This is a genomic window from Actinomadura sp. NTSP31 (genome assembly GCF_041951385.1).
GTDB lineage: Bacteria > Actinomycetota > Actinomycetes > Streptosporangiales > Streptosporangiaceae > Spirillospora > Spirillospora napierensis.
Genome location: NZ_JBGNUT010000010.1, coordinates 173,637 through 230,164 on the forward strand (window position 1 = coordinate 173,637; position 56,528 = coordinate 230,164).

Below are 56,528 nucleotides of genomic sequence, written 5' to 3' on the forward strand. Positions count from 1 at the left end.
CCCCCCCGCGGGGCGGGCCGGGGGGGGGGGGGGGGGCCCCCCCCCCCACGCCGATCCGGACGTCCGGGCGATCGTGCTGACCGGTGCGGGGCCGGTGTTCTGCGCCGGGATGGATCTGAAGGCGTTCGCGGAGGGCGGTGACTTCGCGGGCCTGGTCTGGTTCCTCCGCGAGGGCGTCGCCACCCCGGTCGTCGCGGCGCTGAACGGCTCCGCGCTGGCCGGGGGGTTCGAGCTGGTGCTGGCCTGCGACCTGGTGGTCGCGGCCGAGGACGCCGCGCTCGGCGTCCCCGAGGTGAAGCGCGGGCTCTTCGCGGCCGGCGGCGGGACGACGCTGGCGGACCGGATTCCGCTGGCGCTCGCCCTGGAGATGGGACTGACGGGCGACCCCGTCACGGCCGTCCGGGCCCGCGAGATCGGGCTGGTGAACCGGGTCGTCCCGGCCGGACGGGTGCGCGAGGAGGCCCTCGCGCTGGCGGCGCGGATCGCCGCGAACGGCCCGCTGGGCGTCGCGGCGACCAAGAAGCTGATGCGGGAGCGCCGCTGGGGCGACCCGCAGGAGGTCGGGCGGGTGTTCGGCAGCGCGGACGCGATGGAGGGCGCCACGGCCTTCGCCGAGCGGCGGCCGCCGGTCTGGAAGGGCGCGTAGGCGGCGCGTAGGCGGGTGTGGACGGGGTGCGCGGCGCGGGCCGCAGGTTACCGATGGGTGACCCTTGTCACACGCGGGTCAACCAACCTAATGTACTTTCAGTAGGTTGGTGGAGGAGGCCCGGTGACCGATCAGCGGCCGTACGCCGCGCTCCTCGCGAAGGGCGAGGACCGCCGGCAGCGCATCCTGACCGCGGCGCAGCGGCTGCTGCGCACCTATGGATGGCGCGGCATCACGCTGAGCCAGATCGCCCGCGAGGCCGGGGTCAGCCCGGCCGGCCTGCTGCACCACTTCCAGTCCAAGGAGCAACTGCTCCACGCCGCACTCGACGTCCGGGACGCCTACGACGACGCCGCGGGCGACCGGACGAGCGACGACATCGTCGCGCAACTGGCCCAGGTCCCCCGCAGGTTCCGGGAGACCCCCGATCTGATCGGCATGTTCGCCGTCCTGCAGATGGAGAACCTGGACCCCGAGGCGCCCCTGCACGATCGCTTCCTCTTCCGGTACCGGGCGGCGGTGGAGACCATCGCCGGCACCATCCGGCGGGGCCAGCGCTCGGGCCGGTACCGCGCCGACCTGGATCCGGCCGTGAAGGCCGTGGAGATCGCCGCCTTTCTCAATGGGATAGAGGCATCATGGCTGCTCGACCCTTCGATCCCGCTGACCGAGGTCTTCAAGGAGTACACCGGATCGCTCTCCCGGCAGCTCGCGCCGCCACCGGACGGTCCCTGAGGAACCGGCTCCTCGTCGTCACCCCCAGCATGGCCGAGGCGGTCCGCTGCGCGGGAGGCTGGCTGTTCGACCGCGTGACGGCCGGCTGGGACGTCACCGTCCTCACCGCGGACCGCGCCGATCCCCGGCCGCTGCGGATCCTCGGCGCCCGCCCCGCCGACCTGGACTGCGCGCTCGCCTCGCCCGTCCGCGGCCCGCGCCCGCGGGCCATCGCGGTCTGCGCGGGCCTGTACAGGTCGGACCCGCGCGTCCGGCGGATGGTGCTGAGGGCCCTCGACGACCAGGCGGTGGAGGTCACGCTCTGGGACGGCATGTGCCCGGTGGGCGGCGGGCCGGTGGAGTGCCCGGGGGAGGGGGCGTGGCTGCCGCACCGGCTCAGCGCGGCCGCGCGCGCCTTCAAGGCCCAGGCCATGGCGGCCGCCGCCGTTCCCGCCGACGCGGGCGGAGCCACCGAGTTCTTCCGCAGGGGCGAGCCGGCCGGGGTGTGACGGCGGATCCCGCGCGGCGGCGTCCGCCGGGCGGGGGTCAGCCGAGCGCGGCGAGGATGTGGGGCAGGTCCGTCGTCGACCGGATCCCCGGTGCCGCCGCGCACACGGCCGGGACCGCGTTCACCGCGCGGTTGGCGGTGTAGCCGGGCGACACGTCCGCCATCCGCTCGATGGGCACGGGGAACCGCATGTCGATGTCGAGCGGGGCGTCCCCGTCGACCGCGATGTGCCATCCGGTGGCGCGAACGTCCCACTCCGGGTCGAGGTCGGTCGTGCAGTACCAGACGGCGCGGAAGCACAGCACCGCCCGGCCGCCGCGCATGCCGGACACCGTGATCCGCTGGGCGGCCACCGTCCCGGCCGCCAGCTCGCCCGCCGCGATGCGGACCGGACGGCGCGCCGTGGCGATCTCCCCGTCCGCCTCCACCGAGTCGAGCGGCATGGACAGGGCCTCGGCGACCAGGCGCAGCGACGGGCCGAAGCTGACCCGGCCGTGCGAGAGCCGCCGCTGGTCGAACGCCGCGGGCGGCCTGCCGAAGCCCATCACCTCGAAGAGCAGGCCGGGCGAGTCGCGCCGCGAGAGGTCCGCGTACTCGCTGATGGTCAGGCGGTCGAGCCGCCGCTGGATGGACGCCAGCGCCAGCGGGACGGCCTCGCTGATGAAACCGGGGCTGCTCCCGGTGCTGTGAATGGAGGTCTTCCCGCGCTCGCACGCCGCCTCGACCCGTTCACGGACCTCGGGGCGGACGCCGGCGGGGTGGTGGAACTCGCCGCGGGTCGTGACGACGTTCGCGCCGGACTCCAGCAACCGGCACACCTCGTCGACGTCGAGGGCGCGCGGCATGTAGAGGACGCAGTCCGCGCCGAGCGACAGGATCTCGCCGATGTCGCGCGTCGCGGCGACTCCGGTGGTGCCCAGCCCGCAGAGCTCGCCGGCGTCGACCCCCGCCTTGTCCGGCGAGTGGACGTACACGCCCGCGAGGGTCATGCCGGGGTGCTCGATGACGCCCCGCAGAGCGCGGGTGCCGATGTTGCCGGTGGCCCATTGGACGACGCGGTGGTTCATGCGGCCGGCCGGCGGAGTCGCGCACTGGTCATGGGAAGCACTCCATTCTCGATTGTGAGAATGCTAATCTCCATACCAGAGATGGTCAATGCCGCAGCGGGACCGGACCGGCCGCGGCGACCGGTGTTTCCGGGGCGAGGAGGCAGGGATGCGCATCGGGTTCGTCGGCGCCGGACGGATGGGCCGGCCCATGGTGGAGCGGCTCGTCGGGGCCGGCCACGAGGTCAGGGCGCTGGGACGGTCGGCCGCGTCGCGCACGACTCTGGAGGAACTGGGCGCGCGGGCCGTCGGCGGCGCGGCCGACGCCGCCGAGGGCGCCGACGCGGTGCTGGTGTGCGTCTTCAGCGACGAGCAGGTCCGCGACGTCTGCCTCGGCGGCGACCTGCTCTCCGCGATGCCGGGCGGATCCGTGGTCGTCCTGCACACCACCGGGAGCCCGGACACGGCGACGGCCGTCGCCGACCGGGCCGCGGCCCAGGGGGTCGCGGTGGTGGACTGCCCGGTGAGCGGCGGGCCCCACGACATCGCGGCCGGCCGGCTGACCCTCTTCGCGGGCGGCGCCGCCGGCGACGTCGCCAAGGTGCGGCCCGCGCTGGACGCCTACGGCGACCCGGTGATCCATGTGGGCGGGCTGGGGGCCGGGCAGCGCGTGAAGCTGGTCAACAACGCCCTGTTCGCCGCGCACATCGGGCTGCTGGCCCACGCCGTCCGCCTCGCCGGGCAGCTGGGGGTGGACGAGGCCGCCCTGCTCGCCGCGCTCCCGCACGCGAGCAGCGCGAGCCGCGCCCTGGCCGGGGTCGGGGCGCGCGGGTCGGTCGCGGCGTTCGCCGAGGCGGTGAGCGGGTTCCTCGGCAAGGACGTCGACGTCGTCCGGGCGACCGCGAAGGAGTGCGGCGGCGATCTCGGCGCCCTGGAGGCCGCCCTCCAGGCGCTGGACGGCGTGCTGCGGACCGGGACCGCCTGACGGCCTGAGCGCCGGACGGCCCGCAGGACCCGCGACCGCGGACCCTCCAGACCGTCCGGCGCTCAGGCCACGACGATCGCCCGTTCGGGGCACTGGGCGACGGCGGCGCGCACCGCCGTCTCGGACCCGGCGGGGACCTCCGGGGTCAGCACCTCGGAGTACCCGTCGTCGTTGAGGTCGAACACCTCCGGGCAGACCGTGCAGCAGATCCCGTGGCCGCGGCAGCGGTCCTCGTCGATCGTGACCTTCATCGCGCCGTGCCCTTCGCGTTCTCCGCCTTCTCCGCGACCGTGAAGTCCAGGCTCAGGTGCGCCAGCCCCCGCAGGATGTGCGTCGGGAGGTAGCGGTAGCGGCGGTCGCCCGCGGGGCCGTGCCAGCGCTCGGAGACGCGGATGCCGGTCGTCCGGTCGAGGAGCCGCTCGATGCCCACCCGGGCCTCGGCCCGCGCGAGCGGGGCGCCGGGGCAGGTGTGGGGGCCGCGCCCGAACGCGATGTGCCGGCGGGCGTTCTTGCGGGCGGGGTCGAAGGCGGCCGGGTCGTCGAAATGGCGCGGATCCCGGTTCGCGGCGGCGTTCACCAGCATCAGCGTCGTGCCCGCGGGGATCTCGACGCCGCCCACGGTGGTGGAGACGCGGGCCAGCCGGAAGTCGCCCTTGATGGGGCTCTCGACGCGGAGGGTCTCCTCCACGAAGTTGGAGATGCGGTCCGGCTCGGAGCGCAGCCGCTCCTGGAGCCCGGGGTCCTCGGCGATCAGCTTCAACGCCGAGCCGAGCAGCCGGACGGTGGTCTCCTGGCCCGCGGCGAAGACGTTGGACGCGACGCGCACGACGTCTTCGACCTCGGGCGTCGAGCCGTCCGGGAACGTCGCGGTGGCGAGCCCGGTGAGGACGTCGTCGCGGGGCTCGCGGCGGCGGTCCTCGATGTAGGGGACGAAGCGGTCGTACAGGAACTCCAGCGGGCTGTGCGCGAGCGTCTCGTCGCCGGTTCCGCCGATGCCGCCGCCGGAGGCCTGCCGCAGGGTCCGGGCGAAGTCGTCGCGGTCCTGCTCGGGCATGCCGAGGAGGTCGGCGATGACCAGCAGCGTGAACGGGGCCGCGAAGTCGTCGATCGCGTCGCCCTCGCCGCCGTCGAGGAAGTCGTCGAGCACCCGGTCGGCGAGCCGCCACATGGACGCCTCGTTCTCCTTGAGCCGCTTCGGGGTGATCAGCCGCATGAGCAGCGCGCGGTGCGCGGTGTGCAGCGGCGGGTCGAGCGTCGGGAGCTGGTCGCTCAGGGGCAGCTCGTCGCGGTGCCGCTCGATCAGCTCGCTGACGTCGTCCCCTTCGAGCGGGACGGGGAACCCGGGGAACGGGCCGGTCACCGAGACGCACGAGGAGAACGTGTCGGTGTCGTTGTACACCTGGAGCGCCTCGTCGTAGCCGGTCACCATCATCACGTCGTGGTGCGGCTCGCGTTGCACCGGGCACCGGCCGCGCAGGGCCTCGTAGTACGGATAGGGGTCCGCGACGAGCTCGTCGTCCCGGAAGAAGTCAAGGGCCTCGAAATCCTTCACCGGTACCGGTGTCCCTTCGTCCTGGCGCTTTCGATAGAGCAATTCTCATGACTGAGAGGAACATTATCAACGATGGCCCGGCCCGTGCGCGGGCCGGGCCGCCGCGGTCAGGTGTTGCGGCCGCCGTTGACCCCGATCACCTGGCCGGTGATGTACCCGGCGTCCTCCGAGACGAGGAACCCGCAGGCCGCGGCGATGTCCTCGGGGCGGCCGGGGCGCCGCACCGGGGTGCGGTCGGCGTGCTGGCCGACGGTGCCGCCGAGCAGCCCCTTCTCCTCGGACGCGCGCAGCATCGGGGTGTCGACGAACCCGGGCGGGATGGTGTTCACCGTGATCCCGTCCGGGCCGAGCTCCAGCGCGAGCGCCTTGGTGAAGCCGACGAGGCCCGCCTTCGAGGCCACGTAGTGCGTCATGAACTGCTGCCCCGACTGCGCGCTGGAGGAGGAGATGTTCACGATCCGGCCCCAGCCGGCCTCGATCATGTCCGGCACCACGGCCTGGGAGCAGTAGAAGGGGCCGTTGAGGTTCACCGCGATGATCCGGTCCCAGACCTCGTCGGTGATGTGCAGGAACTTCTTGAAGCCCGTCAGGCCGGCGTTGTTGACCAGCACCGTCGGCGGGCCGAACGTGTCGCGGACCCGCCGCACCGCCTCCTGCACCGCCGCGCGGTCGGACACGTCCACGCCCCCGAAGGCGGCCGCCTCGTGCCCCTTGTCCCGCGCCTCGCCGGCCACCCGTTCGGCCGCGCCGGCGTCGAGGTCCAGGACCGCGGTGGCGAACCCGTCCTCGGCCAGCCGGTGCACGATCGCCCGGCCGATGCCCGAGCCGCCGCCGGTGACGATCGCCGTGCGCCGCGCGCTCGCGTTCTGCTCGCTCATCCCAGCCTCACTCATGCCTTTCCCGCTCGCCTGCCGCGCGCGGCGGTCGAGGGCGTGCCGCACGCGGGGAGCATCATCAGCTTCTCATGAGACGGTACATAAGATATCGTTTTTTGAGAATGATATTTCCACCAAGAGGAGGACGCGGATGCCGATCGGGGACGACGCAGGGGCCCGGCTGCTCATCGACGGGCGGCTCGCGGCCTCCGGACGGACCTTCACCTCGTCCGATCCCGCGACCGGCGAGGTCCTCGGCGAGGCCCCGGACGCGACGGTCGCCGACGCCGAGCGGGCCGTCGCGGCGGCCCGCCGGGCGTTCGAGGAGACGGACTGGGCCACCGACCGGGCGCTGCGCGTCCGCTGCCTCGAGCAGTTCCACCGGACGCTCGTCGAGCACCAGGAGGAGCTGCGCGAGCTGCTCATCGCCGAGGCGGGCGCGCCCCGCATGCTCACCCACGCCGCTCAGCTCGACGAACCGCTCGACCTCGTCCGCTACTACGCGGACCTGCTGCGCGAGTACCCCTTCAGCGAGGACCTCGGGGAGGCCGAGTACCAGGGGCAGCGGCACCGCCGCTGGGTCGAGAAGGAGGCCGCCGGGGTCGTCGCCGCGATCACCCCGTACAACTTCCCCGTCCAGCTCGCGCTGGTGAAGCTGGCGCCCGCGCTGGCGGCGGGCTGCACGGTGGTGCTGAAGGGCGCGCCGGACACGCCGCTGGTGACGCTCGCGCTCGGCAGGCTGATCGCCGAGCACACCGACATCCCGGCCGGGGTGGTGAACGTCCTCGTCTCCTCCGCGGTGGAGGTCGGCCAGGCGCTGACCACCCACCCCGAGGTGGACGTGGTCAGCTTCACCGGCTCCTCCGCGACCGGCCGCGCGATCCTCGCCGCGGCCGGCGGCACGATCAAGCGGGTGCGCCTGGAGCTGGGCGGCAAGTCCGCGCTGATCATGCTGGACGACGCCGACGTCCGGACTGTCTCCATGAACGCGGCGTTCGGCATCTGCCTGCACGCCGGCCAGGCCTGCGCGCTGAACTCCCGCCTGCTGGTGCCGCGCCCGCAGCACGACGAGGTCGTGGAGCGGGTCGCGCGCTACCTCGGCAAGGTGTCCTGCGGCGACCCCCGCGACCCGAAGACCTACATGGGGCCGCTGATCAGTGAGCGGCAGCGGGACAAGGTGGACGGGATGGTGCGCCGTGCGGTCGATGCGGGGGCCAAGCTGGTGACCGGCGGTGAGAAGGTCGATCCCGGCTTCTTCTACACGCCGACTCTGTTGAGCGGTGTGGATCCTGACAGTGAGATCGCGCAGGAGGAGGTCTTCGGGCCGGTGTTGGCGGTCATCCCGTATGACGACGATGACGACGCCGTCCGCATCGCCAACAACTCCGCCTACGGCCTCTCCGGCGCCGTGCACGGCGCCGACGGCGAACGCTGCCTCGCCGTCGCGCGACGCATCCGCACGGGGACCTTCAGCGTCAACGGCGGCAACTACTTCTTCTCCGACACCCCGTTCGGCGGCTTCAAGCAGTCGGGCATCGGCCGCGAGAAGGGCGTGCCCGGCCTGGAGGAGTTCCTGGAGACCAAGACCTTCGGGATGGTGGCGCCCGCCGCCGGGCCCGCAGCCTCCCGGGCTTAGCGGAGAGGGGCGCCGCCGCGAAGGGAGGGGCCCGGCCAGACCAGGCCGGGCCCCTCCGTTCGCCGTTCCGGTCAGCGGACGATCTTCGCGGCGGCCTTGCGCCGCGTGACGGGCTCGGCGAGCCGCTGCTCGTCGCAGGCCTTCTGCAGGATCTCCAGGGTCTCCTCGAGCCCGGGGCCGAGCGGCGGGTGCGGGTCGAACGTCGCCGGCAGGTGGCGCATGCCCTGGATGACGCCGATGGTCTCGTAGTGGACGGCGCCCTCCGGGTCGCAGCGGTAGCCGGGCATGCGGTCCAGCACCTGGACGAGCATGCGCTTGAACACGGTGCGCGCGACGTTGGAGCCGATGCAGCGGTGGATGCCGAGGCCGAAGGAGTGGTGCCGGTTGCCCGACCGCTCGAGCTCGATCCGGTCGGGGTCGCTGAACACCGACGGGTCCCGGTTGGCCATCGCCCACGACAGCCAGACGCGCTCGCCCTCCCTGAACCGGGTCCCCGCGATCTCGCAGTCCTCGGAGAAGGTCCGCGCGTCCCCGGGGGCGGGGGTGAAGTAGCGCAGGAACTCCTCGGTGGCCGGGTCCAGGAGCGCGTCGCGCTCGCGGGACAGCCGCGCCCGCTCGTCCGGGTTCTCCGACAGCCACTCCAGCGCGTGCGCGGTCAGCGCCGTCGTGGTGTCGAAGCCGCCGCCGATGACCAGCGCGAGCACCCCCAGCAGCTCCAGGTCGTCCGGATGGCCGCCGTTGATCTCCGCCCGCACCAGCGCGTCGATCATGCCGGGACGCGGGTTCTCGCGGATCGCCGTCATCTCGGCGGCCAGGTCCTTGAACAGGACCGTCTGCTGTTCGCGGACCCGGGCCATCTCCGGTGAGGTCGGCGGCGTGTAGACGGCGGCGTGGGTCGGCTCGCTGTAGATCTCCCACCGCTTCACCGGGACGCCCAGCATCGCCAGCGTGAGCACGGCCGGCACGATGTTGGCCAGGTCGTCCACGAAGTCGATCCGCCCGCTCTCGGACTTCTCGTCCAGGCAGGCGCGCACCACCTCGTCGACGAACGGGATCCAGCGCTGCACGGCGGCGGGGGAGAGGTAGGGGTTCAGGGCCTGCCGGTAGTGGCGCTGCTCGGGCGGGTCCATCTCCAGGAAGCCGCCCCGCACCGGCGGCGGCGGGTCGGCGCTCGGGATGGTGATGCCCTTGTACCCGCGGCGCTCGCCCTTCACGTCGTGGTCGTTCGACAGCTTGTCGGCGGACCGTGCGAGCTCGAACACCTCGGCCGCGCCGGCGGCCACCCAGTGCCCGCCGTAGGTGTCCGACCAGGCGATCGGGCACTTCTGGTGCATCTCCTGGGTGATCGACGTGAACTGGCGGCGGTACTCGGGGGTGTGCCGGTCGAACGGGTAGCGGTGCGTCTTGCGGGCCTCGTCGTCCACGCTCACGACGGCGTCCTCTCTGAGACGGTGGGCGATGCCTGGGTAGAACTTTCTTTTCAATTGCGAGAACAATACTCTCAACTCTTGGGGCTCCGGAAGGGCGGCGGGCGACTTCACGGGCGCTCACCGGGGGCGCGGCCGTGCGGTGCCGGTCGCCGGCCGGGGGCCCTGACGTCTTGAACTTCATGTTCTCCTGCTGGAGAATCAGATTTCCATAACGAGGAGGCGGGATGGCATCGCAGCGACAGGGCGGACCCGGAAGCGGCCGGCCGGACGGCGCGGCGCCGCGCCTGCTGATCGGCGGGCGCCTGGTGGCGGGGGAGCGGACGTACCCCTCGCTCGACCCGGCCACCGGACGGGTCCTCGGCCAGGCCCCGGACGCCACGCCCGCCCAGGCCGAGGCCGCCGTGGCCGCGGCCCGCCGCGCGTTCGACACCACGCAGTGGCCGTCCGACGCCGCGCTGCGCGTCCGGTGCCTGGACCAGCTCCACGAGGTGCTGACCGAGCACAAGGAGGAGCTGCGCGAGCTGACGATCGCCGACACCGGCGCGCCCCGCGTGGTCACCCACGGCGCCGGGCTGGACGAGCCGCTGGGGATCGTCCGCTACTACGCCGACCTGCTGCGGGAGTACTCCTTCACCGAGGAGCTCGGCGAGATCGAGGCCCGGGGGCGGCGGCACCGCCGCTGGGTCGAGAAGGAGGCGGCCGGCGTCGTCGCCGCGATCACCGCGTACAACTACCCCAACCAGCTCGCGCTGGCCAAGCTCGCGCCCGCGCTCGCCGCCGGCTGCACAGTGGTGCTGAAGGGCGCGCCGGACACGCCGCTGGTGACGCTCGCGCTCGCGGAGCTGATCGCCGAGCACACCGACATCCCGGCCGGCGTGGTGAACGTCCTGACCTCCGCCGGGCCGGCGGTCGGCGAGGTCATGACCACCCACCCGGACGTGGACGTGGTCACCTTCACCGGGTCCACCGCCACCGGCCGCAAGATCATGGCGGCGGCGAGCGGTACCGTGAAGCGGGTCTTCCTCGAACTCGGCGGCAAGTCCGCGATGGTCGTGCTGGACGACGCCGACTTCGACCTGGTCGCGATGGCCGCGGCCTTCACCATCTGCTCGCACGCCGGGCAGGGATGCGCCATCACGTCCCGCCTGCTGGTGCCGCGCGCCGATCACGACGCGATCGTCGAGCGGGTCGCCGCCCAGCTCGCCGGCGTCCGCTACGGCGACCCCGCCGACCCCGGGACGTACATGGGGCCGCTGATCAGTGAGCGGCAGCGGGAGAAGGTGGACGGGATGGTGCGCCGTGCGGTCGATGCGGGGGCCAAGCTGGTGACCGGCGGCGAGAAGGTCGATCCCGGCTTCTTCTACACGCCGACTCTGTTGGGCGGTGTGGATCCGGACAGTGAGATCGCGCAGGAGGAGGTCTTCGGGCCGGTGTTGGCGGTCATCCCGTATGACGACGATGACGACGCCGTCCGCATCGCCAACAACTCCGCCTACGGCCTCTCCGGCGCCGTGCAGAGCGCCAGCGATGAACGGGCGATCGCGGTCGCCAGGCGGATCCGCACCGGCACCCTCAGCATCAACGGCGGCAACTACTTCGCCCCGGACGTCCCGTTCGGCGGCTTCAAGCAGTCGGGCGTCGGCCGCGAGATGGGCGTCGCCGGCCTGGAGGAGTTCCTGGAGCGCAAGGCCTTCGCAACCGTGGTCTCCTGATCGGGGAGCATGATCTGTCCAACCGCCGGCCGTGCTTGCCCCGCCGTGCCGGCATCGAGCGAAGGGAACCCCCGCATGGCAGCGGACACCGCCGTCGACATCGCCTCACTCGTCCTCCGCGTGTCCATAGGCGGCACCCTGATCGCGCACGGCTGGAACCACGCGTTCGGCGGCGGGAAGATCGCGGGCACGGCGGGCTGGTTCGAGTCCATGGGCCTGCGCCCGGGCCGGCTGCACGCCCTGATGGCGACCGGCACCGAACTCGGCGCCGGCGTCCTGCTGCTGCTCGGGCTGCTCACCCCGCTCGCCGCCGCCGGGGCGGTCGGCACGATGGCGGTCGCCCTCATCACCGCCCACCTGCGCAACGGCTTCTTCATCTTCCGGCCCGGCCAGGGCTACGAGTACGTCGTCATGATCATCATGGTGGCCTGCGGGCTCGGCGCCCTGGGCGGCGGGACCGTGTCGCTCGACCGCGCCCTCGGGATCGCCGGCGACCTGTCCGGCTGGACGGGCCTCGCCGTCACCGCGCTCGCGGGCGGTATCGGCGCCGCGCTCCTGCTGGCCGCCTTCTGGCGCCCCGCCCGCAAGCCGGAGGAACAGGGCGGCTGAGGCGTCTCCCGACCGACGAACAAGGAGGACCATGACGAGCGAGAGCGCCGTCATCACCGGCGCGGCGGGCGGTATCGGCGCGGCGGTCGCCCGGCGGCTCGCCGCGTCCGGCGCCCGCTGCGTGCTCGTGGACCGCAACCCGGCGGTGGAGGACGTCGCCGCCTCGGTCGGCGGCGTCGCGGTGGTCGGCGACCTGACCGATCCCGAGCTGTCCGCGCGGGCGGTGGGGTCCGCGGGCGGCCGCCTGGACCTGCTCGTCCTCAACGCGGGCACCAACTCCGCCGACAAGGACCCCGGCACGCTCGACCTCGGCCGCTACCAGGCGGTCGTCGGCGTCAACCAGCACTCCGTCGTCTACGGGCTGCGCGCGGCGCTTCCCGTCATGCGCGGGAACGGCGGCGGCTCGATCGTGGTCACCGCCTCGCTCGCCGCCCTCCACGGCGTCGAGCAGGACCCGATCTACACGATGACCAAGCACGCCGTCATCGGCCTGGTCCGAGCCTTGTCCGGCCCGCTGGCGCGGGAGGGGATCCGGCTCGGCGCCGTCTGCCCGGGGCTCGTCGACACGCCTCTCGTCGCGGGAGCCCGCGACCGGTTCCAGGCGGCGGGCATCCCGATGCTCTCCGCCGACGAGGTCGCCACCGCCGTCGTGGACGTCCTCCGCGACGGTGAGCCCGGCACCGAACTGGTCCTGCGCCCGGGCCGGCCGCCCGCCCGCTACCTGTCGGCTCCGCTGCCCTGACCCCTGCCGACCGCCGGGACGTCACTCCTCGTCGTCGTCGTCGCCGCCGCCGGCGACGACGGTGCGGCGGACGGCGCCCGCGTCCGGACTGCGCAGCGCCTCCGCGAGCGGGACGTGGAGCAGGACGAGGTCGGCCACGGCCCCCGGGCGGACGCGCCGGACGCGCCCGCCCGGATCGCCGGGCGGCGACAGATAGGACCGCAGTGCCGCGCGCGCCGAGATCGCCTCGCCCGCGCCGACGATCGCCCCGGACCGGGTGCGGCGGCGCACAGCGGCGCCGATGACCGTCCAGGGGTCGAGGGGACCGTAGGGCGCGTCGCTCGACAGCCCCACCGGCACGCCGGCGTCGGCCAGGCGCCGGCAGCGGTACAGGTCGTCGTGCTCGCCCGCCGGGACGTCCCGCACGTAGTCGTCGCCGCGGTCGGCGATGAAGCCGGGTTGCGTGACCACGCGCAGGCCGAGGCGTGCCAGCTCACCGATCGTCTCGGCCGGGACGAGGGCGGCGTGCTCGATCCGGTCGCCGTCGCGGACCCCGGCCGTGCCGAGCGCGGCGAGCAGGAGCAGCAGCGCCTCGCGGGTGACGCAGTGCACGGCCACGGCGCGTCCCCGCTCGTGGGCCTGCCGGATGCGGCCGCTCAGGTCGTCCAGCGACGGCAGCCCCGAGTCGGCCAGGACGATCTTGTACGGGCCGGTGGTCACCCTCGGATGGACGGGGTCCCGGGCGTCCAGGGGCATGCCCAGCAGATGGACGCGTTGCCGAAGCGCTCCCCGCTCGAACGCGGCGATCGTACCGGCGGCGAGATCGGGGGTGGCGTCGGTGACGCCGGTGATGCCGTAGCGCGCCAGCTCGGCTCCGATGGCGCCCAGGTCCGGAGGGCGGGCGGCCGGGAGGCGGGTGCGGAGCCAGTCGTCGGCTCGCCACAGCCGGCCGGTGGGGGAGCCGTTCGCGTCGCGCTCGATGCCGGGGTGGTGGCCCGAGGCCAGGCCCGCCGCGCGTGCCGCGGCGGAGTTGAGCATCCAGAGCGCGCCGCTGCGGTGCTGGATCCGCACGGGCACATCGGCGCGCAGCGCGTCGAGCCCGGCCGCGTCCAGGTCGTCGGCGACGCTCTCGGAGTAGCCGACGCCGCGCACCCACCCGCGCTCGTCGGGCACCGCCGCATGCAGCGCCGCCGCCAGCGCGTCCCGTCCCTCGACCTCCGGAGGCCCGCATCGGACGGACCGCCTCGACGCCCACATGGCGTGCAGATGCACGTGGTGATCCCACAGGCCGGGGAGAAGCGCGCCGCCCCGGCACTCGACCACCTCGTCCCGGCGGCCGGGCGTCAGGTGCGGGCCGGCCTCGGTGATCCGCCCGCCCGCGACGCGGACGTGCGTCCGCTCGCGCCCGGCGATCTCGGCATCGCGGAACAGGAGCCCGCTCACGGCCGCGTCCATTGCTTCACGGGAGAGGAACTCCCAGCTCACGCAGGACGCCCGCCGTGTCGGCGCCCATGGCCGGGGCGTCCCCGTCCGGCTCGCGCCGGTGGGGAGCGGCAACGGGAGCGAGACCGGAGCCGGTGTCGACGGCCCAGCCGTCGCCATGGCGGAGGGCGGGGAGGCTGGGGACCGGCGGGCCCGGATCGAGGGTCGCCGCGACGACGCCGGACATCGGCACCTCCCAGAGGACACCGCCTCCCGGTGGCGCGGTGGCGGCCAGCACCGCGGCGGTGAGCCCGGTCAGCGGGTCGGCGATCGCATCGCCGCAGAACAGCGGGGACATGTCGGCATCCCGGCAGACCAGTCCCGCGCCTGCCGCCACATCGTCACCGAAGCCGACGCGGTCGGACGCGCGGCCGTCCGCGGTGATCGAGACCCACGTCGTCCCGGCGGCGACGGCGGCCCCGGCGTCCAGCCCGAAGCGGGCGAGGGCGCGCGGGCGGGACGCTTCGATGACGATGTCGGCCGCCTCCACCAGCGCCGCCATCGCCCGGCGGCCCGCCGTCGTCGCGGGGTCCAGCACGACGGAGCGGTGCCCGGCGTGCAGGAGCCGATAGAAACCGGGATCGCCGCGGCGCGCGCCGTCCGGTCGCGACGGCGTCTCGACCTTGACGACGCGGGCGCCCGCGAGGCCGAGCAGATGCGCGCACAGCGGGCCCGCCCACAGCGCGCTGAAGTCGACCACCAGCGCGTCCTTGACCGGACGAGCCGCCGCGGGCACTGGAACCGGGGCGCCGGAGGACGGTGCACCGACCGGCCCGGCGGCGACGCCGAGGAGCCCGGCGCGCTCGGCCAGTTCGGCGCCGGTGTGGTCGCGCAGCCAGGACCCGACCGCGGGCCACGGGTCGTCGCCGACGTCCGCGCAGGCCAGCGCGCCGAGGAGGGCCGGGTCGTCCGGGCGGGCGCAGGACACGGCCGCCCAGCCGTCCGCCATCGGCAGCAGCCGGCAGGCGCCGCCAGGCGACACGCGCCCGCGCCGCCGGTGCCCGGTGAAGGCGGCGCGCTCGGACAGCAGGCGCGCCCCGTCCAGGCGGGGCGCACCCGTCATGCCGGCGAACCGCTCGGCCAGGTTCCGGGCCACCGCGGCGGCCCGGCCGGGCGGCAGCAGCGGCGGCCCGTCCGAGCGGCCCGACAGGACCACCGCGCCGCTCGCCGCCCACGCCGATGCCGCATCCCTGCTCGGTGGCATGGGTCCCATGTTCCCGTAGGGCGTGAACGTGTCGAGAATCGGCCCCTGTCAGCGGGCGACGTAGCCGCCGTCCACCGGAAGGGCGGTGCCGGTGACGAAGGACGCCTCGTCGCTGGCGAGGAACAGCGCCGCGGCGGCGAGTTCCGACGGCAGCCCCCAGCGGTTCATCGGCTGGATGCGCATCGGCATGTCAGGCGGCGGCGACGGGTTCTGCTCCGAGGCGCCGGCGAGGCCGGTCCACGTCATGCCCGGGCAGATGGCGTTGACCCGCACGCCCTGCTCGGCGTAGTCGAGCGCGGCGCTCTTGGTCATCTGGACGACGCCGCCCTTGGCCGCGGCGTACACCGAGTGCGCCTTCCAGCCGACGAGGCCGGCGGAGGACGCGGTGTTGACGACGGAGCCGCCACCCGCGCGCAGCATGGCGGCGATCCCGTACTTCATGCCGAGGAAGACGCCCTTGAGGTTCACCGCGATGACGTCGTCGAAGGTGCTCTCGTCCTGTTCGACGATGGGTTTGCGGGGGCCGCCGAAGCCGGCGTTGTTGCACAGGACGTCGAGCCGCCCGAAACGCCGCTCGGCGGTCTCGATCATGGCCTGGACGTCGGCCGCGACGGAGACGTCCGCGTGGACCGCCACGGCCGCCTCACCGATGTGCGCGGCGGTGCCGTCCTGCTCTCCGCTGCGGTCGGCGCAGACCACCTTCGCGCCGTGCTCGGCGAACAGGACGGCGATGGACCGTCCGATCCCCGAGCCTGCGCCGGTGATCACGGCGACCTTGCCGGCGAGCCGTTCTCCACTGACTGTCATGTCTGCTTCCTCAGGATCCGGGCGGCGGCGCGCTGGTCGTGGTGCGGTGCCGTGTCAGCCGGGCGAGCGCCGGGTCGTGCCTGGCGATGATCTGCCGGACGCGCGCCTCCGCCAGCGGCCCGAGCCCGTCGTAGACCCCGGCGAAGAGCCCGCGCGCCCGCCGGCCCGGCCACGGGTCGGGGAGCAGCCCCTCCGGCAGTTCGGGATCGAGGCTCACCAGTTCCCGCCAGGCGTCCTTGACGTTGGTCCGGGCGACGAGCGCTTCCGCCGTTCCGACCTGCCCGTGCTCGACGCGGCGGAGCAGCGGCTCGTGCTCGGCGATGAACGCCTCGTACCGCGCGGCGATCGCGCCGACGTCCCACGCGGCGAGCGGGTCGCCGGGCCCCGCCGCGTACGTGACCTCGGCGCGCAGGACGGTCGCGTGCTCCACCGCCAGGCTTTCTAGCAGTTCGACGGTCTGGTCGCGGTCCGCGTGGGGCGACACCCACACGCTGTCGTACAGGGGGGCGTAGCCGAGCCAGCGCAGGCGCGTCCGGATGACGTACCGCAGGTCGCGCTGCTCGTCGGGGACCGAGAACAGCACGGTCGTCCACGAGCCGTCCCACATCCGGTCCCCGGCGCGGAACTCCACGACCCGCCGCTGGGTCTGCTCCAGCGCGCGGGACGCGGCCGGCGTCATCCGGTAGAACGTCCGCCGGCCGATCTTCGTCGCCTGGAGGAGGTCGCGCCGGGCGAGCCGCGCGATCGCCGCGCGGGCGCTGGCCTGCGTGTTGGCGAACTCGGTGAGCAGCTCGACCAGCGCGGCCGACGGCAGGTACTCCTCGGTGCCGAACCAGTGGTCGGTGAACAGCCCGAGGACCAGGTGCTGCGGGTTCGGCCCGACCTGGACGCGCGGGAAGTCGACGTCGGGCTCCACGTAGGCGTCCATCACGTCCGGAAGGCTATCCGCGGCACCGCCGCCGGGACGTTCGCGTCCCGCCGCGACCATCGGGTGTCGCGAGCGCCGCACCTTCCCGTTCACACGGCCGGTTCGGCGGTCGTGTTGAAGAACGCGGCGCCGGAGTCGGGGATGCGGGGCTGGTTGAACACGTTGACCGCGTAGGAGACGATGATCATCGAGTACATCAGCCGCAGCAGCCGCGTCGCGTCGTCGGGGAGGTCGTTGAGGTCGAGTCCGTTGAGGTACTCGATGGCCTCTTCGGCGCGGGGGGCGATGGCGTCGTAGAAGGCGGCCAGCTCGTCGAAGGTCTTCGACAGGCGCATGTCGTAGCGTTCCTGCCGGGTGGGGCGGGCCCAGTCGGCGACCCACGGCTCCAGTTCGGCGAACCGGGCGGGCAGGCCGGTCGCGGTGGTGGTCGACATCAGCGCTCCTTGTCAGTGTCGCGGTCGGTGTCGCGGGCCTGGTGCGCGGCGACGGTGTCGCGGACGGTCTTGTGGAACCTGCGGATGAGCAGTTCCTGGTCGGACAGGTGGAACCGCTGGTTGGCGCGGGTCGACAGGCCCTGCTGGGTGGCCTCGATGGTGTTGACGTCCTGCATCGCGAACTCGATCGTGCTGTCGACGATGAGCTCCTGCGCCAGCCGCTCCTGGGCGTTCTCCGGCGGGACGAAGTACAGGTCGATGTCGTAGGTGTGCTTGTCCACCGACTCGGGCCAGTAGGTGTAGGTGATGTAGAAGCCGCGCGCCCAGATCTGGACCGACAGGTTCGGGAACAGCCAGAACTGGTCGTTGCCCCAGGACTTGATCTTCCCCTTGTTGAGGAAGCCGGGGAGCGGGCCGAGGTCGGGGACGTCGTCGGGGCCGAACAGCCCGGCCCGGAACAGCTTGTACACCCAGATCTGGTCGCGGTCGGCGGGGCCGGCGGTGCCGGGTTCGCGCGGGGGGAGCGGGGGCGGCCCGGGCACCGAGGTGAGCATGTGCGGGGTGAACAGGTCGTAGTGGTAGGCGTCGACCGGCGGGACGAGCTTCTCGGCCTTGGCGGTGTCCTTGGCGATGAAGCGGGCGTGGACGTACGGCGGGTGGTACCACTCGCAGACCGAGTCGACCGCGAGTTTCCAGTTGCCGCGGATCGGCGCCGAGAAGCCGTAGTGCTGGGTCATCTTGTGGAACGGGTAGGCCTCGAGTTCCAGGAGGCGGTCGCCCAGGTACGTGCGCAGGGGGACGGGATCGTCGGCGAGGTTGACGAAGATGAACCCGGCGAACTCCTCGCAGTGCACCGGCGGCATCCGCAGGGAGTCCTTGTCCAGGCCGAAGAACTCCTGCTCGTTGGTGACGTGGGTGACGCGGCCGTCCAGGCCGTACCGCCAGCCGTGGTACTTGCAGGCGAACTCCCGGCACGAGCCCTTGGACTCCTCCTGCGGGTGCTCCTGCCAGACGACCTTGTTGCCGCGGTGGGCGCACACGTTGTGGAAGGCGTTGACCGTCCCGTCGCGGCGGCGGGCGATGACGATCGACGCCAGCCCATGCAGTTCGCGGGTGAAGAACGTTCCGGGCCGGGGCAGGCGCTCGGACCTGCCGACGTACAGCCAGGACCGCTTGAACACCGCCTCCCGCTCCGCCGCGAAGAACTCCGGCGAGATCGAGTCCTCGTAGTCCACCGGCCCTGTGCCGAGGTCGGGGTAGTCCGGGGTGAACTTGCCCCTCCCCGTGGCCAGGCGCTGCTGCAACTCCGTCATGACCCGTCTCCTTGCCGTCGCGTGGTCGCAATGACCATCAGTTTCTCTATCGAGCGAAACATTGCTGTCTTCTTTTGGGTCACGACCACGGCTTGTCGTTCCAGGCGCGGTCCAGCGGCTCCATGCCGCCGCCGAAGGGGAAGAACTCCTGCTGCGCGTAGGTCTCGCGCGCCAGCCCGTGGCCGAGTTCCTCCAGGTAGGCGCGCTTGAGATTCTGGGTGAACAGCTGCCGCGTGTAGCGCAGCACCATCGGCGGGCGCTTGACCAGCTCCCGGGCGAGCTCCCAGGCCCGGTCGAGGACCTGGTCCTTGGGCAGGACCTCGTTGACGGCCCCCCACTCCTGCGCCTCCCGCGCGGACAGCTTCTTGCCGGTGAGCAGGAAGTAGCGGGCCCGGTTGTGCCCGACCAGGAAGCTCCAGATCACATGCTGGCCGTCGCCCGGCACCTGGCCGCGCGGGAAGTGCGAGACGTCCTGGAAGTAGGCGTCGTCGGAGGCCAGGACGATGTCGCCCATCAGCGGGACCTCGGAGTGGATGTTGCACGGGCCGTTGACCACGCTGATCATCGGCACGTCCACCTCGAGGACGTTCTGCTGGAGCTGCCGGTTGTACCAGGCCTTCTCGTCCAGCTTGTGGAGCCCCCGGAGACCGGGCATGGCGTCGTAGACCGGCGGGTCGGGCAGGGTGCCGTCGGGCATCAGGCCCCAGTCGGCGTTGTAGTTCTCGCCGGTGCCGGTGTGGATGAGCAGCTTGATCTCGCGGTCGCCGGCGATGTCGGCGAAGGCGTCGGCCATGTCGTCGTGCGACTTCCAGTCCCACACCAGGCTGCCGCCGCCGGTGTGGCACCGCATGAGCAGGATGCCGTCCTCGCTCAGCTCGAAGTCGTAGTTGGGATACCGGTCCTTGTAGTCCTCGTATCTCGTGCGCTTGACCATCGGCCGTCCCTTCGTCCGCGGCGGGCGTCCGCCGGGAGCTCTGTTGTGCGACAGAGTTTTGGCGTACGGTCCTAAATATGCATCCTTTTCGGTTCGCCGTCCAGGCGACGAAGGCGACGACGGGAGCCCAGTGGCGTGACCTCGCCCGCAAGGTCGAGGACCTCGGCTACGCCACGCTGTTCGTCGCCGACCACTACCTGGGGCCGGGCCCGGCGGCCCGGGAGTCGCGGCTGCCGCCGCAGCACCTCGCGCCGGTCGCCGCCATGGCGACGGCCGCCGCGGTGACGCGGACGCTCCGGGTCGGCTGCCGCGTGTTCTGCGTCGACTACCACGTGCCGGCCGTGCTCGCGAAGGAGGCGGCGACCCTCGACCTGCTGTCCGACGGCAGGCTCGAGTTCGGGATCGGCGCCGGATGGAGCGAGCGCGAGTACCGGGCGATGGGGCTCGGCTTCGCGCCCCCCGCCCGCCGCGTCGACAAGCTGGAAGACGTCGTCGCCCTGCTCAAAGCGCACTGGAGCGGCGAGCCGCTGGACCACCGGGGCCCGTTCGCGACCGCGACCGGGTACGCGGGCCTGCCGCTGCCCGCCCAGCGGCCCGGCCCGCCGATCATGATCGGCGGCGCCCGCAAGCGCGTGCTGTCCCTCGCCGCCCGCGAGGCCGACATCGTGAGCATCAACAACGTGCCGTTCGACGCGGTGAACGATGCCGGCCGCACACCCGCGCAGGAGGCGGCGCACCGGTTCGCGATCGTCCGCGACGCGGCGGGGGAGCGACTGTCCGATCTGGAGATCGAGAGTTCGCCGTTCTTCACCGAGATCACCGACGACGCGGCCGGCGCCGTCGCCCGCGTCGCGAAGCTCATGGGCGTGCCGCCGGACGGGCTCCCCGACCACCCCAACGTGCTGGCCGGATCCCTGGACGAGGTGGCCGACCGGCTTCAACAGCGCCGCGAGGTGTTCGGCGCGAACTACATCACCGTCCAGCAGCGGGAGATGGAACGCTTCGCGCCCATCGTGGCCCGGCTCGCGGGACGCTAGCGGATCGGCCGCGGCCGGTAGGGACGGAGGACACCACGTGGTCGAGCAGGAGAGAGCAGCCACCGGCGCGAACCGGGCCGCGTCCGGGACGCGCGGACCGCTGCACGGACTGCGCGTGATCGAGGCGGCCACCCTCGCGGCGGGCCCGACGGTCGCCACGACGCTCGGCGAGTTCGGGGCGGAAGTGATCAAAGTCGAGCCGCCGGGCGCCGGAGACCCGATGCGAACCTGGGGGGACCGCCGGGACGGCATCGGCCTGGTCTGGAAGAGCATCAGCCGCAACAAGAAGTGCGTGACCCTCGACCTGCGCGAGCCCGCCGGTCAACGCCTGCTCCATCGGCTGCTGGACGTCGCCGACGTGCTCGTGGTCGGCAACCGGCCGAGCGCCCTGGCGCGCTGGGGCCTCGACTTCGACTCGGTGCACGCCGCGCACCCGCACATCGTCGTCGCGCACATCACCGGCTACGGGCGCGGCGGCCCCAAGAGCGACCGGCCGGGCTACGGGACGCTCGCCGAGGCGATGAGCGGCTTCGCCCAGGTCACCGGTGAGGAGGACGGCCCGCCGACCCTCCCGCCGTTCATGCTGGCCGACGGCATCGCCGGCCTCACCGCCGCCTACGCGGTGATGATGGCGCTCTACCACCGCGACGTCCACGGCGCGGCGGGCCAGCTCGTGGACGTCAGCCTCCTCGAACCGCTCGCGCGGCTGATCGAATCGTCGACGCTGGCCTACGACCAGCTCGGGATCGTCAAGGGCAGGACGGGCAACCGGCTCGACGCGAGCGCCCCGCGCAACGCCTACCGCACCCGCGACGGCAGGTGGCTGGCGATCTCCAGCGCGTCGCCGAGCATCGCCGTGCGCGTCTTCCGCGCCATCGACCGCCCCGACCTGGCCGAGCACCCCGACTACACCGATCCCGTCCGGCGCCAGGAGCGGGCCGTCGAAGTCGACGGCCTGGTGGCCGCCTGGATCGCCCAGCGGAGCCTCGACGAGGCGATGGCGGTGTTCGAAGCCGCCGAGGTGACCGCCGCGCCCGTCTACGACGCGCCCGCTCTGCTGGCCGACGAGCATCTGCGGGCCCGTGGCACGTTCCAGCCAATGGACGATCCCGACCTCGGCCTCATGCGGGTGCAGGCGCCGGTGCCCCGGCTCAGCGGCACGCCGGGCCGCGTCGAGCACCTGGGCCGCCCCCTCGGCGCCGACAACGACCACGTGTACCGGGACCTGCTCGGACTCGCCCCCGCCGGGATCGAGGACCTGCGCGAACAAGGAGTCATCTGATGCCCGAGCCGAGAATCCGCCGCTCGGAGCTGGCGACGCCGGCCAGCGACGAGCACATGTGCCGGAAGGCGGCGCGCTCAGGCGCCGACCTGGTCTTCCTCGACCTGGAGGACGCCTGCGCCCCCGCCGCGAAGGAGCGGGCGCGCGGCATCGCCGTCGCCGCGCTGACCGGGCTGGACTGGGGCCGCACGGTGCGCGCCGTCCGCGTCAACGGCCTGGACACCCGCTGGTGCCACGACGACGTCATCGAGGTCGTCACCGGGGCGCGCGACGCGCTCGACGTGATCATCCTGCCCAAGGCGCGCACCGCCCGCGACGTCTGGTGGCTCGACGTCCTGCTCACCCAGCTCGAGGACAAGCTCGGCCTGGGAAGGCGGATCGGCATCGAGGTGCTCATCGAGGAGGCCGAAGGACTGGCGAACGCCGTCGAGATCGCCCGGGCGAGCGACCGGCTGGAGGCGGTCATCTTCGGCGCCGGAGACCTGTCCGCCTCGCTGCGCGCCCGGGTCGACGGCAACTTCGACCCCCTCGGCGACTACCCCGGCGACTTCTGGCACCACGCCCGCGCCCAGGTCCTGACCGCCGCCCGCGCCGCCGGCATCGACGCCATCGACGCGCCCTACCCCGCGTACCAGGACCCCGACGGCTACCGCAGGGCCGCCGGCCACGCCGCGCTGCTCGGCTTCGACGGCAAATGGGCCATCCACCCGTCCCAGATAGCGATGGCCCACGAGGTCTTCACCCCGACCGCCGAAGAGATCGCACAGGCCAAGGCGGCCATGCAGGACTACCAGAGCGCCGCCGCCGGCGGTACGGGAGCCATCGGCCGCGACGGACGCCTGGTCGACGCCGCCCACATGCGCCACGCCGGCAACGTCCTCCGCAAGGCCGCCCTCGCGACGTCCCCGCTCCCGACTTAGCCCGATGGGGCGCCGCGCACCGGGTTAAAGGGGGATGCGGCCGCTGAGCCAGTCCGCGATGAAGTGCTCCAGGGACGGTGCGACGCAGCGCCGGTTGTCGGTGCGGTGGTCCCAGACGAAGATGTCGGGCCGGCCCTCGGGGACGAGGGCGTAGGCGAACAGGTTGCCGTCGCCGGGGGCGTCGGAGAAGAACAGCAGCTGGTCGAACGCCATGTACAGCCGTTTCAGCGCCGGGTAGGTGCGCATCTCCAGGTTGCCCTGGATGAGCTGCTCGGCGGAGAAGACCAGGTTGTAGCCGTTGGCGTCGATCACGCCGTCGGTCTCGCCGAGCAGCTTGAGCAGGTCGTCGGGCAGGAGGTGGCCCAGGGTCTCCTCGGCCCGCTGCAGCGCCTGCTCCGTGGCCGGCGCGGCGAAGCGGGCCTGGCGGGTGTGTTCTTCGATCAGCTCACGCCACATTGGCGCATCATCGCGAAGGGGAGCCCGCGCCGTCCAGTTGGCCCGCTCCGTCACGGGAGCACGCGTCATGACCGGTAGGTCCGTGCTCTTGACGTGCCTCGGCCGCAATCATACATTCACTCATCAAGTGTATGAATGGAGGCCAGCGGATGGGACGGAAGACGGCCGTGGTGCTCGGCGGGAGCGTGGCGGGGCTGTGCGCCGCGGGCGTCCTCGCCGGCCACTTCGACGAGGTCATCGTGCTCGAGCGGGACCAGCTGCCCCCCGACGCGCGGCACCGCCGGGGCGTCCCGCAGAGCAAGCACCCGCACTTCCTCCTCAACTCCGGCCGCCGCGCGATCGGCGAGATCTTCCCCGGCTTCGAGGAGGCGCTGATCGCCGCGGGCGGGATGCGCCTCATGCCGTCCCTGGACGCGGCCTACTGCGAGAACGACGGCTGGGCCCCGCGCAAGTCCGGATCGATGACGATGGTCTACAGCTCGCGGGTGCTCATCGAGCGCGTCCTGCGCGACAAGGTCCGCGAGCTGCCGGCCATCGAGATCCGCGAGGGCGCGACCGTCACCGGGCTCCGTTCCACCGGGGGCGGCACCGCGCGCGGGCGCGTCGAGGGGGTCGAGTACCGCACCGCCGACGGCGACGGCCACCTGGCGGCCGACCTGGTCGTCGACGCGCTCGGCCGCGGCTCCTCGGTCGTCGACTGGCTCCGCGCGGCCGGCTGGCAGGCCCCGCCGGAGAAGACCCTCGACGCCAAGGTCACCTACACCTCGCGCTGGTACGACCTGCCGCCCGCCGACCGGCGTCCGGAGACGTGGTGGTGGAAGCACCTGGTCGTCACCCCGACCCAGGACACCGGCGACCATCCCGCCGAGCACGAGTTCCTCAGCAACTTCTTCCCGATCGAAGGCGACCGCGCCATCGTGTGCATGGGGTCGTGGGGCATCGAGATGCCGCGCAAGGCCGAGGCGTTCGAGGCGGCGGTGGACCGGGTGCGGGCCACGCTCTTCGGCCGGGCGGCCCGCGCGTGCACGCCGACCTCCGAGGTGCACCTGACCCGGTCGACGGGCAACAAGTGGCGGCGCTTCGACCTGCTCGACGTGCCCCCGTCCGGGCTGGTGTGCGTCGGCGACTCGATCTGCGCCTTCAACCCGTTCTACGCCCAGGGGATGAGCTCGGCCGCGCGCTCGGCGCTCATCCTCGGCGCGCTGCTGCGCGGCCGCGACGCCCTCGACCTCGCCTTCTTCCGCGAGTTCCTCGCCCGGCAGAAGAAGTCGCTCGACGTCCCGTGGATGCTCGCGATGGCCCGCGACCAGGCCTACGACTTCGCGACCGGGACCGAGACCGTCCCCGCCTGGCGCCGCCGGATCGCCGCGCGCCTCAGCTGGCCGATCTTCAACGCCATCACCGCCGCGAGCCGCGAGGACGCCTACGTCGAGCGGACGTTCGCCGAGGTGTTCAACCTCGACAGGTCGCTGAAGGAGATGGCGGCCGATCCGCGGTTCTGGTTCGGCATCGCGCGGTACAAGCTGCGTCAGAGACTCGGCCGCACGGTCGTGCCCGGCGGCTTCGACGAACGGCAGGACCCGCCCGGCACCGACTTCACCGGCTACACCGGCGCCGCGTCGGCCCGGACGGCCCACCGCGGCGACGACCTCGTCGGCGCCTGACCGGAGGAGCGAGCAATGGGGTACACCTGCGATCCGGTGGCCGAGCGCGTCGCCGAAGGACTCGGCTTCTCCTGCCGTCACGCCGATCCCCTGGTGACCTTCCGCAACCCGTTCGACCTCGCGAACGGCACCATGCCCGTCCTCGAACTGCTCGTCGTCGGCGGCGCGGTGTTCGCGTTCGTCCACGCGTGGCGGCGGTGGCGGCGCGACGGCGACCCGGTCAACATCTCGCTCTGGTTCGCCTCGGTCGTCTATCTGGCCGTGATCGAGCCGCCGCTCTACTTTCCCGGCTGGTTCGGCCTGGAGAAGCAGGTCGGGTTCATCTTCTCGCACAACGTGTTCACCGTGCAGTTCATGTACGACCGGCTGCCGCTCTACATCGTGGCGTTCTATCCCGCGATCTCGCAGCTCGCCTACGAGCTGGTCCGGGCGCTGGGCGTGTTCGCGCGGCGCGGGCCGCTGGCCGGCTCGGCGGCGGTGGCGTTCGCCTGCCAGGTCTTCTACGAGATCTTCGACCAGCTCGGCCCGCAGCTGAAGTGGTGGGCGTGGAACCCCGCCAACAAGATGATCAACCAGCCGGCGCTCGCCTCGGTGCCGATGAACAGCATGCTCCTGTTCGCCTCGGTCTCCTTCGGCGCGATGACGTACCTGGTGGTCCGGCTGGTCGGCGGCGGGCCCGGCCGCGGCCCGCTCGCCGGCTGGAACGTCGCATGGCGCACCGTGGTCGCCGGCGCGGTGACGCCGCTGGCGATGATCGTCGCGAGCGCGCCCAGCGGCGCCTTCCGCGGCGACGACCAGGTCGGGATCCAGCGGGCCGTCCTCGCCGTCGAACTCGCCGCGGTCTGGATCGCCGGCCTCTACCTGTTCGCGGACGCCTTGCGGGCGGCGCGCGCCGGCAAGGCCGCACGGGTGGAATCGTCGCTGTTCGCCCGGACCTATCCGGCGACGTACCTCGGCGTCCTCGTCGTCCTGTGGCTGACCGCGCTGCCGGCGTACTTCGCGTCGACCGGCGGCGTCACCGAGCAGGGCACGCCGATCGGCAGCCTGTGGTACTCCGCGCTGTGCGCCGTCGCGGCGGCGGGCCTCGTCCTGGCGGTCCTGCGGGTTCGCGCGTCGGAACCGGCCGCGGAGCCTGTGCGATCCTAGGGCCATGGCGCACCACGGCTGGGGAGGCCGGCCCCCCGCATCGGATGCCGAGGCGAGGCAGCGCATCGTCGACGCGACCGCCCGCTGCGTCGACAGGCACGGCGTCAGGAAGACGACCCTCTCCGACGTCGCCGCCGAGCTCGGCGTCACCCGCCAGACCGTCTACCGCCACTTCGCCCGGATCAGCGACATCGTCGGCGAGGTGGCGGCGCAGGGCGCGGAGTCGTTCGTCGACCGGCTGGTGGCCCACCTCCAGGGGATCGGCGATCCGGCCGAGGCCGTGGTCGAGGGCATGATGTTCTGCGTGCGGACCATCCCGACCGAGCCGCGCCTGAGCCTGCTGCTGCAGCTCGACGACTCCAGCGCGTTCGGCCGCGGCGCCACCACCGCGGACGCCATCGCCTACGGCGCCCAGATGCTGCAGCGCTTCCCCGTCGACTGGGAGGACGCCGGGATCGGCGCGGACGACCTCAACGGCCTCGCCGAGATGATCATGCGGCTGCTGACGTCGCTGCTGCAGCACCCGAGCGAGCCGCCGCACGACGACGCCCATCTCCGCGCCCTCCTCGACCGCTGGCTGGCCCCCGCGCTGCGCCGCCCGTCGGTGGCCGTGCAGGGCGCCGGACGGTAGCCCGGCCCGTCCGCGCGAAGGCCGATCACGGCGACCGGCGGGCGTAGGAGGCGAGGCGGTCGGCGAGCGCGGCGACGAGGTCGCGCAGTTCGTCGGGGCGCTCGATGACGAAGGGCCGGTCCAGCGAGGCCAGGACCGCGGGCAGCCAGTCGAGCCGTTCGGCCCGCAGTTCGACGTGGCGCCAGCACTCGGTCGCCGGGTCCTCGGTGGACGCGGACTCCCGCACGGTCGCGATGCCTACGGGGAGGCGGGCGCGGATCTGCTCGACCGTCCCGTGGACCCGCAAGGCCACCTCGTGCCGGTAGGGCGTCGCGGCGAGTCCCGACAGGACGCGCTGGGCCGGGTCCGGCCCGGCGGGCGCCTCGAAAGAGCCGGGCAGGGTCCTGGCGTCGGTGATGCGGTCGAGGCGGAAGGTCCGGTCCTCGCCGGCGCCGGGGTCCGCGCCGGTGACGTACCAGCGGCCCGAATGGTTCACGATCCCGTACGGGTGCAGGGTCCGGTCGCTGCGCCGGCCGGTGCGATCGGTGTACCTGATCGAGACGGGGAGGCGGTGGCGCACCGCGTCGGCGAGGGTGAGCAGGGTCCCGGTGTCCGGTGGAACGGGCTCTCCGGGCGGCCTGGTGAAGGCGAGCGACTCCTGGACCGCGTCGAGCCTGCGGGCGAGACGCTCGGGGAGCACGCGCCGGATCTTGGCCGCCGCCGTCTCGCCCGCGGTGCCGGACGCCGTCGCCAGGCCCGTCCGCCGGCCGGCGATCAGCCCGAGCAGCACGGCGAGCGCCTCGTCGTCGTTGAGCATGAGCGGCGGCAGGCGGTGGCCGCGGGCGAGGCGGTATCCGCCGTAGCGGCCGCGCACCGCCTCGACGGGCACGTCCAGGTCGATCAGCTGGTCGACGTACCGCCGCACGGTGCGGCCGTCGACGCCGAGCCGGCCGGCGAGCTCGGCGATCGTCCGGGTGCCGCCCGACTGCAGCAGTTCCAGGAGGGTGAGCACGCGGCCGGTGGGTCGGGACATGATGACGAGCCTATGGTCGATAGTGGACTGATTCTGTCCACTATTGCCTCTAGCGTGTGAAGCGAAGACCCACGAACCCGGGAGGAACCCATGGACTTCGTTTCGATCCGCATCATCACCGGTGACGTCGCGCGCCTCGTCGAGTTCTACGAGAAGGCCACCGGGGTGGCGGCGGTCTGGTCCACCGAGGACTTCGCCGAGATCAGGACCCCCGGCGCCACCCTGGCGATCGCCGGCACCCGCACCGTCCCGCTGTTCGCGCCGGGGTCCGCCCGCCCGGCCGAGAACCACAGCGTGATCACCGAGTTCCTCGTCGACGACGTCGACCGCGCGTACCGGAACCTGACCGGCCTCGTCACCGACTTCGTGACCGAGCCGACCACGATGCCCTGGGGCAACCGGTCGCTGCTGTTCCGCGACCCCGACGGCAACCTCGTCAACTTCTTCACACCGGTCACCCCGGCCGCCATCGCCAAGTTCGCTCGCTGACTCCGGCGGCGGCATGCCGAGGGCGAGCACGTCGCCATGGCCGGTTCAGTAGCGGTTCGTTTCGGCGTCCACGGCGAGGTCCGCGTCGATCACCTCCGCGGACACCTCCTTGAGACCGAGGTGGTCCTTGACGATCCGCCCGAGCGTGGGCAGGGCCGAGCGGTCCGGCCAGGTTTCCGGGGCCCACAGCGACGAGCGCAGGAAGGCCTTCGCGCAGTGCATGTACAACTCGTCGACCTCGACGAGGAGGGCGAGCCGCGGCCGCTTTCCCCGGACGGCCAGGTCGTCGAAGAACGGGGCGTCCGAGACGAGGGTCGCGCGGCCGTTCACGCGGAGCGTCTCGTTCATCCCCGGGACGAGGAACAGCAGGCCGACGTGGGGGTTGTGGAGCACGTTGCGGAAGCTGTCGATCCGGTGGTTGCCGGGACGGTCGGCGAGCGCCAGCCGGTGGTCGTCCAGGACCAGCGCCGACCCGGCGGGGTCGCCGCGGGGCGAGACGTCGCAGGCGCCGTCGGGGCTCGAGGTCGCCAGCAGCACGAACGGCGAGTGCGCGATGACCGTGCGCGCGTGCTCGTCGATCCGGCCGATGTCCTTGTCCCACAGGGCCTGCGGCGGTTCGGGGACGATCGCGCGGAGGTCGGCCTCGGTCGTCACCGTACGGATCTCGGAAGGGTGCATCGTCCGAATATAAGGTAAGCCTAACCAAATAGGTGCCGCGCGACCCGCATGCCGGTCAGGAGCAGTGGAAGCCGAAGACCTCCTGGACGTAGGCGCCCGAGGGGTCCTTGGGCAGGTCGGGATCCGGTTTGCAGGTGACGGTGACGGGCTTCGCCCTCTCCTGGACGACGCCGTGGAGTGTGAAGGTGCCGCGGATGTCGCCTGAGGCGGAGGCCTTTTGCCTCTGCGCCTTGCAGGCGGTCGTCCCCCTGGCGAACCCGCTGGGGGACAGCACGAGGTCCGCGCAGACGTAGTCGGCGTCGGGCCGCCTCGCCCGGTCGGCCGCCGACGCGGAGGCCGGGACGGCGATCGTCGCGGTGGTCGCGGCGGCCAGCGAGCCGGCCGCGAGGATGCGCAGGCAGGAGAGCATGGAAAGCGTCCTTTGCTGCCGTGGGCCGGCGGAAGCGGAACCGCCGGTCCGTCTGTGACTCCTCTGTCATGCGTCTGCGAACGTCACGCCGTCGTACCCGCCGATCTGCCCTTACACCTCAAAACAACCCAAACCCTCCGCTGGTGGGCGGTCGACCTGCCGCGCGCGACTTGTGGGTTGAGCGCGGAATCCGGACCCCGAGCCTGTCACCCGCCTTCAGAGAACGGAGCCGGACGCCCAACTAGCTTGGGCGGCCGGAGGGTGAGAACGTGCCTGACGAACCACGCACCGAACGGCGGCGGCTGCTGGGGGCCGCCGGACTACTCGCGGCCGCGGCGTCGCTGCCGGACGTCACCGGACCGGCGAGCGCGCAGGCCGAACGCGACGCGCTCGGCGAATGGACGCTCGACACCATGAGGGGCCTCGCCGTCTTCGTCATGCCGGGCCCGGACGCCTATTCGCGCGCCCAGGGAACGCCGCGCAAGGAACCCGGCGGGATCGAGGCGAGGCTGCCGGAATTCCTCGTCCAGAACCTCAACCGCTATCTTCCCTTCCCCGACCTGCCAGTAGGAGGACTGGCGGGCGCGCTGGCACCGATGCTGCGCGGCGCCGGGCCGGGGCCGCTCCAGGGCGATGCGGTGATCCCGCTGGCGCCGCTGGCCGCGCTGATACTGAACGCCGAGGCCGTCCGCGTCGATCCGGGCACGCTCGGCGGCCGTTTCCTGGCGCCCTTCTCCCGCCTGACCTATCGCGGGAAAGCGAAGGTGTTCGAGCTGCTGGAAGGGCCCGACCCGGCTCTCGTCGAGGCGCTGGACGCCCAGTTGCCGGAACCGCTGAAACGCTCGGCGTCGGGGCTGCTGAAATACGCCGCCGGGGCGCTGCTGGAACTGTCGGCGCTCGGCGGCTACTCCGAATGGGGGGTGTTCGACCCGGCCACGAGGCGGCTGCAGGGCCGCCCGGTCGGCTGGCGGGACAGCGGATACGTCCCGGCGTCGGAGGGGCGGCCCGAATTCCGCGGCTACTACCAGGGACGCAGGAAGGTGACCGGATGAGCCGGGACGTGATCGTCGTGGGCGCCGGAGGGGGCGGCCCCGTGGTCGCCAAGGAGCTCGCCGCGCGGGGCCTCGATGTCCTGCTCCTCGAGGCCGGTGCCCGCTACGCGCATCCGCGCAGCGAATGGACGCACTTCGAGAACGACGCCAACAACCCCATCACCGGTTTCCTGCGTGTGGGGCCTTCGGATCGCGGCGAACCGGAATGGCTGCGCGAGGAGCCGCAGAATTCCTTCCTTCTCCAGGTGGCGGGCGTCGGTGGGACGACCCTGCACTACTACGGCAACTCGCCGCGCGCCTACCGCGGCATGTTCAAGGGCTATGACGGGCCCGACCGCGGAAGTTACGACACAGCGCACGCGTTCCCGCTGACCTACGAGGAACTCGTCCCGTACTACGAGTGGGTGGAGGCGACCCTTCCGGTCCAGACGGCGGCGATGGGCGTCAAGGAGACGGTGTTCTTCCGGGGCGCGGAGAAACTCGGCATCCCGGTCCAGACCACCAAGGACACGAAGCAGTGGTCGTACCGGCCGCAGGAGAACGCCATCCTGCAACCCGGCGGCACCGCCGGAAAGACGGGGGACCCGGCGAAACTCCGCTATCCGCACGCGACCGGATGCACCTACTGCGGATACTGCCTGGAAGGGTGCATGGAACCGGCCGGCGCCCCGCGCAACCAGGCCGCGAAACGCTCCACCGACAACAGTTACGTCCCCATGGCGCTCACCGCCGATGCGTGGTCGCCGCACGGGCGCGCCGTCACGCTCCTGGCCGACTCCTACGCCGTGAAAGTGCACACCGCCCGGAAGAACGGCGAACTCGTCGCGACCGGCGTGACCTGGAGGAACACCAGGACCGGCGACGTGCATCGCGAGGACGCGGCCGTGGTCGTCCTCGCCGGCGGCACCACCGAGACGCCGCGGCTCTGGCTGAACAGCGGGCTGCCGAATCCCAACGGCTGGGTCGGCCGCGGCTACACCGACCATTTCCTCGACGGTGTGACCGGGCTGTTCGACGACGACACCGGATCCTCGCGGGGCCCGAGTTCCGCCGCCCGCTGCGATTTCCCCGGATACGGCGCGCTGGAGAACATCGGCCTTCCACCGGCGATGCAGGCGTTCACCATGGCGCTGTCCGACAGCGGAATCCGCGGCCAGTACCGCAATGGCCGGGGTCTGACCGGCCCATGGGACGGGCGCACGGGACGTGTCATCGGCCCCGAACTGAAAGAGGCCCTCGCGAACGGCGTGGACCGGCTGCTGAACATCCTCGTCCTCACGGGCGACAGCGTCGAGGCGCACAATCGCGTCACGCTTTCCGCCTTCCCGCCGGACGAGCAGGGAGCGATCCCGAAAGTGGAGTTCCGTTCCCGCCAGCGGACCCGGCACACCCTCGCCGCCCGCGAATTCCTCGCGCGCAAGGCGACCGAGCTGCTCCGCAGGGCCGGAGCGCGACGCGTCTACCGGTTCGACTGGGCGCCGCTGCTCCTGCACGTCCATTCGTCGATGCGGATGGGCCTGTCGGCGGACGATTCCGTGCTGGACGCCGACGCCCGGAGCCGCTGGGTGGACCGCCTCTACGTCGCCGACAACTCCGCGCTCGCCAACAGCCTCGGCGGCCCGAACCCGACCCTCACCACGCAGGCGCTCGCCACCCGCACCGCCGAGACCGTCTTCGTCCGGCACTTCGGCGGCCACCGCTGGGTCGGCCGCGAGGACCCCGTCGTCTCCACCGACCCCCGCTGCGCCTGAGCCCTGCCGGCCGCGGCCGGTCAAGGTCAGGTGGAGAGCCGGCGCCACACCTCGTCGAGCGCGAGCCGCAGCGCGCCGGTGAGGACGGTGTCCTCGGCGAGGCCGGAGAACTCCACGGCCGGCGGCGTCAGGGTCAGCTCGGCGAGATGCCGGGTGATGGCCGTGAGCAGGACGGACCCGGCGCGCGCGACGCCGCCGCCGATCACGACGGCGTCGGGGGCCAGGACCAGCACGGCCGGGGCGACGGCGTGCGCGAACGCCGCGGCCACGTCGTCGACGACCTGCGTGGCCACCGCGTCGCCGTCGGCGGCCGCGGCGAAGACGGCGGCGGCGTCGAGCCGGTCGCCGCTCAGGACGGTCCCGGTGCGGCCGCGCGCGGCCCGCCGGGCCCGCTCGGTGATGGCCTCCGCGCCGATGGCGCGTTCGAGGGGGCCCCGCCCGTCCCCGGTGTCGGGGACGTCGCCGGACGGCCGGATGAAGCCGATCTCGCCGGCGGCCCCGGTGCCGCGGTGCAGCCGCCCGTCGATCACGACCCCGGCGCCCAGCCGCTCGCCCCACTGCACCGCCAGCAGGGTGCCCGGCCCGCTGCGCTCCCCGGCGACGGCCAGGGCCGCGAGGTTGGCGTCGTTCTCCACCCGGACGGGGCAGCCGAAGCGGTCGCGGAGATGGGCGGACAGGTTCACCGCGGTCCAGCCCGGGACGCTGGGCGCGAGCAGGATCCGGCCGGAACCGGGGTCGACGATGCCGGGCGTGGCGACGACCACCGCGGCGATCTCCTCCGCGCCGAGCCCCGCCTCGGACAGCGCCCGCTTGATCGCCTCGTCGACGACGTCCAGCAGCCGCCCGGCCCCGCCGCGGCCGACCGGCAGCCGCACCGCGGCCAGGCGGTCGGCCGCCAGGTCGTCGATCCCGGCGCTGACGGTGTGCGGGCCGGCGTCCAGGCCGAGTACGGGCGCGGCGCGGCCGCGCAGCGAGACCCGGACCGCGGGACGGCCGCCCTGAGGGGAGGCCGCGGCCGGGTCGTGCTGCCGGAGCCAGCCGGCCTCGACCAGGTCGTCCACCGCCTGACCCACGGTCGGGCGGGTGAGGCCGGTCAGCCGGACCAGCCGGGCGAGCCGCACCGGTTCGGGGGCGCACTCGCGCACCGCGCGCAGCACGGCGGCGGTGTTGAGGCGGCGCAGTACCGGGGTGCCGACCGTGCGTTCCTCGTCCATCGCCCCTCCGGAAGATCGCGCGGCCCCTCTTGACCGGACGGTCTTCCGCGTCGATCATGAACGTCGTCCAGGTATTGCAAGGAGTTTAACAAACCCCGCGTGCGGTGGAGGTTCCGCCATGGTGTCGAGCCCACGACCGGAAAGACGACGGACAAGACCACGGGGAAGGCGCCGGGGGACCGGGAGCCGGCCCCGGGCGCTCGCCATCGCGGCGGCCGCGGCGCTCCTCGTGCCGCTGACCGCGGCGATGCCGCCGGCGTCCGCACGGACGGCCCCCGCATCCGCGACGGTCACGGCCCAGCAGACCGGGCCTGCCGCGCAGGCGCTCAATCGCATCCTCGGCGAGCGCAAGGCCGCACAGGTCACGCTCCAGACCATCGACAAGGGCAGCGGCGCCGACCGCTTCCGCATCTCAGCCCCCGGCGGGCACCTGGTGATCGCGGGGACGTCACCGGCCGTCCAGCTCACCGGTTTCGGCTGGTACCTGCGCAAGGTCGCGCACGCCGACTACGCGATCGGCGGGTCGCAGCTGGACCTGCCCGCCCGGCTGCCGCTGCCGGCCGCGCCGATCGAGGAGGACGCCTCGGTCGCGCACCGCTTCGCGCTCAACGACACCAACGAGGGGTACGCGGGCGCCTTCCTGAGCTGGGACGAGTGGCAGCGCCGCATCGACGCGCTCGCGCTGCACGGTGTCAACGAGGTGCTGGTGTACGAGGGGCAGGAGGCGGTCTACCAGCGCGCCTTCCAGCAGTTCGGCTACAGCGCCGAGGACATGCGCAAGTGGATCCCGCAGCCGGCCCACCAGGCGTGGTGGCTGCTGCAGAACATGTGCTGCACCGGCTCGCCGATCTCCCAGCAGCTGATCGACCGCCGCGCGGCGCTCGCCCGGCGCATCGTCGACCGGCTCCGCGAACTCGGCATCACGCCCGTCCTGCCCGGCTACTACGGGACGGTCCCGACCGACTTCGAGACCCGCAACGCGGGCGCCAACACCGTCCCGCAGGGAACGTGGAACGGTCTGGAGCGCCCCGACTGGCTCGACCCGACCGGACCGGAGTTCGGCAAGGTCGCGGGGGCGTTCTACGCGGCGCAGACCCAGCTGTACGGCACGTCCACCATGTACAAGATGGACCTGCTGCACGAGGGCGGCCGGGCCGGAACGGTGCCGGTGGGACCGGCGTCCAAGGCCGTCCAGGACGCGCTCGAAGCCGCCCACCCCGGCGCGATCTGGACGATCCTCGGCTGGCAGAGCAACCCCCGCAAGGAGACGCTGGAGGCGGTCGACCGGTCGCGGATGTTCATCGTGGACGGCATCACCGAGCAGCCGAGCGTCACCGACCGCGAGAAGGACTTCCTCGGCACCCAGTACGCCTTCGGGACGATCTGGAACTTCGGCGGCCACCAGAACTTCGGCGCCGGGCTCACGGGGTGGAACGAGAAGTTCCATGCCATGCGCACCAAGCCGGGCAGCGCGCTGAACGGCATCGCGCTGATGCCCGAGGCGATCGACAACAACCCGGCCGCGCTGGCGTTCTTCACCGACATGCCCTGGGAGGACGGGCCGGTCGACATGGACGCCTGGTACGCCGGGTACGCCGCCGCCCGCTACGGCGCCGCCGACCCGCACGCCGTGGCCGCCTGGAAGATCATCGGCCGCACCGCCTACGCGTGGCCGGAGGGCAAGGACACCCGGCACGTCACCGCCCTGTTCGACGACCAGCCGAGCCTGACCAACACCGGGACGCCGCTGCAGTACGACCCGGCCGAGTTCGAGCAGGCACTGCGCGAACTGCTCCAGGTCGACTCGCGGCTCCGGCGCTCCGACGCCTACCGCTACGACCTCGTCGACGTCGCCCGCCAGGTCCTCGCCAACCGCAGCAGGACGCTGCTGCCGAAGATCCGCACCGCCTACCAGGACGGCGACACGGCCGCGTTCGAGCAGCTCACCGATCGCTGGACGGCCGAGATCGCGCTCATGGACGACGTCCTCGGCACCGACCCGAACTTCCTGCTCGGCACCTGGCAGCGCGAGGCCGCCGGGCAGGCCGCGAACCGCACGGAGGCCGCGGCGCTCGACTACGACCTCAAGTCGCTGGTCACGCTGTGGCAGACCGAGAGCCCCGGCCTGCAGGACTACGCGCGCCGCGAGTTCAACGGGCTGGTCGGCGGCTACTACGGCAAGCGCTGGGCGATGTTCTTCGACGAGCTGAAGCGCGCCATGAAGACCGGCGCCGCACCCAAGCAGATCGACTGGCGCGCCGTCGCCGAGAGCTGGGCGCACGCCGGGACCCGTTACGCCGACCGGCCGCATGGCGACGCGTACCGGCTGGCGGCGCGGGTGGCCGAGGAACCGGCCGGCGCGCTGGCCCTCACCTCCGACCGGAAGGGCGTCGCCCCGGGCGGCACCGTCCGCGTCACCGCCACCTTCACCAACGAATCGACGCTGAGCGCCGCTCGCGGCGTGCGTTTCGCGCTGACCGCGCCGCGCGGCTACACCGTCCGTCCGGCGACCGGCGCCGCCGGACGCGGCACCGACGTCGACCCCGCCGGCACCGCGACCGCGACCTGGACGGTGACCGCACCCGCCGGCGCCCGTCCCGGCGACCTCGCCGGCCTGGACGGAACCGTCTCCTGGCGCACCGGCAAGGGCGAATCCGAGCAGGCGAGCGCGCACTCCCCGCTGATGGTCGGCGGGAGCACGATCGGAGCGCCCTACAAGACGGCCGCGTCCACGACGGCCGAGTTCGCGCGCCAGGGCGACGCGATCGGCATCGCCGCCGGCGGCGAGGACCTGTGGGGCGACACCAACGAGCTCGCCACCGTCTACACCGACGGCGGCCTCACCTCGGGGCACGCGGTGTCCACGAAGGTGACCGAGCTGGACGGCGCGTCCCCCTGGTCCCGCGCCGGGCTCGTCGCCGCGAACGACCTGTCCGAGAGCGGGAGCGGCGGGTACGCCAACATCGCCGTCACCCCCGACCACGGCTGCGTCTTCTCCTACGACTCCGACGGCGACGGACGGCTCGACCAGGTCAGCGAGGTCGGCGGGTTCGCCGCCGGCGACGTCCGCGTCCGGCTCGGCAGGGACGGCGACCGCATGAGCGGCTCGTGCAGCTCCGACGGCGTGAACTGGAACGTGGTCGGGGCCGGCACGGTCCCCGGCGCGTCGGACGCCCAGGACGTCGGCATGTTCGTCAGCGCGGTCAACCGGCACACCGGGCAGGAGGCGATCGCCCTCTTCGGCGGCGGCGTCACCGCCTCGCCCGGCACCTCGCGCGACGGCTCCGGCGACACCCTGCAGAGCCTGCGCAAGCCGGTGACGGCGCTGTCGTCGGAGTCCGGACGGCCGCCGGAGGCCGCCAACGACGGCAGCCGCGCCAACTCGCCCTACTGGGGCGGCCAGATGACCTACGGCGAGAACTGGTGGCGGGTCGACCTCGGCGCCGTCAACGACGTGTCCCGCGTCAACGTCCGCAACTACGTCGACGGCACTCGCTACTACACCTACCGCCTGGAGGGCAGCCTCGACGGCACGCACTGGTTCACCCTCGGGGGCCGTAACGGGCCGCGTCCCGCCGCCGACGCCGGCGACACCATGAAAACCGAGGCCAAGGCCCGCTACATCCGCGTCGTCGGCCTCGGCAACACCGCCAACTTCACCTTCCATCTCACCGAAGTCAGCGTCTACGGCACGCCCGCGACCTGACGGATCCCACGGAGGCCCGCGGCGTTCCGCGCCGCGGGCCTGCCGGGGCCCGCGCGACGTCACCGGCCTCGCGCGCCGATCGCGGCCGCCAGCGCGAACCCGCCGACTCCGAGCAGGGCCCACGTCGCGCCCGCCGGGCCGAGGTCGAACAGGCGGCCGACCAGCAGGTCGCCGGCGAAGGCGAACAGGCCGGCGCCGCACTGGAGGACGCCGTAGTACGAGCCGAACCGCCCGGGCGGCGCGTGCCGGACGGTGCGCTGGAACACCGCCGGCTGGATCAGCCCGTTCGCCACGCCGTTGAGGACGCCCGCGACCATCAGCGGCCCGGTCGCCGTCCCGTCCAGCGGCGCCAGCACGAAGAACGCCGCCGCCGCGCACAGCAGGCCGAGGCGCAGCACCCAGGGCCGCTCACCGCGCCGGCCGGCGGCGACGAAGGGCTGGGCGGACGCGGCGACGGCGGCCAGCACGCAGAAGCAGAGGGTCGCCGCGCCGGGCGCGAAGCCGAGCAGCGGGACGGCGGTCATGATGTGCTCGGCGAGCAGGGTCGTGGGCGCGGTCACCAGCGCGAACAGCAGGAACGTGCGGTCGCCGAGCACCGCCCGCACGCCGGCGGCGAGGTCGCGGAACGGCCCGGAGACCGGCTTGGCGCCGTCCGCGGGCAGGCGCAGGAACAGCAGCCCGGCGACCGCCCACAGGGCGGCGGCCGTGCCCGTGATCAGCGCGAACCCGGGTCCCACGTGGAGGAGGGCGAGCCCGGCGGGCGGGCCCGCGACCGTCGCGATGTGCTGGGCCGCGACGTAGGCGGCGAACCCGCCGGACCGGCGGGCGGAATCGACGCCGGCGAGCAGGCACTGGGCCGCGGGATTGTAGAGTGCGCCGCCCGCGGCCAGCACGACGGCCGCGCACAGCAGCGGGCCCACGCCGTCGACCGTCCCGATCAGCGCGAAGCCCAGCGCGCGCAGCGCGCACGCGATCGCCCCGGTGCGGCGCGGGCCGATCAGGTCGGTGACCGCGCCGACCGGCAGCAGCAGCGCGTACTGCAGCCCGACCCGCATTCCGAGGACCAGCCCGATCGTGCCCGCCATCAGACCCAGGTCGTGCCGCAGATGCGCGACCAGGTGCGCCATCACCGCGAAGAAGCCCAGGCTGCAGGTGAGCTGGATCGCGACCACCGTCCCGACCACCCGGCGGCCGGACGGATCCATCGCGGGGCGGGCGGAGGCGGCCGGGGCGTCGATCACAGCAGAGAGAACACCAGAAAGGCGTGAACGACCCAAACCCGTGTCGGCTGACCAGGAAACATAAGGTTTCGGATATCGATGAGCGGCCTATAAAGATCTTGGACATGGTCCGATCCGCTGTGCTGTCATGGCCGCCATGTCCCCCGAGCCTTCCGGTCCTTCCGGTCCGTCCCGCCGTGCTCTGCTGCTCGCCGCGGCCGCCCTGCCGCTGGCGGGCTGCGGAGCGGACGGCCATCCGGCCGCCGAGCCGTCTCCGACGCCGAGCCGGCGCACGCCCGCCGCGGACGCCGCGCGGTTCGCCGAGCTCGAACGCAAGTACGGGGCCCGCCTGGGCGTGTACGCCGTCGCGACCGCGACCGGCGCCACGGTGGCCTACCGCGCGGACGAGCGCTTCGCGTTCTGCTCCACCTTCAAGGCGCTCGCCGCGGCCGCCGTCCTGCACGGAAATCCGCTCGGTCATCTGGAGAAGCGCGTCACCTACAGCAGGGCCGACGTCAACTCCATCTCGCCGATCGCCAAGGACCATGTCGCCGACGGCATGACCATCAGGGAGCTGTGCGACGCCGCCATCCGCTTCAGCGACCGCACGGCCGGCAACCTGCTGATGCGCGACGCCGGCGGTCCCGCGCGGCTGACCGCCTACCTGCGCGGGCTCGGCGACACCGTCAGCCGCATGGACGACTACGAGCCCGCGCTGAACAAGGTCGGCCCCCGCGACCCCCGGGACACCACCACGCCCCGGGCGATCGCCGCCGACTACCGCAGGCTGGTGCTCGGGGACGCGCTGCCCGCCGACAAGCGGGCCCTGCTCGAGAACTGGCTCCGCCGCAGCATGACGGGCGCCACGCGCATCCGCGCCGGGCTTCCCCAGGGGTGGGCGGTGGCCGACAAGACCGGCAACGGCAACTGGGGCCGGGTCAACGACGTCGCCATCGTGTGGCCGCCTCACGCGGGCCCGCTGGTGCTGGCCGTCCTGACCGACCGGCCCGGCTTCAGCACCCCCTACAAGGACGCGCTGATCGCCGAGGCGACCGCCCGCGTCGTCCCCGCCCTGACCTGACGGCCTCGGCCTCTGGACTGACGCGCCGGGGCTCAAGGCAACGTCTCGGAAGCTCTACCTTCACCGGATATTGGCTTGTCCGCCGGAGCGGAATCATGCGCGGAGGTTCCGACATCCGGAGGGCCCCAGTGGAGGACGGACGCAGCGCCGACGTCGTGGTCGTCGGCGCGGGATTCGCCGGGCTCGCGGCGGCCCACGACCTGGCCGCCGCGGGCGCCCGCGTGGTGCTCGCGGAGGCCCGTGACCGGGTCGGCGGCCGGGCGCTCACCCGCCTGCTGCCCGACGGGACGCAGCTGGATCTCGGCGGCCAGTGGGTCGGGCCGACCCAGCACGAGATGCGGGCGCTGATCGCCCGGCACGGGGTGCGGACCTATCCCACACCGGAGCGCGGCCGGGCGGTCGTGGACTACGAGGGCGCCCTGCTCGACGCGCTGCCACCGCAGGTCATGGCCCTGCTCGGCGAGCTCGACCGGCTCAGCCGGGAGATCCCCGCGGCCGAGCCGTGGACGCATCCGCGGGCCCGGTCGTGGGACGGGCGGACGCTGGCCTCCTGGCTGGCGGGCCGCACCGGCGATCCGGCCGTCGCGCGGGCCGTGGCGCGGCAGACCGCCGGGGCGCTGCTTTCGCTCGACGCGGCCGACGCCTCGCTGCTGGAGACGCTGTTCTACCTGGCCGCGGGGGGCGGGCTGGACGTTCTGGTCGGTTTCGCGGGCGGTGCGCAGGCCCACCGCCTCGTCGGCGGGCCGCAGGAACTCGCGATGCGCATGGCCGCCGCGCTGCCCCCGGGCACGATCGTCCACAACGCTCCGGTCCGGCGCATCGAGCACGGTGCCGGGGGAGCGGTCGTCCTCGCCGGGGGCATGCGGCTGGAGGCGGCTCGCGTCGTCATCGCGATCCCGCCGGCCCTGGCCGGACGCATAGAGTACGACCCGCCGCTCCCCGTCCAGCGCGACGGCCTCACCCAGCGGATGGCCGCCGGATACGCGCTGAAGACGCACGCGGTGTACCGGGAGCCGTTCTGGAGGGCGCGCGGCCTGTCGGGGATCGGTTTCAGCAGCCACGGGCCGCTCACCGAGACCGTCGACAACACCCCGCCCGGCGGGCCGAGCGCGGTCCTGACCTCCTTCGCCTACGGGGCGGACGCGCATCGGCTGCGTTCGTGCACCGCTCGGGAGCGCCGCCGCGCCGTCCTGGACCGGCTGGCCGGGCTCTTCGGCGACGAGGCGCGCGACCCGGTGGCGTTCGTGGAGTTCGACTGGTGCGCCGAGCCGTGGACGCGCGGGTGCTTCTCGGGCCACCTCGCCCCGGGCGCCTGGACCGGGTTCGGGCCGGCCCTCCGCGCGCCCGTCGGCGTCCTGCACTGGGCCGGCACCGAGACCGCCACGCGATGGAACGGCTACTTCGACGGGGCCGTCCAGTCCGGTCGCCGCGCCGCGGCCGAGATCCTCGCCGGCGCCGGGCCGGGTGTCGAAGATCACAAAGGCTCGCCTGTCCGATCGGTCAGACCCTGACCGATCGGACAGTTACGGTGGCGTGCATGGCGCGCACCTCGCCCGCGCTGCGCGGGCAGATCCTGGAGTCGGCGCTGCGGGCGTTCGCCCGCCACGGGTTCCGCGGGACGTCGCTGCAGCACATCGCCTCCGACGCCGGCTGCTCGAAGGCGTCGCTGCTGTACCACTTCAGCAACAAGGAGGCGATCCTCGCCGAGCTGCTGGTGCCCGTGGAGCGCGAGGCGATCGCGCTGGACGCCCGGCTGGCCGGCCTGGACGGCGAGGACGCCGCGGTGGCCGCGGTCGGAGGCTTCGCCGACCTGACGGTGCGGTTCCGCCGCGAGATGAAGGTGCTGCTGGAGACGCTGCCGGAGCGGACCGTGCTCGACGACCCGGCGCTCGACGGCCTCGGGGAGCGGATCGTGGACGCGATGGCCGGGCGCTCGCCCGACCCGGCGGACCGGGTGGCCGCGTGGATGGCCCTCGGCGGCATGTTCATGACCGGCGCCGCCGACCTGGCGGTGGACGGCGAGGTGCTGCGCGAGGCGATGACCCGCGCCGCCCTGCGTGCGTTGGACCGTTCCTCGGGGGAAGACCGGGACCCGTGAGCCCGCTCCGGACGCGATCGCACGCCGGGCCGGAGCCCGGATCGACGACATGAGGAAGGAATCGACCGTGTTCGCTCGCATCGGACGCGTCGTCGTGCATCACCCCTGGCGGGTGATCGCGGTGTGGCTGGCGGCCGCGGTGGCCGTGGTCGCGCTGGCGCCGAAACTGACCGCCACGACCGACGAGGCGTCGTTCCTGCCGAGCCACTACGAGTCCATCCAGGCGCTGGACCTGCAGCAGAAGGCGTTCCCGCAGGCCGCCACGCCGGCGGCGATCATCGTGCTGGAACGGCGGGACGGAGCGCCGCTGACCGCGGCCGACTCGCGCGCGGTGGCGTCGGTGGGGCAGGCGCTGGCGGGCGAGCGCATCGAGAACGTCACCGCCGTGCAGACCGCCCCGGCGACCGGGAACAAGAAGATCCAGATCATCTCGGTGCAGATGCCGAAACCGGAGGGCACGCAGGGCAAGAACCAGACCGACGCGGTCAAGGCGCTGCGCTCGGCGCTGCCGGACCACCTGCGCGGCACCGATCTGAGGGGCGGGATCACCGGTACCGCCGCGCAGAACCTGGACGGCCAGGAGGCCGGCTCCAAGGCCGAGGCGATCACCGGCGCCGCCACCATCGGGCTGATCCTGGTGCTGCTGCTCGTGATCTTCCGCAGCCCGATCATCGCGCTGCTCCCGGTGGTCACCATCGGCGCGGTGTCGCAGATCGCGACCGGGCTGATCGGCTGGGCCAACGACGTCTTCGACCTCAAGACCGACAGCTCGGTCAGCTCCATGCTCATCGTGGTGCTGTTCGGCGTCGGCACCGACTACATCCTGTTCCTGATGTTCCGGTACCGGGAGCGGCTGCGCGCGGGGGAGGACTCCAAGACCGCGATGGTGTCGGCGATCACCCGCGTCGGCGAGGCGATCTCCTCGGCCGCCGGCGCCGTGATCATCGCCTTCCTGGCCCTGCTGCTGTCGACGCTGGCGCTGTTCCGCTCGCTCGGACCGGCGCTGGCGATCGCGGTGGCGACGACGCTGCTGGCGGGGCTGACGCTGATACCCGCGGTGGTGTCGCTGCTGGGCACGAAGGTGTTCTGGCCGTCCAAGGCCTGGCGGCAGGAGCCGAAGGGCGCGCGGTTCGCGGCGATCGGCGCGTCGATGGGCCGCCATCCCGGCCGGTTCGCCGCGGTGTCCGGACTGCTGCTGGTGGTCCTGGCGGCCTTCTCGCTCGGGTTCCACTCCAACTTCGACCTGTCCGGCGGCTCCATCCCGAAGGGCGCCGAGTCCACGGTGTGGCAGAAGGAGCTGCTCAAGGGCCTGCCGGCCGGTGCGACCGAACCGTCCGACGTCTACCTGCGGTCGAAGACCGGCACCCCGCTCGCCCAGGCGGACCTCGCCGCGTACAAGGCGAAGCTGGCCGGGGTGGACGGCGTCGGCAACGTCGCCGACCCGGTGCTGTCCAAGGACCGGACCGTCGCCGACTTCCGCGTCACGCTCGCGGAGAAGCCGGAGTCGTCGGCGGCCATCAAGACCGTGAAGGGGCCGCTGCGCGACACCGCGCACGACGCCGCGCCGCCCGGCACGACCGCCGTCGTCGGCGGCATCACCTCGGTGTTCGTCGACATCCAGGCCGCGGTCAATCACGACTACGCCGTGGTGTTCCCCGTCGCGGCCGTGCTCATCATGGTGATCCTCGGGCTGCTGCTGCGCAGCGTGGTCGCACCGTGGTACCTGATGGCCTCGGTGGGCCTCGGGTTCGCCGCGACCCTGGGCGCCAGCGTGCTGATCTTCCAGCAGCTGAAGGGCGAGCCCGGGCTGATCTTCATGCTGCCGGTGATCATGTACCTGTTCGTCGTCGCGCTCGGCACCGACTACAACATCCTCATGATCGCCCGGCTCCGCGAGGAGGCGAGAGAAGGGCGCAGCCCGCGCGAGGCGGCCGCGCTGTCGGTCCGGTACGCGGGGCCGACCGTCGCGGCGGCGGGGCTCATCCTCGCCGGTACCTTCGCCTCGCTGATGCTGGCCGGGGGCTCCACCCTCCTGCAGATGGGGTTCGCCATCTCTGCGGGCATCGCGATCGCGGCGTTCGTCATGGCCCTGTTCTTCACCCCGGCCGTCACCGCGCTCATCGGCCACGCGGCCTGGTGGCCCGGGCACGCCGACGCGCCGGCCCGCGGCCCGGAGAGCGAGGCCGCCGGTGCCGGCGAAGCCACCGCGCAGGCGACGCGCCACCGCTGACCCGCGAGGTGCCGGCAGCGGCCGAAGTCTTATAGACAGCAATATCTTTTTGGTAGGCTGGGCCCCGGACGACATCGTGCGGTGGGGGGATGCCAGTGCGGCCGCTTCAGGCTGGGGACGCGCCGGGCATCGGCCCGTACCGGCTGCTCGCACGGCTGGGCGCCGGCGGCATGGGGACGGTGTTCCTCGCCGCCTCGCCCGGCGGCCGGCTCGTGGCGCTCAAGGTCGTGCGAGCCGAGTTCGCCGATGACGAACGGTTCCGCGAAAGGTTCCGGCGGGAGATCGAGGCCGCCCGCCGGGTCAGCGGCCTCTACACGGCGCCGGTGCTGGACGGCGACGCCGACGCCCCGCACCCCTGGCTCGCCGTCGCCTACGTGCCGGCCCCCACGCTGGCCGAGGCGGTCACCGCGATCGGCCCGCTCCCGGAGGCCCCGCTGCGCGCGCTGGGCGCCGGGCTGGCCGAGGCGCTGCTGGCCGTGCACGCGGCGGGCCTGGTCCACCGCGACCTCAAACCGGGCAACATCCTGCTGGCCGGCGACGGCCCCAAGGTCATCGACTTCGGCATCACCAAGGCCGTCGACGCCTCGCAGCTCACCGGCACCGACGGCGTGCTCGGGACCCCGGCGTACATGTCGCCCGAGCAGATCACCGCGAGCAGGGACGCCGGCCCCGCGTCCGACGTGTTCTCGCTCGCGGCCGTGCTGGCGTACGCGGCCACCGGCATCGGCCCGTTCAGCGCCGGAGACCCCGCGTCCCTGCTCTACCGGGTGATGTACGAGGAGCCGCGGCTGGACGGAGTGCCCGGACCGCTGCGCGGGCTGCTCGCCGCCTGCCTGGACAAGGACCCGGGCGGGCGCCCGGGGCCGCAGGCGGTGCTGGACGCGCTCCTCCCCGCCGATCCGGCGGCGCTGATCTCCGCCGCGCTCCGCCGGGAGGTGGCGGCGCGGGAGGCCGAGGCCGCCGCGGTGGCCGCCGCGCCCGTCGCGCCGCCTCCGCCTCCGCCGCAGGCCGACGACGGCGGCGCCCATGCCGGCCGGCGCCGCGTCCTGCGCCTGGCGGCGGTCGCCGCCGTCGCGGTGGCGGGCACCGGCGGCGGCGCCACGGCCTGGGCGCTGAACCGCCGGGACGCGAAGCCGGTCAAGCCCGCCCCGCGCGTCAGCCGCCTCGCGACGGCCCCCGCGCCCGCCTGGACCCTCTCGTGGCCCGGACGGTTCGACGACCGGACGAGTCTGAGAGTCTCAGTGGCGGGGGACACGGTGGTGTGGCACGGGCACCAGGCGATCCTCGGCGTGCACGCCGCCTCGGGCCGCCGGCTCTGGACCTTCGACCGCCCGACCGGGGGCTCGTCCATGTTCGACCCCGGCTACCGCGTCTTCGGCACCACGGTCTTCGCGCTCGCCGCCAACGACGACCCCCGGCCGAACGTCGTCCATGTGATCGACGCGGCGACGGGGTCCGCCAGGCGGCTGGAACTGCCCGGCGAGGTCACCGAGCTGACCGACGTGTACGGCACGATCGGGAGCACGGTCTTCGTCGGCGGAACCGTCCGCCGCACCGGTGACCAGATGGTCGTGTTCGCCGTGGACATCGGCAGCGGGCGGGTCCTGTGGCGCTTCCCGAGCGGGGCCGACGATATCTCCGGCGTCGCCGACGGCGGCCGCCTGTACCTCATGACGCCGAGGGAACTGCTCGGCATCGACGCCGCGACGGGCGTCAGGGCGTGGCGGCGCACCTGGTACACGGGGGAGGCCGACAGGGCCAGGACGTATCCGCTTGTGCTCGGCGACGGCCTGCTGTTCTTCGGCCCCACCGGACTGGGGAACGTCCAGGCGGCCGGTACCCGTGACGGGAAGGCGGTCTGGACGAAGGACAACGACGACATGGAGACCCCCGTGGTCGTGCTGGGCTCCACCCTGGTCACGATGGGAGGGAACGGCTTCTACATCAACGACCAGGCCACCGGGGCCCTGCGCCGGCGGCTGGCCTCCACCGCGGCCGACCTCGCCACCATCACCCCGTCCGCCGCCGGATCGCCCGGCCTCCTCGCGGCGGCGTTCACCGGCGACTCCGACTCGTCCGGCACCAGCAAGGACGGCGGATTCTTCGCCACCGCCCCGGACGGCGGATCGGCATGGGTGTACCGGGGGCCGGCCTACAACCACGACGGCTGGCAGCTGGCCGTGTCCGGGACGACCGTCTACGCGACCGACAGCAGGCGGCTGGTCTGCTTCCGGCAGCGAGCCTGATGGCCGCGCTGGAACCCGACGATCCCCGCCAGGTGGGGCGGTACCGGCTGCTGAGCCGGCTGGGCCAGGGCGGCATGGGGCGCGTCTACCTCGCCGCGTCCCCCGCCGGCCGGGCGGTCGCGATCAAGATGGTGTGGCCCGCGCTGGCGGACGACCCGGCGTTCCGGGCCCGGTTCCGCGCCGAGGTCGAGGCCGCGCGGAAGGTCTCCGGCGCCTTCACCAGCCCGGTGGTGGACGCCGGTCCGGATGCGGCGGTGCCCTGGCTCGCGACCGCCTATGTCAACGGGCCGAGCCTGAAGGACGCCGTCACCCGGCACGGCCCGCTGCCCGAGCGGATGCTGCGCACGCTCGGCGCGGGTCTCGGCGAGGCGCTCGTCGCCGTCCACCGCGCCGGGGTGCTGCACCGCGACCTGACCCCGGCGAACGTCCTGCTGGCCGCGGACGGGCCGAAGATCATCGACTTCGGCATCAGCCGGGCCGCGGGCGGCACCGACCTCACGGGCGAGGGGCAGTTCGTCGGCACGCCCGGCTACATGGCGCCCGAGCGGTTCCGCGGCGGGGACCCGGACCCGGCCGTCGACGTGTTCGCCTTCGGCGCCGTGATGGCCTTCGCCGCCACCGGGCGCCCGCCGTTCGGGAACGGGCCCGTGCAGACCAAGATCTACCGGACGCTCCACGAGCGGCCCGACCTGGACGGCGTCCCGCCGTCGCTGGCGGCGATGGTCGCCGCCTGCCTGAGCAGCGACCCCGCCCGCCGCCCGCCCGCGGCGCTGCTGCCCCGGCTGCCGGGCGTCCCGCAGGCCGGGCCCGGCTGGCTGCCCGGCGCCATCGACCGGGAGATCCGCGAGCACGAGCGCACCCTCGTCATGGACCTGCGGGACGCCGTCCGGCGCAGGACGCGCCGCCGGCTCCTGGCGGGCGGGGCCGCGGTGGCCGGTCTCGCGCTCGCCGGCGGCGGCACGGCGGCGGCGCTCGCGGCCACCGACCGGGGCAGGCGCATTCCGCCGCAGCCCCGGTTCCTATGGCGGGTCGAGTTGCCGAAGGGAGGCGACATCGCGGTGCCCTTCATCACCGCGCGCGGGGTCTTCGTCTTCGAACTCTTCACCAAAGTGGCGGTGTCCTACGACATGACCACCGGACGGAAACTGTGGTCGGAGAAGGTGCGCAACGCCACGGTCGACAAGGACTCCGTCTACGTCCAGCCGAGCCGGGGCGAGCTCGTCGCCATGGACCCGGCCTCGCGGGCGCGCCGCTGGACCGCCGCGCTGCCGTCCGGCTACGACGTTCGCGCCTTCTTCGGTCCGACCGGCGGGCTGCTCGCCCTCGGCGACGGCGACGGGACCGTCCTCGGCCATGACGCGCGGACCGGTAGGCACCTGTGGACCTACCGGGGGCGGGACGCGACCGACCTGCGGGGCATCCAGGGCGGCACCCTCATCGCCGCGTCCGGCGACGAGGGCGAAAGGCAGGAGGGCACGGTCCTCGGAATCGACACCGCGACCGGCGCGGTCCGCTGGAGCCGCACCTACGGCAACATGCGCTTCGCCCAGCCGAAAGGCGGCGACCTGCTTTTCGGTTCCCAGACAGGACACACGCTCGACGCGTTCTCCGCGGCCACCGGCCGGACGGTGTGGAGCGCCGAATTCCCGGACGCCGCGGGCGACCTCAGTGAAAGCAGCCCGGCGGTCACCGTGGCGAACGGGACGGCCTACCTCGACGCCGGCGCGCTTTACGCACTGGACCTGGCCACCGGCAGGCGCAGATGGACGTACGAACCGCCCGCGCCGGGCGGCGACCAGCGGACCGTACTGGTGGATCGCGAACGCGTGTACCTCTTCGACGACCACAAGCTGGTCGCGCTCGACGCCCGTACCGGCCGCCGCCTCTGGTCGGCGGCCACTCCGGCCGATGACGGCGCTCCTCTGGTCGTCGCGGGCGGACTGGTCTGCACCGTTGCCGCGGGCGTCACCGGTCCGGGCTTCTACGGCTGGGACGCGGTCACCGGCAAGCTGGTGTGGAGGCATCCGCAGGCGTCCTCGAACGCCGACGACCAATGGGTCCTGACCAGCAGCGGCCCGTTCCTGGTGGCGGTCCAGAGCGCCGTGCTGGCCGCCTTCCGGTTCGCGTGAGCCGGGCTCGATCCCGCGATCGGCTGACGGCTTCGCCCGCCGCTACCTCACCCCGGTGATCCGCTGACCGGCGCCCGCCGCACTGCGACGGGCGCCGGTCCCCGGGTCAGCGTCAATGTGGAGCCCCGGGCAAGAGCAGCCGGTCAGGCGCCGTAGCCCATGATGGCCTTGGTCTCGAGGAACTCCTCGAAGCCGAGCACGCCCCACTCGCGGCCGTTGCCCGACTGGCGGTAGCCGCCGAACGGCGCGTTGAAGTCGGGACCCGCGCCGTTGAGGTGGACGTTGCCGGTGCGCAGGCGGCGGGCCATCGCCTTGGCGCGGTCGTCGCTTCCGGAGATGTATCCCGACAGGCCGTAGAGGGTGTCGTTGGCGATGCGGACCGCGTCGTCGTCGTCCTCGTAGCCGATCAGCACCAGCACCGGCCCGAAGATCTCCTCGCGCGCGATCGTCATCTCGTTGGAGACGTGGGAGAACACCGTCGGGCGCACGTAGTAGCCGGTCTCCAGGCCCTCGGGCTTGCCGGGGCCGCCGACCTCGAGCCTGGCCCCCTCGCCGATCCCCTTCTCGATCAGCTGCTGGATCCGGCCGTACTGCGTGGCCGACACCACCGGCCCGATCCGCGTGGTCTCCTCGCGCGGGTCGCCGACCACGATGTCGCGGGCGGCCTCGGCGGCGATGGCGGCGGCCTCCTCCATCCGCGCGGCCGGGACGAGCATCCGGCTCGGGGCGTTGCAGGACTGGCCCGAGTTGGTGCACATGTTGCCGACGTCGCGGGCGATGACGGCCCGCAGGTCGGCGTCGTCCAGGACGATGTTGGCGGACTTGCCGCCGAGCTCCTGCGCGACCCGCTTGACGGTCGGGGCCGCGGCGCGGGCGACCTCGATGCCGGCGCGCGTGGACCCGGTGAACGACACCATGTCGACGTCCGGGTGCGCCGACAGCGGCGCGCCGACGCCGAGGCCGTCGCCGTTGACGAGGTTGAACACGCCCGCCGGGACGCCCGCCTCGTCGAGGATCTCGGCGAACAGCACGGCGTTCAGCGGCGCGACCTCCGACGGCTTGAGCACCATCGTGCAGCCGGCGGCGAGGGCCGGGCCGACCTTGCAGGCGATCTGGTTCAGCGGCCAGTTCCACGGGGTGATCAGCCCGCAGACCCCGACCGGCTCGCGGGCGACCAGGGTGGTGCCCATCGGGCGCTCGAATTCGAAGTCGGCCAGCACGGCCCGCGCGGTGGCGAGGTGGCCGAACCCGGCGGCCGCCTGCGCGGCCCGCGCCAGCGAGAGGGGCGCGCCCATCTCCTGGCTGATGACGTCGGCCAGCTCCTCCATCCGCCGGCCGTACACCGCGATGATGGCGTCGAGCAGGTCGAGGCGCTCCTGCTTGGTGGTCAGCGAGAACGTCTCGAAGGCCTGCTTCGCCGCCGCGACGGCCGCGTCGACGTCCTCCGCGCCGCCCATGGCGATGGAGGTGATGGGCCGTTCCGTGGCCGGATTGACGACCTCGAGCGTCGTGTCGGTGCGGGGGGCGACCCACTGGCCGCCGATGTAGAACTGCTTGACGTGGTCCACGGGCTTCCTCCGGCAGGGAACTGGGCCTCTTTCGTTGCAGGCTCAACATACGAAACCCGTTCGGCCGGGTAAACGGCCGCCCCGGCCGCGCCGCCCGGCCGCCCGCCGGTCTCCGGCCGACCGGACGGCGGCCGCCGCTCCGCGGGCGCGGGGCGGCTCAGGCCTCCTCGACGAACATCAGGGTGTTGCCCTCGGGGTCGCGGAACCAGAACATCGGCGGCACCGGGCCGCCCATGCGGCTCACCTCGGCGTCGACGTCCGCCCCGGCGGCCTTCAGCCGTGCGTGGCAGGCGTCGATGTCGGCGGTCGACAGCGCGATGCCGGTCTCCCGGCCGCCCGCGTCGGTGCCCTCGGGCGGCGGGCAGAGCGCGATCGGCGTCTCGGCGCCGGCCGGGGCGACCTCGATCCAGCGGTAGCCGCCGCCGAACGGCTGGTCGACGCGCTTGTCGAGCCCGAGCGTCCCGCAGTAGAAGTCCAGCGCCCGGTCCTGGTCCCGCACCGGGATGATCACGTTCGCGACCTTGCGGACGGTTCCGGTCGTGGTGGTGTCGCTCATGGTGGTTCTCCTTCTGCGTCGGATGGTCCGGTCATGGAGGCAGACCGGACGAACCCGCGGAACTCATCGCCCCCTGGCGGTCGATTTGCCGGCGGTGCCGCGCCGGAGGCCGATGCGTCGCACTTGCCGACATGTGCTCACTCTTGTACGTTACTGGCGCATAAGGCGCACAAACGAGCAATTAGGAGCCTTGGTGTCGTTCGTTCTTGAGGAGATCGCTTCGCAGCCGGGCTGCTGGGAGCGCGCCGCGGCGATGGCGGACGGCGTGGACGGCCTGCCCGCGCGCGGCGAGCGCGTCGCGGTCGTCGGGTGCGGCACCTCGCTGTTCATCGCCCAGGCGTACGCGTCGCTGCGGGAGGCGGCCGGGGCGGGGGAGACCGACGCGTTCCCGGCGTCGGAGTTCCCGCACACGCGCCGCTACGACCGGGTGGTGGCGATCTGCCGCTCGGGCACCACGACGGAGGTCCTGGGCCTGCTGCGCGAGACCGAACTGCCCACGACCGCGCTGATCGGGGACCCGCGGACGCCCATCGTGGACGTCGCCGGCTCGTGCGTCGTGCTCGACTTCGCCGACGAGCGGTCGGTGGTGCAGACCCGGTTCGCCACGACGGCGCTCGCGCTGCTGCGCGCGCATCTCGGCCCGCTCCCCGCGGACCTGGTCGAGCAGTGCCGCGCCGCCGTCGAGGCGCCGCTGCCGGAGGGGGCCGTCGGACGCGGTCAGTTCACCTTCCTCGGCGCGGGCTGGACGAACGGGATCGCCAACGAGGCGGCGCTGAAGGTCCGCGAGGCCGCGGGCGCGTGGACCGAGTCCTACCCGGCGATGGAGTACCGGCACGGGCCGATCAGCGTCACCGACGAGCACAGCCTGACCTGGTTCTTCGGCGCGCCGCCGGAGGGCCTGGCCGAGCAGGTCGCCGCCACCGGGGCGCTGGTCGAGGCCTCCGGGCTGGACCCGATGGCCGACCTGGTGCGGGCGCAGCGGCTCGCGGTGGCGCTGGCCGAGGCGAGGGGCCTGGACCCGGACCGGCCGCGCAACCTCACCCGCTCGATCATCCTGTCCTGATGATCCTCACGGTCACCCTCAATCCCGCCTGGGACGTGACCTACCGGGTCCCCAGGCTGACGCCGCACGGCTCGCACCGCGTCGCATCGACGCTGCAGCGCCCCGGCGGCAAGGGGCTGAACGTCGCCCGCGTCCTGCACGCCCTCGGCGAGGACACGCTGGCGACGGGGCTGGCGGGCGGCGCCACCGGAGCGATGGTGCGGGACGCGCTGGAAGTGCCGTGCGCGTTCGCCGCCATCGCGGGGGAGACCCGCCGCACCGTCACGGTCGTGGACACCGACGCCACGATCTTCAACGAGCCGGGCCCGGACGTCCGCCCGGACGAGTGGGCGGCCTTCCAGGAGTCGTTCGCCGCGCGCGCCGCCGCGGCGTCGGTGGTGGTGCTGTCCGGCAGCCTGCCGCCCGGCCTGCCCGAGGACGCCTACGCCGTCCTGACCCGGCTGGCCCGCGGGGCGGGCGCCCGGGTGCTGGTGGACGCGGGCGGCCCGGCTCTGCGCGCCGCCGCCGGGGCCCGTCCCGACCTGCTCAAACCCAACGAGGCCGAGATGGCCGCGGCGGGCCTGGACCGCGCCGCCCTGGGGGAGGGCGGCGCGCTCGTCGTCTCGCGCGGCGCGGACGGGATGCTCGCCGTCACCCCGGACGGCTGCTTCGAGGCCGTTCCGTACGAGGTGGTCGCCGGCAACCCGACGGGCGCCGGCGACGCCGCCGCCGCGGCCCTGGCCGTGGCGTTGCGCGACCGGACGCCCTGGCCGCGGGCGCTCGGCGAGGCCGTCGCGCTGTCGGCCGCCGCGGTCGCCGCGCCCGCCGCCGGCGAGTTCGACCCCGACGTTCTCCGGCGGCACCGCCGGGCCACGAAGGTGAGGGAGACATCATGCCCCTGGTGAGGACGGCCGAGCTGGTGCGGCCCGGACACGGCGTCGCCGCGTTCAACGTGATCACGCTGGAGCACGCCGAGGCGATCGCCGCGGCGGCCGAGGAGACCGGCCGCCCGGTCATCTGCCAGATCAGCCAGAACGCGGTGCGCTTCCACGGCGGGCGGCTCGGCCCGATCGCCGCCGCCACCCGCGCGGTCGCCGTGGGCTCGGCGGCGCGCGTCGCGCTGCACCTGGACCACGTGACCGACGAGGACCTGATGCGGGAGGCCGCCGACCACGGATTCGGCTCGGTGATGTACGACGGGTCCGAGCACGACTACGACGAGAACGTGTCCCGCACCGCGGCCGCCGCCGCCTGGGCCCACGGGCACGGCCTCTGGCTGGAGGCCGAGCTCGGCGAGGTCGGCGGCAAGGACGGCGCGCACGCCCCCGGCGTCCGGACCGACCCCGGCGAGGCCGCCGCGTTCGTGGCCGCGACCGGCGTGGACGCCCTCGCGGTCGCCGTCGGCAGCTCGCACGCCATGACCGAGCGCACCGCCGCGCTCGACCACGGCCTGATCGCGCGGCTGCGCGACGCGGTGCCGGTCCCGCTGGTGCTGCACGGCTCGTCCGGGGTCCCCGACGACGAGCTGCGCCGCGCGGTCGGTCAGGGAATGACCAAGATCAATATCGGCACGGCCCTCAACATCGCCTTCACCGGGGCGGTCCGCGCGAACCTGGACCGGGGGGTCGACCCCCGCCGCTACCTCGCGCCCGCCCGCGACGCCATGCGGGCGCAGGTCGCGCACCTGCTGGAGGTCATCGCGCCCCGTTCCGCCGAGAGCATTGGACGACTTGCATGCTGAACATCGCCTTCGTCGGCGCCGGCTCGGTCGAGTTCACCCGCCAGCTGCTGCGCGACATCTTCTCCTACCCCGAGCTCGGCGGCGTCCGGCTCGCGCTGCACGACATCGACCCCGAGCGGCTGGAGGTCGCCGAGGGCCTGGCGAGGCTCACCGCGAAGGAGCACGGCGCCGCGCCCGTCGTCACCGCGTCGCTGGACCGCCGCCGCGCGCTCGACGGCGCCGACGTCGTCGTCAACATGGTGGCGGTCGGCGGGCACGCCGCGACGCTGAAGGACTTCGAGGTCGCGGCCGAGTTCGGCGTCCGCCAGACCATCGGCGACACCCTCGGCATCGGCGGGATCTTCCGGGCGCTGCGCACGTTCCCGCTGCTGGAGGGGCTGGCCGCCGACATCCTGGCCGTCTGCCCGGACGCGTGGCTGCTGAACTACACCAACCCGATGGCGATGAACCTGCAGTACCTCGCCACGGTCGCGCCGAAGGTGAAGGCCGCCGGCCTGTGCCACTCGGTGTACTGGACCGTCCGAGACCTGTCGGAGCTGGTCGGCGTCCCGTACGAGGAGGTCGACTACCACTCGGCGGGCGTCAACCACCAGGCATGGGTGCTGAAGTGGGAGCACCGTGGCCGCGACCTGTACCCCGCGCTGGACGCCGCGATCGAGGCCGACCCCGAACTGAAGCGGCGGGTGCGCGTCGACATGTACCGGCGCCTCGGCCGCTACCCAACCGAGACCAGCGAGCACTCGTCCGAGTACGTCCCCTGGTACCTGAAGGACGCGGCGGAGATCGAGCGGCTGCGGATCCCCGTCGGCGACTACGTGAACATCAGCGCGGGCAACCTGGCCGAGTACGCACGGGTCCGCGACTGCCTGGCGCGCGGCGAGTACCCGGCGCCGCGCGAGGACGAGGACGCCACCGAGTACGCGCCGCAGGTGATCCACAGCCTCGCCACGGGGGAGCGGCGCACCATCCAGGTGACCACCGCCAACACCGGCCTGATCAGCAACCTGCCGGCCGGCGCGGGCGTCGAGGTGCCCGCCACGCTCGACCGGATGGGCGTGCACCCGCACCACGTCGGCGCCCTGCCGCCGCAGCTCGCCGCGCTGAACCGCGGCTTCCTCAACGTGGTGGAGCTGACCGTCGCCGCCGCCGTCGAGGGCGACCCGGCGCACGTCCGGCACGCCGCGATGTGCGACCCGGCGACCGCCGCCGCGCTGCCCGTCGAGCGCATCGCCGAGCTGTGCGACGCGCTGACGGCCGCGCACGGCGACGCGCTGCCCGCCGCGCTGCGGGGGAAGTGATGCTCGACCTGCTGGTCGTCGGGGACGCCAACCCGGACGTCCTCGTCGACGGCGCCCCCGGCGTCCCGCCCTACGGGCAGGCGGAGACGCTGGTCGGGGGCGGCGTGCTCGCGCTCGGCGGGTCGGCGGCGATCGCCGCGCACGGCGCCGCCCGGCTCGGCCTGGCCACCGCGTTCGCGGGCCTGGTCGGCCGGGACGCCGCCGGCGACTTCGTCCTCGACGCGCTGAGCGGCGCCGGCGTCGACGTGTCCCGGGTCGTCCGGCACGGGACGCTCCCGACCGCGCTGACGGTGTGCCTCAACCGGCCCGGCGGCGACCGCGCGATCCTCACCGCGTCCGGATGCCTCGCGGAGTTCGGGCCCGAGCACGTTCCCGACGTCGCGGCGCGGCACGTGCACGCCGCGTCCTACTTCCTCCAGCCGCGCCTCGCCGAGGCATTGCCCGCGCTGCTGCGGAAACACCGTGCGTCCGGTGCGACGACCTCGCTGGACACCAACGACGACCCGTCCGGCCGCTGGAAGCTGGCCCCGGGCCTGCTCGCCGAGTGCACGTTCCTGCTGCCCAATGAGGCCGAGGCGCTGGCGCTGAGCGGCCGCACCGGGCTGCCCGAGGCGCTGGGCGCGCTGGCGGGCGCCGGCTGCGTCCCGGTCGTCAAGCGCGGCGCGCAGGGCGCCGTCGCCATGCGGGACGGCGCGGCCGTGCACGCGGACGCGCCGCGCGCCGACCCCGTCGACACGGTCGGCGCGGGCGACAGCTTCGACGCCGGATTCCTCGCGGGCTGGCTCGACCGCGGCGACCTCGCCCACGCGCTGGCGCTCGGCGCGGTGTGCGGCGCGCTGTCCACCCGCGCGACCGGCGGCACGGCCGGCCAGCCCACGCTCTCCGAGGCACTTGCGCAGATTGCCTGATTATTGTCGGCTGAAACGACTACATTCGCGCATCCCAGACCGTCTATAATGATCGGATGCGTCAGCAGGACCGCCTTCCCCTCATCCTCGAACGGCTCGCCCAGCACGGCTCGGTGAGCGTGGTCGACCTGTCGGCCGAGCTGCGGGCCTCGGCCGCCTCGATCCGCCGCGACCTGCAGGTGCTCGAGGAGCAGCAGCTCCTCAAGCGCACGCACGGCGGCGCGATGGCGGCCGAGGTCATCTACGAGCTGCCGATGCGCTACCGCGGCGGCCGCCGCCAGGAGGAGAAGCGCCGCATCGCGCAGGCCGCGGTGCGGCTGGTCGACGGCTCGGTGCACTCGGTCGGCTTCAACGGCGGCACCACCATCACCGAGCTGGCCCGGCTGCTGTCCACCGGCCGCGCGCTCAAGGTCGTCACCAACGCCCTCAACATCGCCGCCGACCTGTCGGTGCGGCCGGCGATCGACCTGGTCGTCACCGGCGGCGGCGTCCGTCCCGAGTCCTACGAGCTGGTGGGGCCGATCGCCGACCGGACGCTGTCCGACATCAGCCTCGACCTGGTCTTCCTCGGCGTCGACGGGATCGACGCCGAGGCGGGCATCAGCACCCACGACGAGATCGAGGCGCGCACCGACCACTGCCTGATGCGCGCCACGCGCCGGGTCGTGGTGCTCGCCGACGGGTCCAAGATCGGGCACCGCGCCTTCTCCCGGATCGCCCCGATCGGCGAGATCGACATGCTGGTCACCGACGCCGGCGCCGACCGCGCCGAGCTGGACCGGATCCGGGCGGCGGGCGTCGAGGTGACCGTGGCCTGAGGCCCGGTCACCCCGCCCGCCCGCGGGGCCCTACGGCGCGGTCACTTCAGGCCCGCGGTCGCCACCGACCGGACGAAGAACCGCTGCGCGACGAAGAACAGCACGAAGACGGGCAGCTGGCTGATCACCGTGCCGGCCATCAGCCGCGGCCAGTTGGTGGTGTGCGAGCCCTGGAACGTCTGCAGGCCCAGCTGGACGGTCATGTGGTCGGGGCTCTGCACCGCGATCAGCGGCCACAGGAAGTCGTTCCAGGTCTGCAGGAACGTCAGCACCGCCAGGGTCGCCAGCGTCGGGCGCATCAGCGGCAGCATCACCTGGAACAGGATCCGCAGCCGGGTCGCGCCGTCGATCCGCGCGGCCTCCTCCAGCTCGCGCGGCACCGTCATGAAGAACTGCCGCAGCAGGAAGATCCCGAAAGCGGTCGCGAGGTTCGGCACGATCAGCGCGCCCAGCGTGTCGGTCAGCCCGACCGCCCGCACCATGATGAGCGTCGGCAGCATGACGATCTGGAACGGCACCATCAGCGTGGCCAGCACCGCGACGAACAGCGCCCTGCTGCCGAGGAAGCGGATGCGGGCGAAGGCGTAGCCCGCCAGCGAGCAGAACACCA

At 73.3% G+C, this 56,528-nt stretch carries 51 protein-coding genes (1 of these 51 only partly in view); 30 read left to right on the forward strand and 21 right to left on the reverse strand.

Going from position 1 to position 56,528, the window contains the following annotated elements; all coding sequences use genetic code 11:
* Positions 1–73 precede the first annotated feature (73 nt).
* From ACA514_RS19170 to ACA514_RS19180, 3 genes are all read left to right on the forward strand, one after another.
* Positions 74–646, forward strand: coding sequence for an enoyl-CoA hydratase-related protein (locus tag ACA514_RS19170; RefSeq protein ID WP_375042532.1), 573 nt, complete (start codon positions 74–76; stop codon positions 644–646).
* A 123-nt stretch (positions 647–769) separates the two neighbouring features.
* Positions 770–1,381 carry a TetR/AcrR family transcriptional regulator gene (locus tag ACA514_RS19175; protein WP_375042533.1) on the forward strand — a complete coding sequence of 204 codons (612 nt, stop codon included), beginning with the start codon at positions 770–772 and terminating at the stop codon, positions 1,379–1,381.
* Between the two features lie 29 nt (positions 1,382–1,410).
* Positions 1,411–1,869, forward strand: coding sequence for a hypothetical protein (locus ACA514_RS19180; protein WP_375042534.1), 459 nt, complete (start codon positions 1,411–1,413; stop codon positions 1,867–1,869).
* Between the two features lie 37 nt (positions 1,870–1,906).
* Here the strand turns inward: ACA514_RS19180 and ACA514_RS19185 are convergent, their stop codons facing one another.
* Entirely contained in the window at positions 1,907–2,935 is a 1,029-nt protein-coding gene (locus ACA514_RS19185; RefSeq protein WP_375042535.1) for a hypothetical protein, read from the reverse strand.
* 88 nt (positions 2,936–3,023) lie between these two features.
* Here ACA514_RS19185 and ACA514_RS19190 point away from each other — a divergent pair, with 88 nt between their 5' ends.
* Entirely contained in the window at positions 3,024–3,899 is an 876-nt protein-coding gene (locus tag ACA514_RS19190) for an NAD(P)-dependent oxidoreductase (protein WP_375042536.1), read from the forward strand.
* A 62-nt stretch (positions 3,900–3,961) separates the two neighbouring features.
* Here ACA514_RS19190 and ACA514_RS19195 read toward each other — a convergent pair whose 3' ends face one another.
* The 3 genes from ACA514_RS19195 to ACA514_RS19205 all read right to left on the reverse strand — a co-directional run bounded on the left by ACA514_RS19195 (position 3,962) and on the right by ACA514_RS19205 (position 6,329).
* Positions 3,962–4,150 carry a ferredoxin gene (locus ACA514_RS19195; RefSeq protein WP_375042537.1) on the reverse strand — a complete coding sequence of 63 codons (189 nt, stop codon included), beginning with the start codon at positions 4,148–4,150 and terminating at the stop codon, positions 3,962–3,964.
* Positions 4,147–5,451, reverse strand: coding sequence for a cytochrome P450 (locus ACA514_RS19200; RefSeq protein ID WP_375042538.1), 1,305 nt, complete (start codon positions 5,449–5,451; stop codon positions 4,147–4,149). The genes ACA514_RS19195 and ACA514_RS19200 overlap by 4 nt, the downstream gene beginning before the upstream one ends.
* Before the next feature lie 107 nt (positions 5,452–5,558).
* Entirely contained in the window at positions 5,559–6,329 is a 771-nt protein-coding gene (locus tag ACA514_RS19205; RefSeq protein ID WP_375042539.1) for an SDR family NAD(P)-dependent oxidoreductase, read from the reverse strand.
* 148 nt (positions 6,330–6,477) lie between these two features.
* On the opposite strand from ACA514_RS19205, the gene ACA514_RS19210 reads away from it, so the two are divergent.
* On the forward strand, positions 6,478–7,962 hold the full coding sequence (locus ACA514_RS19210) for an aldehyde dehydrogenase family protein (RefSeq protein WP_375042540.1): 1,485 nt from the start codon (positions 6,478–6,480) through the stop codon (positions 7,960–7,962).
* A 71-nt stretch (positions 7,963–8,033) separates the two neighbouring features.
* Here the strand turns inward: ACA514_RS19210 and ACA514_RS19215 are convergent, their stop codons facing one another.
* Positions 8,034–9,392: a cytochrome P450 gene (locus ACA514_RS19215; RefSeq protein WP_375042541.1), complete on the reverse strand. Its 1,359-nt coding sequence runs from the start codon at positions 9,390–9,392 to the stop codon at positions 8,034–8,036.
* A 224-nt stretch (positions 9,393–9,616) separates the two neighbouring features.
* On the opposite strand from ACA514_RS19215, the gene ACA514_RS19220 reads away from it, so the two are divergent.
* The 3 genes from ACA514_RS19220 to ACA514_RS19230 all read left to right on the forward strand — a co-directional run bounded on the left by ACA514_RS19220 (position 9,617) and on the right by ACA514_RS19230 (position 12,455).
* A complete protein-coding gene (locus tag ACA514_RS19220; protein ID WP_375042542.1) occupies positions 9,617–11,104 on the forward strand; it encodes an aldehyde dehydrogenase family protein in 1,488 nt (495 codons plus the stop codon).
* A gap of 75 nt (positions 11,105–11,179) precedes the next feature.
* Complete coding sequence (locus tag ACA514_RS19225) at positions 11,180–11,713, forward strand: DoxX family protein (RefSeq protein ID WP_375042543.1); 534 nt, start codon at positions 11,180–11,182, stop codon at positions 11,711–11,713.
* Positions 11,714–11,744: 31 nt separating this feature from the next.
* Positions 11,745–12,455 carry an SDR family oxidoreductase gene (locus ACA514_RS19230; RefSeq protein ID WP_375042544.1) on the forward strand — a complete coding sequence of 237 codons (711 nt, stop codon included), beginning with the start codon at positions 11,745–11,747 and terminating at the stop codon, positions 12,453–12,455.
* A gap of 21 nt (positions 12,456–12,476) precedes the next feature.
* On the opposite strand, the gene ACA514_RS19235 is transcribed toward ACA514_RS19230, so the two are convergent.
* From ACA514_RS19235 to ACA514_RS19265, 7 genes are all read right to left on the reverse strand, one after another.
* Positions 12,477–13,877 (reverse strand): amidohydrolase family protein, encoded by a 1,401-nt coding sequence (locus ACA514_RS19235; protein WP_375042545.1) that lies wholly within the window; start codon positions 13,875–13,877, stop codon positions 12,477–12,479.
* Between the two features lie 16 nt (positions 13,878–13,893).
* Entirely contained in the window at positions 13,894–15,120 is a 1,227-nt protein-coding gene (locus tag ACA514_RS19240) for a CoA transferase (RefSeq protein ID WP_375042546.1), read from the reverse strand.
* A 48-nt stretch (positions 15,121–15,168) separates the two neighbouring features.
* Positions 15,169–15,927, reverse strand: a complete 759-nt coding sequence (locus ACA514_RS19245) for an SDR family NAD(P)-dependent oxidoreductase (protein ID WP_375042547.1) — start codon at positions 15,925–15,927, stop codon at positions 15,169–15,171.
* 10 nt (positions 15,928–15,937) lie between these two features.
* Positions 15,938–16,855, reverse strand: a complete 918-nt coding sequence (locus ACA514_RS19250; protein WP_375042642.1) for a PaaX family transcriptional regulator C-terminal domain-containing protein — start codon at positions 16,853–16,855, stop codon at positions 15,938–15,940.
* Positions 16,856–16,944: 89 nt separating this feature from the next.
* Entirely contained in the window at positions 16,945–17,289 is a 345-nt protein-coding gene (locus ACA514_RS19255) for a hypothetical protein (protein WP_375042548.1), read from the reverse strand.
* A complete protein-coding gene (locus tag ACA514_RS19260) occupies positions 17,289–18,602 on the reverse strand; it encodes an aromatic ring-hydroxylating dioxygenase subunit alpha (protein WP_375042549.1) in 1,314 nt (437 codons plus the stop codon). The genes ACA514_RS19255 and ACA514_RS19260 overlap by 1 nt, the downstream gene beginning before the upstream one ends.
* A 79-nt stretch (positions 18,603–18,681) precedes the next feature.
* Complete coding sequence (locus tag ACA514_RS19265) at positions 18,682–19,536, reverse strand: enoyl-CoA hydratase/isomerase family protein (RefSeq protein WP_375042550.1); 855 nt, start codon at positions 19,534–19,536, stop codon at positions 18,682–18,684.
* Positions 19,537–19,613: 77 nt separating this feature from the next.
* On the opposite strand from ACA514_RS19265, the gene ACA514_RS19270 reads away from it, so the two are divergent.
* The 3 genes from ACA514_RS19270 to ACA514_RS19280 are packed head-to-tail and all read left to right on the forward strand — an operon-like array spanning position 19,614 to position 22,775.
* Entirely contained in the window at positions 19,614–20,573 is a 960-nt protein-coding gene (locus tag ACA514_RS19270) for a TIGR03621 family F420-dependent LLM class oxidoreductase (RefSeq protein ID WP_375042551.1), read from the forward strand.
* A 37-nt stretch (positions 20,574–20,610) separates the two neighbouring features.
* The gene (locus ACA514_RS19275) at positions 20,611–21,855 is read left to right on the forward strand and encodes a CaiB/BaiF CoA transferase family protein (RefSeq protein ID WP_375042552.1); all 1,245 of its coding nucleotides are present in this window, start codon (positions 20,611–20,613) and stop codon (positions 21,853–21,855) included.
* Entirely contained in the window at positions 21,855–22,775 is a 921-nt protein-coding gene (locus tag ACA514_RS19280) for an HpcH/HpaI aldolase/citrate lyase family protein (protein ID WP_375042553.1), read from the forward strand. The genes ACA514_RS19275 and ACA514_RS19280 overlap by 1 nt, the downstream gene beginning before the upstream one ends.
* A 24-nt stretch (positions 22,776–22,799) precedes the next feature.
* Here ACA514_RS19280 and ACA514_RS19285 read toward each other — a convergent pair whose 3' ends face one another.
* Positions 22,800–23,231, reverse strand: a complete 432-nt coding sequence (locus tag ACA514_RS19285; RefSeq protein WP_375042554.1) for an SMI1/KNR4 family protein — start codon at positions 23,229–23,231, stop codon at positions 22,800–22,802.
* 149 nt (positions 23,232–23,380) lie between these two features.
* Between ACA514_RS19285 and ACA514_RS19290 the strand changes: the two genes are divergently transcribed.
* From ACA514_RS19290 to ACA514_RS19300, 3 genes are read left to right on the forward strand one after another with little or no spacing between them, the layout of a single operon-like run.
* The gene (locus tag ACA514_RS19290) at positions 23,381–24,895 is read left to right on the forward strand and encodes an FAD-dependent oxidoreductase (protein WP_375042555.1); all 1,515 of its coding nucleotides are present in this window, start codon (positions 23,381–23,383) and stop codon (positions 24,893–24,895) included.
* 15 nt (positions 24,896–24,910) lie between these two features.
* Positions 24,911–26,041: a hypothetical protein gene (locus ACA514_RS19295; protein ID WP_375042556.1), complete on the forward strand. Its 1,131-nt coding sequence runs from the start codon at positions 24,911–24,913 to the stop codon at positions 26,039–26,041.
* A gap of 4 nt (positions 26,042–26,045) precedes the next feature.
* A complete protein-coding gene (locus tag ACA514_RS19300; RefSeq protein WP_375042557.1) occupies positions 26,046–26,672 on the forward strand; it encodes a TetR/AcrR family transcriptional regulator in 627 nt (208 codons plus the stop codon).
* 25 nt (positions 26,673–26,697) lie between these two features.
* On the opposite strand, the gene ACA514_RS19305 is transcribed toward ACA514_RS19300, so the two are convergent.
* Entirely contained in the window at positions 26,698–27,684 is a 987-nt protein-coding gene (locus tag ACA514_RS19305) for a helix-turn-helix transcriptional regulator (protein WP_375042558.1), read from the reverse strand.
* A gap of 90 nt (positions 27,685–27,774) precedes the next feature.
* Here ACA514_RS19305 and ACA514_RS19310 point away from each other — a divergent pair, with 90 nt between their 5' ends.
* Complete coding sequence (locus tag ACA514_RS19310) at positions 27,775–28,173, forward strand: VOC family protein (protein ID WP_375042559.1); 399 nt, start codon at positions 27,775–27,777, stop codon at positions 28,171–28,173.
* Positions 28,174–28,218: 45 nt separating this feature from the next.
* Here the strand turns inward: ACA514_RS19310 and ACA514_RS19315 are convergent, their stop codons facing one another.
* Both ACA514_RS19315 and ACA514_RS19320 read right to left on the reverse strand, forming a co-directional pair.
* Positions 28,219–28,851, reverse strand: coding sequence for a pyridoxamine 5'-phosphate oxidase family protein (locus ACA514_RS19315; RefSeq protein ID WP_375042560.1), 633 nt, complete (start codon positions 28,849–28,851; stop codon positions 28,219–28,221).
* Positions 28,852–28,906: 55 nt separating this feature from the next.
* Positions 28,907–29,260, reverse strand: a complete 354-nt coding sequence (locus ACA514_RS19320; RefSeq protein WP_375042561.1) for a hypothetical protein — start codon at positions 29,258–29,260, stop codon at positions 28,907–28,909.
* A gap of 269 nt (positions 29,261–29,529) precedes the next feature.
* Here ACA514_RS19320 and ACA514_RS19325 point away from each other — a divergent pair, with 269 nt between their 5' ends.
* Both ACA514_RS19325 and ACA514_RS19330 read left to right on the forward strand, forming a co-directional pair.
* Positions 29,530–30,312 (forward strand): hypothetical protein, encoded by a 783-nt coding sequence (locus tag ACA514_RS19325; protein WP_375042562.1) that lies wholly within the window; start codon positions 29,530–29,532, stop codon positions 30,310–30,312.
* Positions 30,309–32,063 carry a GMC family oxidoreductase N-terminal domain-containing protein gene (locus ACA514_RS19330; RefSeq protein ID WP_375042563.1) on the forward strand — a complete coding sequence of 585 codons (1,755 nt, stop codon included), beginning with the start codon at positions 30,309–30,311 and terminating at the stop codon, positions 32,061–32,063. The genes ACA514_RS19325 and ACA514_RS19330 overlap by 4 nt, the downstream gene beginning before the upstream one ends.
* 26 nt (positions 32,064–32,089) lie before the next feature.
* On the opposite strand, the gene ACA514_RS19335 is transcribed toward ACA514_RS19330, so the two are convergent.
* Positions 32,090–33,277: an ROK family protein gene (locus ACA514_RS19335; protein ID WP_375042564.1), complete on the reverse strand. Its 1,188-nt coding sequence runs from the start codon at positions 33,275–33,277 to the stop codon at positions 32,090–32,092.
* Between the two features lie 229 nt (positions 33,278–33,506).
* Here ACA514_RS19335 and ACA514_RS19340 point away from each other — a divergent pair, with 229 nt between their 5' ends.
* Positions 33,507–36,983 (forward strand): alpha-N-acetylglucosaminidase TIM-barrel domain-containing protein, encoded by a 3,477-nt coding sequence (locus tag ACA514_RS19340; protein ID WP_375042565.1) that lies wholly within the window; start codon positions 33,507–33,509, stop codon positions 36,981–36,983.
* Between the two features lie 59 nt (positions 36,984–37,042).
* Here the strand turns inward: ACA514_RS19340 and ACA514_RS19345 are convergent, their stop codons facing one another.
* Positions 37,043–38,224 (reverse strand): MFS transporter, encoded by a 1,182-nt coding sequence (locus ACA514_RS19345; protein WP_375042566.1) that lies wholly within the window; start codon positions 38,222–38,224, stop codon positions 37,043–37,045.
* 136 nt (positions 38,225–38,360) lie between these two features.
* Here ACA514_RS19345 and bla point away from each other — a divergent pair, with 136 nt between their 5' ends.
* The 6 genes from bla (at position 38,361) to ACA514_RS19375 (ending at position 47,987) form a co-directional block, all read left to right on the forward strand.
* Positions 38,361–39,284, forward strand: a complete 924-nt coding sequence (bla, locus tag ACA514_RS19350) for a class A beta-lactamase (RefSeq protein ID WP_375042567.1) — start codon at positions 38,361–38,363, stop codon at positions 39,282–39,284.
* 128 nt (positions 39,285–39,412) lie between these two features.
* Complete coding sequence (locus tag ACA514_RS19355) at positions 39,413–40,795, forward strand: flavin monoamine oxidase family protein (protein ID WP_375042568.1); 1,383 nt, start codon at positions 39,413–39,415, stop codon at positions 40,793–40,795.
* 26 nt (positions 40,796–40,821) lie between these two features.
* Positions 40,822–41,382 carry a TetR/AcrR family transcriptional regulator gene (locus ACA514_RS19360; protein ID WP_375042569.1) on the forward strand — a complete coding sequence of 187 codons (561 nt, stop codon included), beginning with the start codon at positions 40,822–40,824 and terminating at the stop codon, positions 41,380–41,382.
* Between the two features lie 67 nt (positions 41,383–41,449).
* The gene (locus ACA514_RS19365; protein ID WP_375042570.1) at positions 41,450–43,612 is read left to right on the forward strand and encodes an MMPL family transporter; all 2,163 of its coding nucleotides are present in this window, start codon (positions 41,450–41,452) and stop codon (positions 43,610–43,612) included.
* An 89-nt stretch (positions 43,613–43,701) separates the two neighbouring features.
* Positions 43,702–45,858, forward strand: a complete 2,157-nt coding sequence (locus ACA514_RS19370; protein WP_375042571.1) for a PQQ-binding-like beta-propeller repeat protein — start codon at positions 43,702–43,704, stop codon at positions 45,856–45,858.
* A complete protein-coding gene (locus ACA514_RS19375; RefSeq protein WP_375042572.1) occupies positions 45,858–47,987 on the forward strand; it encodes a serine/threonine-protein kinase in 2,130 nt (709 codons plus the stop codon). The genes ACA514_RS19370 and ACA514_RS19375 overlap by 1 nt, the downstream gene beginning before the upstream one ends.
* 143 nt (positions 47,988–48,130) lie before the next feature.
* On the opposite strand, the gene ACA514_RS19380 is transcribed toward ACA514_RS19375, so the two are convergent.
* Both ACA514_RS19380 and ACA514_RS19385 read right to left on the reverse strand, forming a co-directional pair.
* Positions 48,131–49,555 carry an aldehyde dehydrogenase family protein gene (locus tag ACA514_RS19380; RefSeq protein WP_375042573.1) on the reverse strand — a complete coding sequence of 475 codons (1,425 nt, stop codon included), beginning with the start codon at positions 49,553–49,555 and terminating at the stop codon, positions 48,131–48,133.
* A gap of 157 nt (positions 49,556–49,712) precedes the next feature.
* On the reverse strand, positions 49,713–50,111 hold the full coding sequence (locus tag ACA514_RS19385; protein WP_375042574.1) for a VOC family protein: 399 nt from the start codon (positions 50,109–50,111) through the stop codon (positions 49,713–49,715).
* Positions 50,112–50,304: 193 nt separating this feature from the next.
* On the opposite strand from ACA514_RS19385, the gene ACA514_RS19390 reads away from it, so the two are divergent.
* The 6 genes from ACA514_RS19390 to ACA514_RS19415 are packed head-to-tail and all read left to right on the forward strand — an operon-like array spanning position 50,305 to position 55,918.
* The gene (locus ACA514_RS19390) at positions 50,305–51,174 is read left to right on the forward strand and encodes an SIS domain-containing protein (protein ID WP_375042575.1); all 870 of its coding nucleotides are present in this window, start codon (positions 50,305–50,307) and stop codon (positions 51,172–51,174) included.
* Positions 51,174–52,058 (forward strand): 1-phosphofructokinase family hexose kinase, encoded by an 885-nt coding sequence (locus ACA514_RS19395; RefSeq protein ID WP_375042576.1) that lies wholly within the window; start codon positions 51,174–51,176, stop codon positions 52,056–52,058. Before ACA514_RS19390 ends, ACA514_RS19395 begins: the two co-directional genes overlap by 1 nt.
* Positions 52,046–52,894: a class II fructose-bisphosphate aldolase gene (locus ACA514_RS19400; RefSeq protein ID WP_375042577.1), complete on the forward strand. Its 849-nt coding sequence runs from the start codon at positions 52,046–52,048 to the stop codon at positions 52,892–52,894. Before ACA514_RS19395 ends, ACA514_RS19400 begins: the two co-directional genes overlap by 13 nt.
* Entirely contained in the window at positions 52,888–54,192 is a 1,305-nt protein-coding gene (locus ACA514_RS19405) for an alpha-glucosidase/alpha-galactosidase (protein ID WP_375042578.1), read from the forward strand. Before ACA514_RS19400 ends, ACA514_RS19405 begins: the two co-directional genes overlap by 7 nt.
* The gene (locus tag ACA514_RS19410) at positions 54,192–55,100 is read left to right on the forward strand and encodes a carbohydrate kinase family protein (RefSeq protein ID WP_375042579.1); all 909 of its coding nucleotides are present in this window, start codon (positions 54,192–54,194) and stop codon (positions 55,098–55,100) included. The genes ACA514_RS19405 and ACA514_RS19410 overlap by 1 nt, the downstream gene beginning before the upstream one ends.
* 56 nt (positions 55,101–55,156) lie before the next feature.
* Positions 55,157–55,918, forward strand: coding sequence for a DeoR/GlpR family DNA-binding transcription regulator (locus ACA514_RS19415; RefSeq protein ID WP_375042580.1), 762 nt, complete (start codon positions 55,157–55,159; stop codon positions 55,916–55,918).
* A 41-nt stretch (positions 55,919–55,959) separates the two neighbouring features.
* On the opposite strand, the gene ACA514_RS19420 is transcribed toward ACA514_RS19415, so the two are convergent.
* Positions 55,960–56,528: the 3' portion of a carbohydrate ABC transporter permease gene (locus ACA514_RS19420; protein WP_375042581.1), read on the reverse strand. Its footprint extends 283 nt past the window's final position; the window shows 569 of its 852 coding nt (coding positions 284–852); its start codon lies beyond the right edge, outside the window; the stop codon is at positions 55,960–55,962.

Bases quoted from the DNA above. Each gene is read 5' to 3' on its own strand.
- ACA514_RS19240 (WP_375042546.1), bottom strand. From the start codon at position 15,120: ATGCCACCGAGCAGGGATGCGGCATCGGCGTGGGCGGCGAGCGGCGCG.
- ACA514_RS19260 (WP_375042549.1), bottom strand. From the start codon at position 18,602: ATGACGGAGTTGCAGCAGCGCCTGGCCACGGGGAGGGGCAAGTTCACC.
- ACA514_RS19225 (WP_375042543.1), top strand. From the start codon at position 11,180: ATGGCAGCGGACACCGCCGTCGACATCGCCTCACTCGTCCTCCGCGTG.
- ACA514_RS19330 (WP_375042563.1), top strand. From the start codon at position 30,309: ATGAGCCGGGACGTGATCGTCGTGGGCGCCGGAGGGGGCGGCCCCGTG.
- ACA514_RS19230 (WP_375042544.1), top strand. From the start codon at position 11,745: ATGACGAGCGAGAGCGCCGTCATCACCGGCGCGGCGGGCGGTATCGGC.
- ACA514_RS19280 (WP_375042553.1), top strand. From the start codon at position 21,855: ATGCCCGAGCCGAGAATCCGCCGCTCGGAGCTGGCGACGCCGGCCAGC.
- ACA514_RS19395 (WP_375042576.1), top strand. From the start codon at position 51,174: ATGATCCTCACGGTCACCCTCAATCCCGCCTGGGACGTGACCTACCGG.
- ACA514_RS19210 (WP_375042540.1), top strand. From the start codon at position 6,478: ATGCCGATCGGGGACGACGCAGGGGCCCGGCTGCTCATCGACGGGCGG.
- ACA514_RS19190 (WP_375042536.1), top strand. From the start codon at position 3,024: ATGCCGCAGCGGGACCGGACCGGCCGCGGCGACCGGTGTTTCCGGGGC.
- ACA514_RS19400 (WP_375042577.1), top strand. From the start codon at position 52,046: ATGCCCCTGGTGAGGACGGCCGAGCTGGTGCGGCCCGGACACGGCGTC.
- ACA514_RS19185 (WP_375042535.1), bottom strand. From the start codon at position 2,935: ATGAACCACCGCGTCGTCCAATGGGCCACCGGCAACATCGGCACCCGC.
- ACA514_RS19265 (WP_375042550.1), bottom strand. From the start codon at position 19,536: ATGGTCAAGCGCACGAGATACGAGGACTACAAGGACCGGTATCCCAAC.
- ACA514_RS19335 (WP_375042564.1), bottom strand. From the start codon at position 33,277: ATGGACGAGGAACGCACGGTCGGCACCCCGGTACTGCGCCGCCTCAAC.
- ACA514_RS19195 (WP_375042537.1), bottom strand. From the start codon at position 4,150: ATGAAGGTCACGATCGACGAGGACCGCTGCCGCGGCCACGGGATCTGC.
- ACA514_RS19290 (WP_375042555.1), top strand. From the start codon at position 23,381: ATGGGACGGAAGACGGCCGTGGTGCTCGGCGGGAGCGTGGCGGGGCTG.
- ACA514_RS19310 (WP_375042559.1), top strand. From the start codon at position 27,775: ATGGACTTCGTTTCGATCCGCATCATCACCGGTGACGTCGCGCGCCTC.
- ACA514_RS19270 (WP_375042551.1), top strand. From the start codon at position 19,614: ATGCATCCTTTTCGGTTCGCCGTCCAGGCGACGAAGGCGACGACGGGA.
- ACA514_RS19375 (WP_375042572.1), top strand. From the start codon at position 45,858: ATGGCCGCGCTGGAACCCGACGATCCCCGCCAGGTGGGGCGGTACCGG.
- ACA514_RS19410 (WP_375042579.1), top strand. From the start codon at position 54,192: ATGCTCGACCTGCTGGTCGTCGGGGACGCCAACCCGGACGTCCTCGTC.
- ACA514_RS19205 (WP_375042539.1), bottom strand. From the start codon at position 6,329: ATGAGCGAGCAGAACGCGAGCGCGCGGCGCACGGCGATCGTCACCGGC.
- ACA514_RS19245 (WP_375042547.1), bottom strand. From the start codon at position 15,927: ATGACAGTCAGTGGAGAACGGCTCGCCGGCAAGGTCGCCGTGATCACC.
- ACA514_RS19320 (WP_375042561.1), bottom strand. From the start codon at position 29,260: ATGCTCTCCTGCCTGCGCATCCTCGCGGCCGGCTCGCTGGCCGCCGCG.
- ACA514_RS19370 (WP_375042571.1), top strand. From the start codon at position 43,702: ATGCCAGTGCGGCCGCTTCAGGCTGGGGACGCGCCGGGCATCGGCCCG.
- ACA514_RS19180 (WP_375042534.1), top strand. From the start codon at position 1,411: ATGGCCGAGGCGGTCCGCTGCGCGGGAGGCTGGCTGTTCGACCGCGTG.
- ACA514_RS19300 (WP_375042557.1), top strand. From the start codon at position 26,046: ATGGCGCACCACGGCTGGGGAGGCCGGCCCCCCGCATCGGATGCCGAG.
- ACA514_RS19255 (WP_375042548.1), bottom strand. From the start codon at position 17,289: ATGTCGACCACCACCGCGACCGGCCTGCCCGCCCGGTTCGCCGAACTG.
- ACA514_RS19250 (WP_375042642.1), bottom strand. From the start codon at position 16,855: ATGGACGCCTACGTGGAGCCCGACGTCGACTTCCCGCGCGTCCAGGTC.
- ACA514_RS19415 (WP_375042580.1), top strand. From the start codon at position 55,157: ATGCGTCAGCAGGACCGCCTTCCCCTCATCCTCGAACGGCTCGCCCAG.
- ACA514_RS19385 (WP_375042574.1), bottom strand. From the start codon at position 50,111: ATGAGCGACACCACCACGACCGGAACCGTCCGCAAGGTCGCGAACGTG.
- ACA514_RS19360 (WP_375042569.1), top strand. From the start codon at position 40,822: ATGGCGCGCACCTCGCCCGCGCTGCGCGGGCAGATCCTGGAGTCGGCG.
- bla (WP_375042567.1), top strand. From the start codon at position 38,361: ATGTCCCCCGAGCCTTCCGGTCCTTCCGGTCCGTCCCGCCGTGCTCTG.
- ACA514_RS19315 (WP_375042560.1), bottom strand. From the start codon at position 28,851: ATGCACCCTTCCGAGATCCGTACGGTGACGACCGAGGCCGACCTCCGC.
- ACA514_RS19405 (WP_375042578.1), top strand. From the start codon at position 52,888: ATGCTGAACATCGCCTTCGTCGGCGCCGGCTCGGTCGAGTTCACCCGC.
- ACA514_RS19220 (WP_375042542.1), top strand. From the start codon at position 9,617: ATGGCATCGCAGCGACAGGGCGGACCCGGAAGCGGCCGGCCGGACGGC.
- ACA514_RS19285 (WP_375042554.1), bottom strand. From the start codon at position 23,231: ATGTGGCGTGAGCTGATCGAAGAACACACCCGCCAGGCCCGCTTCGCC.
- ACA514_RS19305 (WP_375042558.1), bottom strand. From the start codon at position 27,684: ATGTCCCGACCCACCGGCCGCGTGCTCACCCTCCTGGAACTGCTGCAG.
- ACA514_RS19295 (WP_375042556.1), top strand. From the start codon at position 24,911: ATGGGGTACACCTGCGATCCGGTGGCCGAGCGCGTCGCCGAAGGACTC.